This is a genomic window from Coralloluteibacterium stylophorae, assembly GCF_018122625.2.
Lineage (GTDB): Bacteria > Pseudomonadota > Gammaproteobacteria > Xanthomonadales > Xanthomonadaceae > Coralloluteibacterium > Coralloluteibacterium stylophorae.
In genome coordinates, this window is sequence record NZ_JAGQFT020000002.1 from 166936 (window position 1) to 224070 (window position 57135).

The window sequence follows — 57135 nt, forward strand, 5'->3', positions numbered from 1 at the left end:
GGCCGACCGCGACGTGGTGCGCCCGGCGAGCGATCCGTTCGAGCACCACGGCGGTCTGCGCGTGCTGCGCGGCAACCTCGGCCGCAGCCTCGCCAAGATCTCCGCGGTCAAGCCGCAGCACCGCCGCGTGCACGCGCCGGCGGTGGTCATCGACGACCCGCAGCAGCTGCGCGACCTGCACAAGCAGCGCGCGCTGCCGGACGACTTCATAGCCGTGCTGCGCTACCAGGGCCCGACCGCCAACGGCATGCCCGAGCAGCATTCGCTGACGCCGCTGCTGGGCATGCTGCAGAACCAGGGCCGCCACGTCGCCCTGGTCACCGACGGGCGCATGTCGGGCGCCTCCGGCAAGGTACCCTCGGCCATCCACCTGACTCCCGAGGCCGCGTCCGGCGGGCCGATCGGCAGGGTCCGCAGCGGCGACATGATCCTGCTCGACACCGAGGCCGGCGTGCTCGAGGTCGAAGTCGACGCGGCGGAATGGGAGCGCCGCGAGATCGCGCCGGATTCGACGCCCACCGCCCTCGACATCGGCCGCGTGCTGTTCGGCGGCAACCGCCGTCTGGCAGGCTCGGCGGAGGAGGGCGCACTGTCGATCAGCGTCGACGCCGTCGCCCCCGACCATCCTCGCGACGACCGCACGCCGAGCGAGGCCACCTACGACATGGGCCCCGGCAATCCGGCGGCCGCCGATTTCGAGGTCCGCGACCAATGACCGATCTGTCCACCCTTGCCGGCCGCCAGGCCGAGGCCCGGGAACTGATGCGCCGCGCCGGCGTGCTGCCGGTGGTGACGGTGGCGTCCGCCGGGCAGGGCGTCGCCATCGCCCGCGCCCTGGTCGCGGGCGGCCTGCCGGGCGTCGAGGTGACCCTGCGCTCGCCCGCCGCGCTCGACGCCATCGCCGCGATCCGCGAGCAGGTGCCGGATGCGGAGGTGGGCGCCGGCACCGTGCTCGGCGCCGCGCAGCTGCGCCAGGCGCTCGACGCCGGCGCCGGCTTCATCGTCTCGCCGGGCACGCCGGCGGACGTCGCCGAGGCCTTCGCCGAGGCGCCGGTGCCGGTGATCCCGGGTGCCGCCACCCCGACCGAGCTGATCGCGCTGTACAACCGCGGCTTCCGCGTGGCCAAGCTGTTCCCGGCCTCCTCGGTCGGCGGCGTCGGCCTGCTGAAGTCGCTGCAGGGCCCCCTGCCCGGCATCCGCATCTGCCCGACGGGCGGCATCGGCCCGGCCAACGCCGCCGACTACCTGGCACTGTCGAACGTCGGCTGCATCGGCGGCTCGTGGATGCTGAAGCCGGAGTGGCTCGACGCCGGCGACTTCGCCGCCGTCACCGCCGCCGCGCGCGAGGCGCGCGCCATCGTCGACCGCGTCCGCGCAGGCTGACGGCCGTCCCGGTGCCGGCGTGCGCTAGGCGCTCTCGCGGGCCGGCGCCGCCGGATCGAGGGCGACCGCGGCGCGGCGCCGCTGCCGCGTCCGCAGCCAGCGCCGCACCGGGATGTCGTAGACGCGCTCGACGCAGACCGAGGCGGCGAGCAGTACCGCCAGCAGGAGCAGGCCGGACAGCGGCGCCCAGCGCTCGACCATGTCGCCGAGGGCGAAATGCAGGGCCTCGCCCACCGGCTTGTGCAGCACGTAGATCGGGTAGCTCGCCGAGCCGAGCATCAGCATCAGCGGGGCGAGGCGCACGTGCGTCGGACGCGATGCGACGACCACCACCAGCGGGAACAGGAGCCCGACGGCGAGGAGGTCGGCCAGGGGATCCAGCGCGCCGAGGCTCGGCGAGGCCAGGACGAGCACGACCAGCGGGATCGCCGCACTCGGCGGGATCCGCGAGACCCGCGCCTGCAGGGCGTCGTGGTGGCGGAACAGCAGCAGGCCGAGCAGGATGCCGAACACGGCCCGCGCCAGCCCGGTGACGAGCGACACCGCGCTCCACGTCCAGCCCAGGTCCAGGTGCCCGTGCGCCAGCGCGGACCCGGCGGCGACCGCACCCGCGACCGCCACGGCGATGCCCAGTCCGTGCGGCCCGACGAACGGCCGCACCGCGGCATAGGCGAAGTTGACCAGCAGCTCGAAGAACAGCGACCAGTACGGACCGTTGACGGTGAACAGCTCGACGCTGCCCGGCAGCGGCACCGGCAGGAACAGCGCGGCCAGCGCAATGTGCAGCGCGACCGCGGCCAGCACCGTGGGATCGGTGCCGCCGCCCAGCACCGTCTTCGCCACCAGCGCCACGCCCGCCAGCAGCAGCGACAGCGCGAACACCGGGTACAGCCGGATCAGGCGGACGGCGACGAACTCGGCGAAGCCGATGCTGCGGTCGCGCAGGCGTCGATCGTAGGCGTGGCCGATGACGAAGCCGCTGAGCAGGAAGAACAGATCGACGCCGAGGTAGCTGCGGAACAGCGCCAGATCCCACCACGGCAGGGTATGGCGCATGAGGACCGCGATGGCCGCGATCCCGCGGATGCCGTCGAGAAGGACGAAGCGCTCGGTCTGCTGCAAGCCGATTCTCCGGTAGGCGGACGCGCGGTGCCCGTCCACCGGCGGGCGGATGCACATCGGTCAGGTCCAGGACGGACCGGCGGCTCGAAGACGAGCCACCGGTCGTGCGGCGCGGAGCATAACCGGAACTGCGTCACATAAACCCGGGCAAGAAGTGAAGGCCGCGGCGGTCCCGCCGCACGCCCGGTCTCCGCCGCCCCGGCGCCTGTGCCCGCTTCCGGCCGCGACCGCGTCTCAGTCGCCCGCGGTTTCGAGCACGCGCCCGACCAGGTCCTGCACCGGCCCCAGCGGCGCGACGACGACGGCGCGCTCGTCGGCCGCGGGCGGCTCCAGCGTCGCCAGCTGGTCGGCGAGCTGGGAGGGCGGCATGAAGTGGCCGCGGCGCGCGCGCATGCGCTGCATCAGCGTGTCGTGGTCGAGGTCGAGGTGGACGAACAGCACCTCGTCCGGCGCGGTCCGGCGCAGGCGCTCGCGATAGCTGCGCTTCAGCGCCGAGCAGGCCACCACCACCGCGTTGCCGGCCGCGCGCTCGCCCTCGATCCAGGCGGCGACGGCGTCCAGCCACGGCGCCCGGTCGGCGTCGGTCAGCGGCACGCCGGCGGCGAGCCGGGCGCGGTTGGCAGGCGGATGCAGGTCGTCGGCGTCCAGCAGGCGCCGGTCGAGCCGCTGCGCCAGCGCCTCGGCCAGCGTGCTCTTGCCGGAGCCGGACACGCCCATGACGACGAGGACCGGCGCGCCGGGCAGGAGGTCGCGCGAGGCGCTCATCGGCGCGGCGTCCGCGTCTTCCGCGCGCCGCGGCGCTGCTCGTGCGCGCTGCGGTGCGGCGGCGGCCGTCGCCCCGGCGTCAGCGTCCGCCACGCGCGGCCGTCGAGCGCGAGCAGGGCGTCGGCCGCGGTCGGTCCCGCGGTGCCGGCAGCGTAGTTGGGAAAGTCCCCCGGCGGCTGCGCGGCCCAGCTTTCGAGCACCGGCTGCACGATGCGCCAGGCCGCATCGACCATCGCCGCGTCCTGGAACAGCCCGGCCTCGCCGCACATGCAGTCGTGCAGGAGGCGCTCGTAGCCGACGCTGTGCTCGAGCGGGAACCAGTCGCGGTAGCGGAAATCCATCCGCACCGGCGCCAGCGCCACGTTCTCGCCGGGGCGCTTGACGTCGAACTGCAGCGAGATGCCTTCGTCGGGCTGGATGTGCAGCACCAGCCAGTCCGGCCCGTAGCCGCCGACCGCGGTCTGCCGGAACGGCGCCAGCGGCGCCGGCTTGAAGCGGATCGCGATCTCCGTGGTGCGCTCGCGCAGGCGCTTGCCGGTGCGCAGGTAGAAGGGCACGCCGGCCCAGCGCCAGGTGTCGACGGCCAGGCGCATGGCGACGTAGGTCTCGGTGCCCGAGTCCGGCGCCACGCTGTCCTCCTCGCGGTAGCCCGGCACCGCCGCGCGCGCGATGGCGCCGGCCGCGTACTGTCCGCGCACCACCTCGTCGGGCGTCAACGGCCGCACCGCCTCGATCACCTCCGAGCGTCGCCGCGCCATCGCCTCGGAGGTGAAGGCCGCCGGCGGCTCCATGGCGATCATCGCCAGCAGCTGGAACAGGTGGTTGGGCACCATGTCGCGCAGGCAGCCGGTCGGCTCGTAGAAGCGGCCGCGGCCCTCGACGCCGATCGTCTCGGCCGCGGTGATCTGCACGTGGTCGATGCGGTCGCGGTTCCAGACCGGCTCGAACAGGCCGTTGGCGAAGCGGAAGGCGAGGATGTTCTGCACCGTCTCCTTGCCGAGGAAATGGTCGATGCGGAACACCTGCGATTCGTCGAGCTGCGCGGCGACCACGGCGTTGAGGTCGCGCGCGCTCGGCAGGTCGTGGCCGAAGGGCTTCTCCACGATCACCCGTTTCCAGCCGCGTCCCTCGCCCTCGGCCACCAGTCCGGCGTGGCCCAGGGCTTCAGTCGCGGGCGCGAAGAAGCGCGGGGCGCTCGCGAGGTAGTAGAGCGTGTTGCCGCCGGTGCCGTAGCGCGGCGCGAGGTCCTCCAGCAGCGCCGCCAGGGCCCGGTAATCCTCGCGCCGGGTGAAGTCGCCGCGCAGGTAGTGCATGCGTCGGCTCAGCCAGCGCCAGGTGCCGGCGTCGATGCCGTCGGCCTCGAACTCGGTCGCCGGGTCCGCCGCCTGCGCGCGCAGGGCGTCGCCGATGGAGCGCCGCCAGCTGCGTTCGCTGATGTCGCCGTGGTCGAAGCCGACGATGGCGAAGCCGTCGCCCAGCCGCCCGGCGCGGCGCAGGTTGTAGAGCGCCGGCATGACCAGGCGGTGGGCGAGGTCGCCGCGCGCGCCGAACAGCACCAGGACGCAGGGCGGCGCCTGCTCGCAGGGCGGATCGCCGATGGCTGCCTTCATCCGTGCACCTCCTTGCTGCTGGCGCGCTGGGCGCGCGCATGTTCCAGACGGTAGGCGGCATTCACCAGCGCCACGTGGGAGTAGCCCTGCGGGAAGTTGCCGAGCATGCGCCGACCGCGCGGGTCGTATTCCTCGGCGAGCAGGCCGACGTCGTTGCACAGCCCGGCCAGGCGCTCGAACAGCGCCTCGGCGTCCTCGAGCCGGTCCATCATCACCAGGCACTCCACCAGCCAGAAGCTGCAGGCGAGGAAGGTGCCCTCGCCCGGCGGCAGGCCGTCGCGGGCATGGGTGTCCGCGCGGTAGCGCTCGACCATCCCATCGACCGTCAGCCGCTGCTCGATCGCCGCGACGGTGTTCACCACGCGCGGATCGTCCGGCGGCAGGAAGCCGACCAGCGGGATCACCAGCAGGGCCGCGTCGAGCCGGTCGGAGCCGTAGCTCTGCACGAAATGGCCGTCCGCATGCACCGCATTGGCCAGGATGTCCGCATGCACCTCGCGCGCGAGGGTGGCCCAACGGGCGCGCTCGGCGTTGGCGAAGGCCGCGGCCGGATTGCGCGAGGCGCGGTCGAAGGCCAGCCACGACAGTACCTTGGAGTGGGTGAAGTGGCGACGCCCGCCGCGCACCTCCCAGATACCCTCGTCCGGCTCGCGCCAGCGCTTCTCCAGCTCGCGCAGGAAGGCGCGTTCCAGGTCGTAGCCGTGCCGGGCCGGCGCCATGCCCTTGCGCTCGGCGAGTTCGAGGGTCGCGATCAGCTCGCCGTAGACGTCGAGCTGGAACTGTTCCGCGGCGGCGTTGCCGATGTTGACCGGGCGCGAGTTCTCGTAGCCGGGCAGCCAGTGCGCGTCCCACTCCGCGAGGCGGCGCTCGCCGGCGACGCCGTACAGCGCCTGCAACTGGCCCGGCGTGCCGGCGACGGCGCGCTTGAGCCAGTCGCGGAAGGCGATCGCCTCGTCGCGGTAGCCGGCGTTGATCAGCGCGACCAGCACGAAGGTGGAGTCGCGCAGCCAGCAGTAGCGGTAGTCCCAGTTGCGGTTGCCGCCGATTCGTTCGGGCAGCGAGGCCGTGGGCGCGGCGACGATGGCGCCGGTCGGCAGGTAGCTGAGGCCTTTCAGCACCACCAGCGAGCGGCGCACCAGCTCGCTCCAGCGTCCGGCCCGGGTGCAGCGTCCCGACCACTCCATCCAGAAGCGCTCGGTGCGGGCGAACGCGTCCTCGGCATCGATCGCCGGCGGCAGCTCCAGGTGCGAGGCACCGTGGCTGAGCACGAACGAGACCGTCTCGCCCTCGGCGACCTCGAACGCGGCTTCGGTGTTCAGGTCGTGCCCGTGCAGGGCGACCGGCGTGCGCACCACGATCTGGTCGGGCCCGGCCACCGCGCAGATGCCGCCGTCGATGCGGGTGACCCAGGGAACGCGGCGCCCGTAGCCGAAGCGGACCACGAGTTCGCTGCGCATGCGCACGCGGCCACGCAGGCCGCGGACCCGGCGAACGAGGTGGCTGTGGTCGTGGCCGTTGTGGCTGGCGACCATGAAGTCGATCACCTCGACGACGCCGGTATCGGTCTCGTGATGGGTCTCGAGGATCAGGCTGCCGTCGCGGTAGCGGCGCCGGCTGCGCGTGGCTGCCGCGGGGGCGAGCAGCCAGCGCCCGTGGTCGCGGGTGCCGAGCAGGGCGGCGAACAGGGCGTCGGAATCGAAGCGCGGCAGGCACAGCCAGTCGATGGAGCCGTCCCGGGCGACCAGCGCGGCGCTGCGGCAGTCGCCGAGCATGGCGTAGTCCTCGATGCGCGCGGACATGCGCTCTCCCGTTGGCGTGGACGGGCAGTGTCGCCGCGGCGGCGTGAGCGCGGCTTGATCACGCCGCGGACACGCTGCCGCCGCACCGGCCTCACTCGGTGCGGGCGTTCTCGATCACCACCTGCGCCGGAAGCTTGCGGATGCGCAGCTCGTCGCCGTTCCAGCCGGCGGGCTCGCCGTTGATGGTGGTGGCGCCGGGCAGGGTCGCATCCGGCCAGCGCAGCACGATGCCGCCCTCGGGCAGCTCGATCCCGCCCGGGATGTCGAGCAGGGTGCGCCCGTCGGCGCGCCGCAGGGCGTAGCTGAACTCGCCGAATGGCGTGCGCAGGCGGTTGATGGCGATGCCGTCGCCCTCGAGCCAGGCCGCGGGAATGCCGTCGGCCACGACCAGGCTGGCATCCGCGTCACGCTCGTAGGCGAACAGGTCGAGCGCCGACCGGATGTAGTCGGAGGCGACCCAGCCGTGCGGCATGTCGCCGATGAAGCGCGGCTCGCGGTACTCGCGCGAGACCACTTCGGCCCACTGGTTCCAGGCGCCCGGACGGCGATCGGCGAAGAAGTAGTCGAGGAGCTCCTGCGCGCGGTGTCGCCAACCCAGGCGCACGAAGGCGGCGACGTTGCGCAGCTCGTAGGGCGTGTAGGCCTCCCAGTCCTTCTCGCCCTCGCGGCGGGCGACGAACTCGTCCCAGTAGCGCCGGAAGGTGCCCAGCAGCAGTTCACGCGGCAGCGCCGCCGCCTCGCCGCCGGGCGACAGCGCGATCGTGGTCGAGGTGGCGTCGAAGTCGCCGAGGTCGGCGGCACCGGGGATGTAGCCGATGTCGTGCAGCTCGGCGGCGGCGCGGATGGAGTCGTAGAGGTCGGCGCGGAACGCGTCGCGCGACGCCGCCATCCACTGCGCGTCGTCGGTCCCGAGCGTCGCGGCCATGCGCGCGGCGTCCTTGTAGCCCTTGAGCGCCCAGAAGTCGTCCCAGTACGAGTAGGCGGGTTTGGCCGAATAGCCCTCGTGGCTGATCGACGGCGGCATCAGCCCGTACTGCGGGCGACGGCCGGGCTCCAGGTTGGCCTCGGTACGCTCGGAGGCGCGCAGCTGGTCCATGTAGCGGGTGGCGGCCTCGACGTGCGGCCACATGCGCTCGAGCAGGTCGCGGTCGCGGCCGTAGCGCCAGACCTCGGAGATCAGGTGGATCAGCTCGCCCTGGCTGTCGTTCTCGACGACCGGGTCCGAGCCGCGCACGTCGACGCAGCAGGGCACCTTGCCGTTGTCGAACTGGTAGGGCGCGTACCACTCCAGGAACTCGCGCGCGGCATCGACGTGCCCCATCCGCACCAGGCCCTCGGAGGTCATCGCGCCGTCGCGGATCCAGGAGCGCGCGTAGGAGCGCGTGCCGGGCCGGATCATCGGGCCGTCGCGATTGATCAGGATGTGCGCGAGCGCCGTGCGCAGGGTATCGGCGATGCGCTGCTGTTCGCGCGGCAGGTGCACGGCGACGCGGTCGAGCTTCTGCTTCCACTGGTCCTCGACCCGGGCCTGTTCCAGGCCGAGGAAGCCGGCGACGTCGTCGCCGGCGTCCAGCGGCAGGGGCTGCCCGGACAGCGGGATGTCGAGGCCGAATGTGCGCGTCGCGTACGGTTCGAGCCGCACGCGGTAGAACATGACGCCCGAGGCGAGGCCGGTCTCGTCGTTGACCTGCTGCGCGGTCGGGCGCGGGATGTCGGCGAGGTGACCGATCGCCATGCCGGCATCGAACGCGGTGGCGAAGAAGCCGTCCGGCTGCTGCAGCGGCACGATCCGCGGCCGCCCTTCGGCGCGCACCGCGACGCCGTCCCAGGCCAGCGCGGTGAGCGGGCTCGCCCCGCCCGGCGTGGTCAGGAACTGCACCGGGTGGTTGACCTGGAACGGGCGCACCGCGAGCGCCAGGGTCAGGGTCCTGGCCTCGCCGGTGGCGTTCTCCAGGGTGTAGCGCGCGAGCATCCGCGACTCGTCGCGCTCGCCGGTGGCGAAGGCGGTGGTGGTGAGGTTCACCCCGTCGTGGGTCCAGCGCACGCTTGGGATCGGCATGTAGCCGCGCGCCAGCGTCTGCACCGGCTCGACGTCGGCCCAGGTGACCAGCCGGCGCTCGGCGTCGAGCAGGAACGGCTCGACGGTGATACCGCCGCGCTCGATCTCCAGCGCGCCGTCCTCCGACATCAGGCCCTGCTGCGGGCCGCCGTCGATGCCGACCAGGGTCCAGTAGCTCTGCTCGTCGTAGAAGCCGCGCGGGAACAGGCCGCGCGGCATCGATTTGGCCATGTCGGCGATCATCGCGTTGCGGCTGGCGCCGAAGGCGATGTCGCGCACGGCGACGTCCTCGAGCGCGTAGGCCGCGCCCGGTCCGGCATGCATCGCCAGCCGCACGTAGCGCGCCTCGGCCTCGGGCAGCTGCAGCCAGTCGCTGCCGCCGTCGCCGGTCCGTACCCGGCGCGCCTCGCGCCACTGGCTGCCGTCGTCGGAGAGCTCGACGTCGTAGTCGCCGGCGTGCAGGCCTTCGCGCCAGCGCAGGGTCAGGCCGCCGAGTTCGCGCAGGTAGCCCAGGTCGAGCGTCAGCGTCTGCTCGCCGCCCGCGGCGCTGGTCCAGGCGGTCGCGGTGTCGTGGTCGCCGGCGTCGGCGGCGGCGCTGCCTTCGGCGCTCGAGCTCGCCTCGAACACCGGTGCCGGCGGCACCTCGGGCGGCACGGGCAGGGTCTGCAGCGCGAGCTGGTCGAAGCAGACCTCGCCGCGCCCGCCCTGGCTGGCGTACACGGTGAACTCCACCTGCGCGCTCTCGCGCAGGCTGCGGTCCTCGCGGGGACCCCAGGCGAAGTCGATGTGGCGCTTCTTGTAGCGCACGTCGGTCCACTCGGTCGGGACCTGGGTCTCGGGTCGGTTGACCCACCACACGTTGTCGCCGCTGTCGTCGATCAGCTTGAACTGCAGGTCGTTGACCGGCGCCTGCCCGCGCATGCGGAAGGAGAAGGCGTAGTTGTCCGGGTAGTCGAGCGGCAGCCGGCGGCGGATCGCGGCATGGCCGGAGACGCCGTTGAAGTCGTAGTCCAGGCACAGCGCGCGGCCATCGGGCGTGTCGACCTGCCGCAGCGCGGCGTCGACCTGGTCGGACGCGGTCGCCTCCCAGGCGCCGACGTCCTCGAAGTCGTCGATCACCCGGACCGGGCCGGGCTCGCCGACCTGCGCCGCGGCAGCCGCGCTGCCGGTGGCCAGCAGCGCGGCGATCGCCAGGCGCGACAGGCGCAGCGGGACGGGACGGAATCGTGGGTTCGGGGGCAGGAACACGCGGATCTCCTGGTCGCGAGGGGGCGGGCGCGGCGGACGCGATGCTCCGTCCGGTCCCGCCCGCCCGGAGTGAACGGCGGGTGGTCAGCCCTTGACGCTGCCCAGCAGCAGGCCTTCGATGTAGTGCCGCTGCAGCAGCAGGAACAGCGCCAGCACCGGCAGTACCGTGACCACCGCGCCGGCCATCATCATCTCGCTGTCCTGCACGTGCTCGCGCGAGAGCGCGGCCAGCGCCACCGGCAGCGTGTAGTTCTCCTGGTCGGTCAGCACGATCAGCGGCCACATGAAGTCGTTCCACGCGGCCATGAAGGTGAAGATCGCCAGCGTCACCAGGATCGGCTTGAGCACCGGCAGCACGATCTGGCCGAAGATGCGGAACTCGCCGGCGCCGTCGATGCGCGCGGCCTCGAGCAGCTCGTCGGGGATCGAGCGCGCGTACTGGCGCACCAGGAAGATGCCGAACACCGTGGCCAGCATCGGCACGATCACGCCACCGTAGGTGTTGACCAGCCCCAGGCCCTTCATCATCAGGAACAGCGGCAGCATGGTCACCTGCGCCGGGATCACCAGCGCGCCGAGCATGGTCTTGAACAGGCCCTCGCGGCCGGCGAAGCGCAGCTTGGCGAAGGCGTATCCGGCCATCAGGTTGAAAGCCAGCGAGATCAGGGTGATCGCGCCCGACACCAGCAGGCTGTTGAACAGGTAGCGGCCCATGCCGGCGCGGGCGAACAGCTCGGTGTAGTTGTCGAGCGTCGGCGCCTGCGGCAGCAGCGGCGGCGGGAACTGGCTGGCCTCGCCCTGCGCCATGAACGACACCGACACCATCCACAGCAGCGGCGCCAGCGCGATCGCGGCGAGACCCGCCAGCAGGCCGTTGATCAGCGCGCCGGTGAGGCGCGAGGCGCCGACCTGCCGGCTCATGCGTAGCCCCGCTTGCGCGCGATGCGCATCAGCACGGTGGTCACGGTCAGGATGATCGCGAACAGCAGGAAGGCCACCGCCGAGGCACGGCCCAGGTTCCACCACTTGAAGCCTTCCTCGTACATGAAGTACAGCACGCTTACCGTGCTCTGCAGCGGGTCGCCCTGGGTGATCACGTAGGGCTCGGCGAAGAGCTGGAAGTAGCCCGACAGGGTGATGATGCTCACCACCAGCAGCACCGGCGCCAGCATCGGCAGGGTGATGTGGCGGAACTGCTTCCAGGCGCCGGCGCCGTCGATGCGCGCGGCCTCGTAGAGATCGCCGGGGATGGCCTGCAGGCCGGCGAGGAAGATCACCATGTTGTAGCCGAAGTTCTTCCACACCGCGAACAGGATGATGGTCGGCATCGCCCAGCGCGGGTCGCCGAGCCAGTCGACCGGATCGATGCCGACCAGGCCCAGGCCGTAGTTCACCAGGCCGTAGCGGGTGTGGAACAGGTAGCGCCAGATCACCGCCACGGCGACGAGCGTGGTCACCACCGGCGCGAACAGCGCGGTGCGGAAGAAGCCCTTGAAGCGCGCCACCTGCGAGTTCAGCAGCATCGCCGAACCCAGCGACAGCGCGATCGACAGCGGCACGCCGACCACGACGAAGTAGAAGGTGTTGCCGAGGGCCTTCCAGAACAGCGGCGTGCGCAGCAGTTCCAGGTAGTTGTCGATGGCGACGAAGCGCAGGTTGCGCAGGTCGGCCAGCGCATAGAGGTCGAAGTCGGTCGCGCTCAGCACCACGGCGGCGGCGACCGGCACGGCGAAGAACACGCCAAGCACGATCATCGCCGGCGCGACGAACATCCAGCCGGCCAGGTTGTCGCGCCTCATGCGGCGTCTCCTTCCTGCGCACGCTGCGCTTCCTGGTCGAGCACCCAGCGGCGCTTGGCGAGGATGCCGTCGACGCGGCGGTCGATCTCGGCCGCGCCTTCCTCGACCGTGTACTGGCCCGCGACCACGCGCTCGGCGATGCGCTGCATCTCGGTGACGATGCGCTCCCACTCGGCGACCTTGGGCGTGGATTCGACCCGCTCGAGCTGCTCGCGGAACGCCGCGGCATGGGGGTCGTCGGCCAGCGAGGGGAACTCCCAGGTCGAGCGGCGCGGCGGCAGGTCGCCGGTGAGCGCGTGGAAGCGCTGCTGCACCGCGGGCTCCGAGAGGTATTCGATCAGCGCCCAGGCCGCGTCCTTGTGCTCGGAGGAGCGGAAGATCACCAGGCTGCTGCCGCCGGCGCTCGACAGGCCGGGGCCGTCCTTGCCGGGCAGGGGCGCGGTGGCCCAGTCGTCCTGCTGCGAATCCGGCAGGCGTTGCTGGAACTCGGCGATGTTCCAGGGCCCGGAGACGTAGAAGCTGTAGTAGCCGTTGCCGAACTCGTTCCAGACGTTGGAGATCTGGGTGTTGGCGGCGACCGGGGCGAGCCGTTCCTCGAAGATCGAGGCGTAGAGCGCGAGCGCGTCGCGGAAGCCCTGCGAGCTGAAGTTGCCGTAGCGGCCGTCGTCGCGCAGCAGCGGTTCGTCGGCCTGCAGGCCGAAGGCGAGCAGCTGTTCGAACTCGTTGAGCGGCAGCAGCGCGGCGAAGCGGTCGGGGCCGACCTGGGCCTTGATCGCGCGCATCTGCGTCATCCACTCGTCCCAGGTGGTCGGAGGATGGTCGAAGCCGGCCTCGGTAAGCAGGTCGCGGCGATAGAAGAACAGGCGCGTGTCGACATACCAGGGCACGCCCAGGGTGCGACCGTGGATGACGTTGGTGTCCCAGATCGCCGGGAAGTAGTCGCCGGCATCGACGGTGGCCGACGCGGCCACGCGGGCATCCAGCGGCTCGAGCGCGCCCAGCGCGTCGAACTCCGGCACCCAGGTGTTGCCCAGCGGCACGATGTCGGGCAGGGCGTCCGCGGCGAAGGAGGTCATGAGCTTCTCGTGCGCCGACTTCACCGGAAGCTGCTGCAGCTCGACCCGGATCCCGGGATGGCGCGCCTCGAAGTCCGGGATCAGCTGGGCGACGACCTCGCCCTCGCGGCCCATGACCCAGAAGTCGAGGGTGACGACGTCGGCGTCGCCGCGGCCGCAGCCTGCCAGGGTCGCGCACGCGAGCGCGAGCGACAGTCCGGCGCGCGCGCGGTTCGTGAGCGCCGGGCGTCGCGGCGTGATCGTCCTCGCGGCCATCCGGGTCAGTCGTTCCGCGGCGCGGGAACGTGCGGATCCGGCGCGGTGTCCGGGGCCTGCGGCGCGTTCACCGGCTCCAGCCAGCCGCCGCGGAAGCCGGCCCGGACCAGGCCGGTGCGGATGTGCGGGTTGTTCCGCATCACCTCCCACACGAAGTCGTCGCGGTAGTTCTCGATCATCGCCAGGATCGGGCCCTGGTCGATGCCGATGTACTGGCTGGCCACCCAGCCGAAGCCGGGGATGATCTGCCCGGTCTTCAGCTCGACGTTGTCGTAGCGGAAGCTGCGGTTGAACGAATCGAGGAAGCCGTAGTCGGCGTAGATCTGGTCGCCGTAGAGGTCATGCATCTCCTGCACCGCCGGGATCACGATCTCCGGCGCGAACGGCAGGGATGCCGCCGCCGCGGTCGGCGCGATGGTGCCGTCGTCGAACTCGTCGGGGAAGCCGATGCCGCCGCGCGCGGAGTAGTGGCGGAACTCGCGGGTCTCGCCCTGGTAGGTCTCGGTGGCGACCTGCGGCCCGTCGCTCGCGGTCAGGCCCCAGATGTTCTCGCCGTAGCCCTGCCAGCGCATCGGGTTGTCGATCGCGTAGGCGCGCTGCGCGTAGGTCGCGCGGCGGCTGTTCTCGAAGTAGTCGAAGCCGCGCTCGCGCATGTAGCGGTCGCGGATGCCGCGGAAGTCGACCCAGACGTGGCTGTACTGGTGGCCGAAGTGCGGGCCGAAGCCCAGGTGCTGCTGGTCCTCGTACAGGCCCCAGGACCGCTCGTAGGTCCTGGTCCAGGCCTGCCAGGCCTCCGGGGCGATCGGGTGGGTCGGCGAGGCGAGCGCGAGCAGGTAGACCAGCATCGCCTCGTTGTAGCCCTGCCAATCGTTGGCGATGGTGCCGCTCTCGGGGAACCAGCCCATCGAGATCAGCGGCGGGCGCTCCTGCAGGAAGCTCCAGTCCACGCGCCGGTAGATCGCCTCGGCGAGCTCGCGGATCTCCGCTTCGTCGGCGCCGTCGCCGCCGTAGTAGGACTGCGCGAAGAGCACGCCGCCCAGCAGCAGCGCGGTGTCGACCGAGGAGAGCTCGACCCAGCTGTCGTAGCGCGTGCCGCTGTCGAGGTGCAGGAAGTGGTAGTAGAAGCCCTTGTGCCCGGCGGTGCCGGATTCCTCCGGGCCCATCGGCGCATCGTGCAGGAAGCGCAGCGTGGTCAGCGTGCGCTCGCGCGCCTGTTCGCGGGAGACCCAGCCGTGCTCGGCGCCGATCGCGTAGGCGGTCAGCGCGAAGCCGACGGCGGCCACGCTGGAGAAGGGCTCGTCGTAGGGATAGCGGTCAGGAACCAGCCCGTTGTCGGGGTTGGCGGTATCCCAGAAGTATCGGAACGTCCTTTCCTGCAGATCCTCGAAGAGGGGCGGCAGGGGAGGGCGCTCGGTATCGGCGACCTCGTCCTGCCGCGGTTCCAGCGCGGGCGTGGCGCAGCCTGCGGCGAGCACGGCGAGGGCGGAGGCGAGGACGGTGGCGGCGAGTCGGTGCATGGCGGTCACAGGGCTCTGTAATCGTTTACATCGGCGAATTGTCGATCCTTGTACGACAGGCGTTCCGTCGAAAGGTTTACATCGCGATGTTCAGGAGCGTGAGAAACCGGCCGCCGCGCCGGGCGGCGGCCGGTGCAGCGCTTACCAGCTCATGCCGAAGGTGAGCTTGAAGGTGCGGGTGGGCAGCAGGATCGCGTCGCCGTTCCGCGTCAGGTAGTCCTCGTTGTACACGCCCGGATCGCCCTTCCACGTCTCGTAGCTCGTGTAGTTCCGCGCGTTGGTGACATTGAACACGTCGCCGCGGATGCGGAAGCTGAAGTCGGTGCCGGTGTAGAACACCTTCTCCAGCGCGAGGTCGAGCTGCTTCTGCCCGAAGGTGGTGTCGGGCTTGACCGACTCGAAGAAGCAGTTGGCGTTGTCCGGAGCGTCGTAGCAGTTGGTCGCGGTCAGGTAGTTCGGCGTCGCCAGCACGAGCTTGGCCGAGCCGGTGATGCCCCAGGGCAGGTCGTAGATGCCGGTGGCGACCAGGCGGTGCTTCGGGATGCCGATCGAAGGGTAGAACGGCTGCCCTTCGAGCGTCGGGTAGTCGAAGAAGTAGTGCTCGTCGGTCGCGGCGGCGTTCTGCCGGTTCTCGGACGAGTCGCTGTAGGTGTAGGCGAAGGTGACACCCCAGCCCGACGCCTCGGTGTAGGGCTTCTCCGCCGACAGCAGGACCGAGTTCAGTCGCGTCTCGACGCCGTTGTCCAGCAGGATCAGGCTGCCGTAGCCCGGGATCGGCTGACCCCATGGCTGGCCGCCGTAGGTGCCGCCGTTGTCGCGGAACTCGCCGTCGGCGAAGCGGTTGCCGAGCCGGTAGTAGACGCCGTCCTTGCTCTCGACGTGCGAGATCGTGCCCGACACGTTCCAGTCGCCCCAGGTGTCGCGGATGCCGAGGCTGAACTGGTCGGAGTAGGGCACCTTCAGGTCGTTGTTCAGCAGGTCGATCTCGCCGCCGACGTTCGGATTGGCGGCCGCCAGCTCGGCCAGTGCCGCGGGATCGTAGAAGGACTCGTCCCAGTTGACGCAGGTCGTCTGCGTGGCGGGATCGCAGGGCCGGATCGGCGAGTTGAAGTCGTAGGCGTAGCGGACGAAGCCGAAGCGAGCCTGCTCGAGCTGCAGGTAGTCGAACAGGTTGCGGTCGTAGGAGCGGCCGGCGCCGCCGAAGATCACCCGCGACTCGTCGGCGTCCTCGCTGATGTCGTAGGAGAAGCCGAAGCGGGGCGCGAACGCACCGTCGAAGTTGTCGCGGTTGCTGCCGGTGCTGATGTAGTCCTCGATGTCGTAGTCGGTGTCCTGGATGTTGGCCCAGTTGCGCAGGGCCTCGACCAGATCCGGCGGCGTCTCGAAGTCGGTGTAGGCGGGCGTCTCCTCGTAGTCGTAGCGCACGCCGAGGTTCAGGGTCAGGCGGTCGGTGACGTCCCAGTCGTCCTGGAAGTAGATGCCGTACTGCTTGTTGTCGGACTCGATGGCCGGGTTGCCGCCGGGCAGCGTGGCGCCGAACTCCACCCGCGTCGGGATCGTCAGGCTCTCCTCGAGGCTGTAGTAGTACTGCGGGTTGTAGTTGATCTGCTCGAGCGCGCGGACCTTGACCTGCTTGTACTTGATGCCGGTCTTGAAGGTATGCCCTTCGAGGCCGAAGTAGCTCAGGTCGTTCTGGAAGGAGTAGCCCTCCTGGCCCTTGTCCTGGTAGTCGGCGCTGCCACCGGTGCGCAGCACGACCAGCCGCTCGCGCTCGCCGCGGTCGATGGTGTACTGGCGGCCGAACTCGTTGACCGCGGGCAGGCCGATGCGGGTCGCGTCCTCGTAGGTGAGGTGCGCGTCGTTCAGCCAGTTCAGGCCGCTGAACTGGTAGCGCAGGTCGACGCGGGTCTCGGTGTTGTCGGTGTTGCTGGCGAAGCTCGACACGTTCGGGCCGTTGCCGGCGCCCTGGCTGTCGGTCTCCAGGCGCTTGCGGAAGGTCAGCTCGACCAGATGCTCGTCGCCGGGGATGAGGCTGAGCTTGCCGAAGTAGAGGTCGGAGTCGAACGGCGCGTTGAAGACCCCGGTCTGCTCGCGGAGTTCGGGCGGCAGGTCCTCGATGGCGTAGCTCTCGCCGGGGATCACGTCGCGCGGCGAGACGATGCTCTTGTTCTCGTAGGCGACGAAGAAGTGCAGGAGGTCCTTGACGATCGGGCCGCCGAAGGTGACGCCGTACTGCTCATCGACCGACTCCACCTTCTCGCCGTTCGCGAGCTCGGTCGGCGTGGAGGCGCGCCAGCCGTCGGCGGTGCGGTCCCAGAAGAAGTCGCCGTGGAATTCGTTGGTGCCGGACTTGGTCACCGCGGTGACCGCGGCGCCGCTGATCTGGTCGTACTCGGCCTTGTAGTTCGAGGTGATGACCTTGTACTCGCCGATCGCCGACTGCGGGAACGGGTTGCCGCGGCTCTGGTCCTGACCGGAGACGCCGCCCTTGAGCACGTAGTTCTTCTGGCCGACACCGTCGATGAAGACGTTGATCGCATTGGACGATTGCGCGCCGCTGCGCAGCTGGCTGGTGCCGTTGGCCGAGGTGATGAACTGCACGCCCGGAACGGTGTCGGCGAAGGCCAGGAAGTTGCGCGAGGCCTGCGGAAGCGCGTCGATCTGCTTCTGCGAGACGTAGTTCGCGACCTCCGAGGTCTTGGTTTCCTCGATGCGGGTGCCGGTGACGGTGATCGACTCGAGCGTGGTCGCGTCGGAGCTGGCCTGCGCCTGCTCGCCCGCCACGGGGACGTCGAGGGTCGCGGTCTGGCCGATGCGCAGCTGCACCGTGCGCGAGCCGGCCTGCCCGCCGGCGAGCACCGTGACCTCGTAGGTGCCCGGCGGCAGGCCTGGAATGAAATAGCTGCCGCCGGCGTCGGCGGTGACGCTGCGCGACAGGCCGGTGGCGGTGTTGCGGACCTGGACCTGCGCGTTGGCGGCGGCAGTGCCGCCGGCGGTGACCTGGCCGCGCAGTGTGGCCGAGGTGCTCTGCGCGTAGCTGTCGGTGGGGAAATACATGGCCGGCGCGAGCGCGCCGATCATCGCGGCGAGCGCGCACTTCCTGATGTTGGGGTACTTCATGACTGGAACCCTCCCAAGGGGGAAACAAAGGTGGCTTACATCGGGGGACGTTGTTGTTGTTCGTCTTCGATCAGCGGGTGGATGCGGAGCCGGCGCCACAGCTGGCGCGCACGACCAGTTCCGGCGAGACCGTGTGGGTCTCGACCTCTGCAACGGTGGACTCGGTGACGACGGCGATGAGCCGGTCCATGGCGTGCCGGCCGAGGTCGGCGATTCGTACCCGGCACGTGGTGAGCGGCGGGTTGACGAAGCGCGAGATCGGGATGTCGTCGAAGCCGGCCAGCGCGATGTCGACGGGCACGCGCAGCCCGGCAGCGGCGAGCGCGAACAGGCAGCCGATCGCCATGCTGTCGTTGCCGGCGAAAACCGCGTCGGGACGTCGCGCCATCGCCGCGATCGCCTGTCCGGCGCGGTGTCCGGATTCCTCGGTGAACCCGCCCGGGAGAACCTCGGGCTCCTGATCGGGCGCCAGTTCGGCGAGGGCGTCGCGGTAGCCGCGCAGGCGCTCGGCGGCCTCGAAGTTGTCCTGCGGGCCCGCGATGTGGGCGATGCGCCGGTGGCCGAGCCCGATCAGGTGGCGCACCACGGCCTGGGCGCCGCCGTAGTTGTCGACGCTGAAGCTCGGCACGCGCTCGTCCGCGCACTGCGTGTTCATGACCACGGTCGGCAGGCCGGCACGCAGATGCGTGCCGAGGAATGCGGCGTCGGCGTAGGGCGACATCAGCAGCAGCCCGTCCACGCGACCGTGCAGGGCGCGGATCGCGGCCGCGGCCTCGGCGGCATTGCCGTGCGAGCTCGACACCATGAGGTGCAGGCCGTGCGCGCGCGCGGCGAGATCCAGGCCGCGGATCAACTCGGAGAAGAACTCGCCGTAGAGCTCGGGCAGCAGCGCGCCGACGGTGTGGGTGCGGCGGGTGATCAGGCTGCGCGCCATGCCGTTCGGCGCATAGTCGAGGCGCTGCGCCGCCTTGAGCACGCGCGCGCGGGTCGCGTCCGACATGTTGCCGCGGCCGTTCAGTGCCCGGGACACGCTGGCGACCGAAACATTCGCCTCCCGCGCGACGTCCTTGATCGTCGCGGTCATGGCGCGCAGCTGGAATCGTGGGAGCGCATGCGGCGCGGACTGTAAACGTTTTCATCGGCAAGTAAAGAAAACGTTGGAGCCGTGATTGTTGCGTTGCAAAAGAAATTGGTGCAGCGTCACCGAAACCGCTGATCCGGATCAGGAAGTTCTCTGCTGCGTCGTAGCAATCCCTTCACGCGATCCATGGCGGAATGCTGCGGAGCGGCACGCGAAGAGCGCGGTCTCGACGGGTGTCACACCACCGACCTGCAATCAACTCAAGCCCTTCACGGCGTTTGTTACAGCCTCCTTCCAGGTCCCGCATCCGGGACAACCGAACAGGATCGAACTGATGGACACCAAAGCTTGGAGTGTTGTGCTGGGCCCGGCCGGCACCTGGGGTGTCAAGGACGGGAGCGGCAGCTTCGTTCCCTGCGGAACCCGCAGCAGGGCGCTGCGCACGGCGGTCAACAACGCCCGCAACCATCACGACGTGCCCGAATGTCGGGTGGTGATCCGGATCCAGCGTCCCGATGGCACCTGGGAGCGCGAGCGGCTTCCGTCGGAGTTCGCTGGCGAGACTCCCACTCCCATCAATCCCACGCTCGCGGCCGCCGGCTGAGGTCGTCGCCTGGCTTCCGCGGGGGCGCACGGCGTCCTCGCGGCCGACGGCGGTGCGCCGCTCGCTTACACTGGCCGGCATGAGCCGCACCGTCTTCTGTACCAAGTCGCAGACCGAGGCCGAAGGTCTGGACTTCATCCCCTGGCCCGGCCCGATCGGCCGGCGCATCTACGACGAGATCGGCAAGGCGGCGTGGGCGGATTGGCTCGCGCACCAGACGATGCTGATCAACGAGAACCGGCTTTCGCCGCTCGACCCGAAGCACCGTGCCTTCCTCCAGGCGGAGATGGAGAAGTTCCTGTTCGGGGGCGGTGCGGATAAGCCTGCGGGCTACGTCCCGGTCGAACCGGCCTGAGCCGGCTCGTGCCTGCCCGCGGGCAACGCTAGCCTTCGGCGTCCTGTCCCAGCGTCGCCGGGCGCTCGCGCGCCTCGACCGTGCGCTGCATGTCGTCGCTGCGCCGCGCGATCTCGCGCAGCTGCGCCACGTCGACCGGGCGGATCCGCTCGATCCTGCAGGGGATCTCGCGGCGGCCGGTGAGCACGCTGTCGAAGCGGGCCGATACGGTGTTGACGCTCGAGGTCAGCCCGATCGCAGGGGTGTACGGAAGCTCGTTGCACGGCCCGCTGACCTCCAGCAGCCAGGCCTGGCGCGGACTGGTGTGCACCGCCAGCGCCCGGTCGCCGAGCGGCTCCCAGGAGGAGAGCGAGAAGTAGCGGAAGGAATCCACCGGCGCGCCCGCGGCCGCCTCGTACTCGGCCAGGCGCGCGGCGTCGCGGTCCCGCGGGGAGATGCTCGAGCAGCCGGCCGCGACGGCGATGGTGGCGGACAGGACCAGTGGGAGCGCGCGCGCGGCGCGGGTCGAGGCACGCAGGGGCATCGGTGGATCTCCGGTGGCGTTGATCTGCATACGAGCCTGCGCGCCAGCGCGTCGCGGATGCGTCTGCGGCCGCCGGCGACTTCGCGCCATGTGCTTGCCGCCGGCGCGGGCGCTCGCTAAGATGCGCGGCTCGCACGGGCGATGACCGTGCGGATGGCCGGGTAGCTCAGTTGGTAGAGCAGGGGATTGAAAATCCCCGTGTCGGGGGTTCGATTCCCTCCCCGGCCACCATCGTTTCAAGGGTCTGCGAGCGATCGCAGGCCCTTTTTTCTTGGTCGGCTTCATCCCTCGCCTGGGGGCCCAGGCCGGCGCCAGAAGCGGTAGATGGCGGCACCGACCAGGAGGGCGAGGCCGACGGCGAGCAGGTTGGCGAGGCTCGCGCTCGCGAAGAGCACGGCCGTCAGCAGCAGGGCGGACACCGGGATGAGCGGGCCGCCGGGCAGGCGCAGCACGCCCGGCCGGTCCGGATGCCGTCGACGCAGCACCAGCACCGCGGCGGCGGTGGCCATGTAGGCGCACAGGCGGGTCAGCGTCGACAGCAGGGCGAGGCCCACGAACGATCCGGTCAGCGCCAGCACCAGCGCCAGCCCGCCCTGCACGACGATCGCCAGCGCCGGCGTCCGATAGCGCGGCGAGATGCGCGAGAAGGCGCGCGGCCCGTAGCCGTCGACCGACAGCGCGTAGAGGAAGCGCGGCCCCAGCAGCATGGTGTTGCTGTTGGTGCCGAGGATGGAGACCGCGGCACCGACGGTGATCAGCAGGGCGAAGCCCTCGCCGGCCAGCCGCGCGCCGGCATCGGCGACCGGGGCGGACGACTGCGCCAGGCCCGGCAGCGTGCCCTGCGCGACCAGCTGCACCGCGGCGTAGACCAGGGTCACCACGGTGATCATGGTGAGCAGGGCGAAAGGCACGTCGCGGCGCGGGTTGCGGTATTCGCCGGCCGCGGCGGGCAGGTTCTCGAAGCCGGCGTAGGCGAACAGGAGCAGCAGCGCCGCCTCGCTCATCGTGCGCAGGTCGCCGGCATCGGGTGCCTTGCCGGCGCCGGCCAGCCCCCAGTCGATGTGGAAGGCGCCGATCGCCACGAACAGCAGCAGCGGGATCAGCTTGCCCAGCGTCATCGCGACCCCGGCGCGTGCCGCCCAGCGCACGCCCACCACGTTGAGCGCGGTGAGGAGGGCAAGCGAGCCGGCGACCACCGCCATCCGGCCGGCGCCGTCGGCGGCAGCGGGCCAGAACCGCTGCACCGCGTCGGCGAGCCCGTTGCTCAGGGACGCGGCGACGGCCACGCGGGTCAGCCATACCGTCCAGCCGACCTGGAACCCCACGAACGGGCCGAACGCCTCGCGCGCGTACAGATAGCTCGCGCCCGGCGCGTCGAAGTAGCTCGCCGCCTGCGCGTAGCACAGCACCAGCAGGCCGACCGCGCAGCCTGCGAGCAGGACCGCCCAGACGCTCAGCGGGCCCAGCAGCAGGAATACCGTCGCCGGCAGCAGGTAGATGCCGCTGCCGACGACATCGTTGATCGACAGGCCCAGCACCTGCCAGCGCCCGACGTCGCGCGCGAGGCCGCCCAGCGCCGGGTCCACCGGCAGTGCGCTGTCGCCGGCCTCCGGGCCGGCGCTCACGGTGCCGCGCCCGCGGGCAGGCGCCAGGCTTCGCGCAGGCGCCGGTACTCGGACTCCGGAAGCAGCACGAACACCGGCGCCGCCTCGCGCTCGAGCCAGCCCAGCAGCGTCTGCATCCGCGGCGCGGCCATGGCCGTGCAGCCCGCGGTCGGCGTGTCGGGCGAGTCCCAGAGGTGGGCGAAGATGCAGCTCCCGGCCCCGGCGCTGGCGTCGGGGTTGTGGTCGATGACGAAGCCCGCGCGATAGCGCTGGTCGCCGTCGGCGTGGATGTCGCGGCGCATCGGCTCGGTGGCGCCGGCGACGGCGGCCTCGCCGACCGCGGCGCTGTCCACGATGCGGTTGTAGAGCGGCGAGCCCGGCACGTCGACGCACCAGTCGGTGGCGGTCATCGCGCGGTAGCCGAGGCCGCTGGCGACCGCGTCCGCGTCCGCGTAGCCGAAGGCTGCGCCGATCGCGAAGGCGCCGGCGGGGCTGCGGCCGTCGCCTTCCCGCTTGTGCGGACCGCCGGACTGCCGTGGATGCAGGCCGATGCCCCAGGCCGAGCCGGCACGGCCGAGCACCACCTCGGCGCCGCCTCCCACCGCCTGCCAGGCCGCGTCCGGCGCGTGGCGCTGGTAGGCGTGCAGGCGGCCGCGCGGAGCGTCCCAGTCGGCGCTCACCACCAGGACCAGCTGGCGCGCGTCCGGCCACGGCCCGCCCTGCGCGGCCACGGTTCCGCCGAGCATGGCGGACAGCAGCACTGCCGCGACGCGCCGCCAGCGCGTGCGCGGGGAGCGGGAAAGGGGCTTGGTTCGGATGTCCATCGGGCGAGCCTACGCGCAAAGCGGCCGGTGGCGGCGTGCCTCAGTCCGGCAGCGGCGCCAGTCCGTGCACCGCGCGGATGCCCAGGCCCGGCGCGTCGGCGAGGCGGATGTCGGGGCCGTCGAAGATCGCGCCGCCGTCGAGCGGGTCGCGGGCGCACAGCGAGGGGCCGTCGAGGTCGACGCGGCCGATGACGGAGGCGCGCGCCGCGGCCACGTGCGCCGCCGCGGTCACCCCGATGCCCGACTCGAGCATGCAGCCGATCATGCAGCCGACGCCGTGCATCGCGGCGATGTCGGCCACGCGCAGCGCATCGCCGATGCCGCCGGTCTTCATCAGCTTGATGTTGATGAGGTCGGCGGCGCCGCGTCGGATCACCTCCAGCGCCTCGCGCGGGCCGAACACGCTCTCGTCCGCCAGCACCGGCGTGGCGATGCGGCGGGTGACGTGCTCGAGCGAATCCAGGTCGTCGGCCGGCACCGGCTGTTCGAGCAGGTCGAAGGCGAGGCCTTCGTCCTCCAGCTCGCGCAGGGTCCGCACCGCCTGCGCCGCGCTCCAGCCCTGGTTCGCGTCCAGCCGCAGGCGCGCGCGCCCGCCCACGGCCGCATGCACGGCGCGGATGCGCGCGAGGTCGGCCGCGGGCTCGCGCCCGAGCTTGACCTTCAGCACCTCGAAGCCGCGGTCCAGGGCCGCCAGCGCATCGGCGACCATCGCCCCGGTGTCGCCCGCGCTGATGGTGATGTCGGTGGAGAACAGCGCCGGGCCGCCGCCGAGCAGCCGATACAGCGGCGCGCCGTGGAGCTGGCCGAACAGGTCGTGCAGGGCGATGTCGACCGCGGCCTTGGCGCTGCTGTTGCCGTCGAGCGCGGCGGCGACCAGGCGCGCGTTGCGGTCGAGATCGGCCACCGCCGCGCCCAGCAGGCGCGGCCGGATCGCGTGGCGGATCGCGCCGACGATCGACTCCACCGTCTCGCCGGTGATCGGCGGCGTCGGCGGCGCGGCGCCGCGACCCACGTGGCCGCTGTCGGTGTGCAGCTCGACCACCACTTCGACGACCTCGTCGACGCAGCGCAGCGCGGTGCGGAACGGCACGCGCAGCGGGACCCGCAGCAGGCCCAGGCGGAGGTCGACGATCCTCACCGGGTCGCCGGGGCGTCGGGCCGCGGGCGCACGATGGCGTGGATGCGCTCGAGCAGCGGTGTGCCTGCGTCGGCGCGCAGCGGCTCCAGCGCGGTCACCGCGACCTGGTTGAGCGGGATGCGCAGCAGTTCGCCGTCGGTCCCGCTCACGCCGACGCCAGCGACGTCGTGGATCACCCAGGTCATGCCGTCCTCGTGGCCGATCACCATCATCACGTGGCCGGGGATGTAGAGCAGGTCGCCGACCCGCGCCTGCGCCAGCGCCGCACGGAGGGCGGCGCGGTCGCCGTCGGCATCGAATCCGGTGCGCGCGAACGCCGGACTCGTCGCCTGGTCGCCGGTATTGCGCGGCAGCACCACGCCCATGCTGCGGTAGACCTCGGAGACGAAGCCGCTGCAGTCGCGAGCCTCGAAGGCATGGCCCCAGCCGTAGCGCTCGCCGAGGAACTTGAAGGCCTGGCGGAGCAGGTTGGCCGGATCGAGCGGCAGGGGTGCGTCGGCGACATCGGCGGTCGGCGGCAGCAGCGCCGGCGCGAACGCGAGGCCGCCGTCCGCATCGCGTACCGGCAGCTCGATGACATGCCCGCGCCAGGCGCTCTGGCCGTCGACCGCGCGCTGCGCCGGCCAGTCGGCAAGGCGCGGGACGCGCACCCCCATGTCGAGCTGCAGCGCGGACAGGGCCGGCCGCTGCGGGTTGAACACGGTGCGTGCGGTGGCGCCGGTCACCACCAGCGCGGGCTCGCGGCGGCCGTAGCCGAACACCGCCTCGCGCGTGCCCAGCGCGATGTCCGCCGCGCGCGCCCAGGCGCTGTAGCGATCGCTGGCGACGAACAGCCACTCGCCGTCGGCGCTGGCGTGCAGCGCCGCGACCGCGTCGCCGGGGAACAGTGCCGACTCCTGGAAACGGTCGATGTCGGTATCGCCCGGAGTCGAGAACGCCCGCAGCGCGCCCGGGAAGGTGCGCAGCGCGGTGCGCCGCACGGCGAGGCCGAAGCGCGGCGCGACCGTCGCGGGCACGCGCTGCAGCGCGGTCGCCGCGAGCAGGGCGTCGAGGTCGGCACTCGGGATGATCTCGCCGCGCTCGTCGTAGAGCGTGCGCGTCGGGCGCGTCGACAGCGCACGGATCCGGGCCGCGACCGCGGCGCCGTTAAGCTCGACCGGAAGTGCGGCGATGTCCTCCACCGAATCGTCCAGCGCCACCAGGCGCGCGTTCTGCGCGGCGATGGCGTCCGGCGGCGCCGCAGCTTCGGCGTCGGCGGCGCGCGCGATCCAGTGGGCGGGGTCGAGCTGCTCGCGCGACGGCAGGATGCGGTCGACGGCGTCGTCCGCGCGCACCTGCCCGGCGACGAGCGTGGCAACGGCGAGCAGCAGGCCGGTGGCCATGCGGCGCAGGTGCGAGGTGGCGTGGGGAGCGGAGCCTGCTTCGATCATGCGGGAAGCATAGGGACGACCCCGGCGCGCCGCGAGCCGCGCGGAGCGGACAAGCCCCGAAGGAGCGGCTTCAGCCGCGACCGGTGCGGCGCGACCTCATCCGTCGGGACCGGAGCCCCTCCCGCAGGGCGAGGCGCGATCCGGCGACGTGGTGCCGCGGTCGACGGCAGCCGGCGGTCGCGGCCGAAGCCGCTCCTCCGGAAGGCGGCGGGGCCGTCACGACACCGCGATGCCGCCCAGCAGGCGGCGCACGGGCGCGGGGAGGCCGACCTGGTCCAGCGCGGCCAGCGGCTGCCAGCGCACGCCGTCCTCGGCCACGCGGTCGATCGGGCCCGCGCCGCGCCACAGCACCGGCTGGATGCGCAGGCGGTAATGGCTGAAGCCGTGCTCGATCGCCGGCAGCGGCTCGCCGGCGTCGAACTCGACGCGGGCATGGCGCGCCAGGGCGCGATGGGCGGCATCCGCATCCGCCGCCTCCGGCAGCGACCACAGGCCCGACCAGATGCCCGCTGGCGGGCGTCGTTCCAGCAGCAGGCGCCCGTCCGTATCGATCACCACCAGCATGGTGGTCTCGCGTTGCGGCAGCGTCCTGGCCGGCTTCGGCGCCGGGATTTCCGCGGTCGCGCCTTCGCGGCGGGCGACGCAGGCGTCCTGCAGCGGGCACAGCACGCAGGCCGGGTTCTGGCGGGTGCACAGGGTGGCGCCGAAATCCATCACCGCCTGGGTGTAGTCGGCCAGGCGCGTCTGCGGGAGATGGGCCTCGGCCAGCGCCCACAGTTCGAGCTCGACCGCGCGCGTGCCCGGCCAGCCGCGGATGCCGTGGTAGCGGGCCAGGCTGCGCTTGACGTTGCCGTCGAGGATCGGGAAGCGCAGGCCGTGCGCCTGGGCGAGGATCGCGCCGGCCGTGCTGCGGCCGATGCCGGGCAGGGCCAGCAGCGCTTCGATGTCGCGCGGCAGCGCGCCCTCGTGCAGCGCGACGCAGCGCCTCGCCGCGGCATGCAGGTTGCGGGCGCGGGCGTAGTAGCCGAGGCCGGCCCACAGCGCGTGCACGGTGTCGGCGTCGGCGGCGGCCAGATCCGCCAGGTTCGGCAGCGCCTGCATCCAGCGCTCGAAGTAGGGCACGACCACGCGCACCTGGGTCTGCTGCAGCATGATCTCGCTGACCCACACCCGGTAGGCGCTGCGCGGGTGCTGCCAGGGCAGGTCGTGGCGGCCGTTGACGTCGAACCAGCGCAGCAGGCGCGTGGCGAAGTCGTCCGCGGCGACGGGCAGGGCGGCGGCGTCAGTCGCCATCGGCGTCCGCCGGCGTGGCGTCCTGCAGTTCGACGACCACGCCGCTCGCGCGCACGCCGGCGGTCTCCAGCACCGGGATCTCGACGCGGCCGCGCAGCGGCGGCAGCGGCGAGGCCGTAGGCGCGTCCAGCCACTCCAGCACCGCGGCGGGCGCGGCTTCGATCCGCGCCTGCGCGTCGTGCCGGGCGAGCTCGATCCGCAGCGCCCCGGCCAGGTCGGGCCCGCCGTCGTAGCGCAGCGCGAACGCGAGCGGCGTCGCATCGGGAGACGAGGGCGCGGCGTCGTCTGGAAGTGGAAGGACGGGCCACTCCCGTGGCCAGTCCTCAAGCCGGCCCTGCAGCGCGAGCCGGATCGTCGCGCCCCAGCGCAGCATCCCCTCCGTCTCGAGCGCGGGCAGGGGCGAGGGCGCGTCGAGGTCGAGGCGCAGGGCGTCGAGCAGCAGGTCGCCCGCGGGCGTGGACGGCGTCGCCGCGAGCACGACCTGGATCGGGTAGAGGCGGTCGCCGCCGACATCCACCACCGCCGCGGCCTCGACCCGCGCGGGCGCGCCCGGGACCAGTTCCGGCAGTTCCAGCCGCAGCGCCTCCAACGCCCATCCGGCGCCGCGCACGCGGCCGTTCTCGATCTCGAGGCCGTCGGTCAGCACCGGCAGGTCCAGGCCGGTATCCGGCCCGGCGGGCCGGGCGTCCAGCCAGCGCCGCAGCGCATCCACGTCGAGTTCCGGCGCGACCAGGCGGATCCGGGTGACGGTGACCGGGCCGTCGCCGCCGCGCAGGGTCGACCACGGCAGCGCCAGCTCGATCCGACGCGCACGCAGCAGCGGCGTCGCCTCGCCGGGGACGGTCGCGGTGAAGCCGGGCAGCACCAGGCGCGGTTCCGGGCGCAGCGCGTAGTCGACGGGAGCATCGGTGGCGAGCTCCAGGCCCAGCGCCTCGCCGGCGCGGCCCAGGATCAACGGCGTGAGCCGTTCCGGCTGCAGCAGGCGGCCGAGGAGGCCGACGGCGACGAGGCCCAGCGCGGCGAGGATCGCCAGCGCGATCAGCCAGCGGCGGGCGCGGCGGCTCGTGGGCACGGCGTGCGCGTCAGGACGCCAGGGTCTCGGGCAGGAGCACGTCGACGAAGGCCTCCGGATCGAACTCGCGCAGGTCCTCCAGCCGTTCGCCCAGGCCGACGAAGCGGATCGGGATCGCGAACTCGCGCGCCAGCGCGAACAGCACGCCGCCCTTGGCGGTGCCGTCGAGCTTGGTCACCACCAGGCCGGTGACCTTCGCCGCCTGGTTGAACTGGCGCAGCTGGTTGAGCGCGTTCTGGCCGGTGGTGCCGTCGATGACCATCAGCGTCTCGTGCGGCGCGCGCGGGTCGATCTTGCCGAGCACGCGCTTGATCTTGCCCAGCTCCGACATCAGCCCGGCCTGGGTGTGCAGGCGGCCGGCGGTGTCGCAGATCAGGATCTCGGTGCCGCGCGACTTCGCCGACTGCAGCGCGTCGTAGGCGACCGAGGCCGGGTCGGCGTTCTGGCCCTGGGCCACGACCGGCACGCCGTTGCGCTCGCCCCAGACCTTGAGCTGCTCGACCGCGGCGGCGCGGAAGGTGTCGCCGGCGGCGAGCATCAGGCCGCGGCCCTCGTTCTGGAAGCGGTGCGCGAGCTTGCCGATGGTGGTGGTCTTGCCGACGCCGTTGACGCCGACGGTGAGCAGCACGAAGGGCTTCGCCTCGGGGTCGATCCGCAGCGGCTTGGCCACCGGTGCGAGCAGGGCCATCAGCTCGCCGCGCAGCGCACGCACCAGCGCGGGCACGTCGGGGAATTCGCGCGCGTTCATCCGCTCGCGCAGGTCGTCGACGATGCGCGTGGTCGCGGCGACGCCGACGTCGGCGGTGATCAGCGCGGTCTCGATCTCGTCGAGCAGGTTCTCGTCGAGCTTCGCGTTGCGCGTGAACAGGTTGGCGAAGCCGCGCGCCAGCGCGCTCTTGGCGACCGGCTGCGCGTAGGCGGCGCGGGCCTCGGCACGCGCGGCCTCGCGCGCGGCCTTCTCCTCCTGGTGGGCGTCGAAGGCGCGGGCGAGATCCTCGGGGCTGAAGCCCTGCGGGCCGGCGGCGGCCTCCTTCTTCGCCGGTGCCGGCGGTGGAGCGGGCTTCTTCTTGCCGAAGTTGAACATGCGAAAGACCGGGGGCAGGGGCGCGATGGCGGCGTCGCCGGCCGTTCCGGGGGCCGCACGCCGAAGGGCGCTTCCGCGGCTCCCGCACACGGCTCCGGCACGCGCCGTGCGGATGGCGGACAATGGCGCGATGGTAGCACCCGCCCTCCGCAGTCCCCGATGAACGCGCGCGCCCGCCAGGCCGGCCGCGCGCGCCCAGGTGCAGGTCCGGGAAGCGTGCGCATCGTCGGCGGACGCTGGCGCGGCACGCGTCTGGCCGTCGGCGATGCGCCCGGCCTGCGCCCCAGCTCCGACCGCGTGCGCGAGACGCTGTTCAACTGGCTGCAGGGCCGGCTGGCGGGCGCGCGGGTGGTCGATGCCTTCGCCGGCAGCGGCGCGTTGGGGCTGGAGGCCGCGTCGCGCGGCGCGGCGCGGGTGACCCTGGTCGAGCGCGATCCGGCGCTGGTCGCAAGCCTGCGGGCGACCGTGGCGCGCCTGGAGGGTGCCGGCGCGCGGGTCGAGGTGGTCGGCGGCGATGCGCTGGCCTGGCTCGAGGCGCAGCCGCCGGCCTCGATCGACCTCGCGCTGCTGGACCCGCCGTTCGCCGCCGACCTGCTGCCGCGCACGATCGCACTGCTGCGCCCGCGGCTCGCCGACGACGCCCTGGTCTACGTCGAGTGCGGTCGCGAGCAGGACTGGCCGGTGCCGGCGGAGTGGCGCCTGCATCGCGAGGGAAGCACCCGCGACGTACGTTTCGCCCTGCTCCGGGCCGGCCCGGCAGGCGCTGCTAGAATCGACGGACCACTCGAATCCCCTGGACCGGGGCCCCAGGAGCCGACCCGAGCATGAGCGCGGAACGCAACCGCACCGCCGTCTATCCCGGCACCTTCGATCCCATCACCAACGGCCACATCGACCTGGTGAGCCGCGCCGCGCCGCTGTTCGACCGCATCGTGGTGGGCGTCGCGGAATCGCCGAACAAGGGCCCGGCCTTCAGCGTCGACGAGCGCGTCGAGCTGGCCCGCCAGGCGCTGTCGGAGTTCGACAACGTCGAGGTGATCGGTTTCGCCTCGCTGCTGGCGCACTTCGTCACCGACGTCGGCGGCGGCGTGCTGCTGCGCGGCCTGCGCGCGGTGTCGGACTTCGAGTACGAGTTCCAGCTGGCGAGCATGAACCGCCACCTGATCCCGGAGGTCGAGACGCTGTTCCTGACCCCGGCCGAGCAGTACAGCTTCGTGTCCTCCTCCCTCGTGCGCGAGGTCGCGAGGCTGGGGGGCGACGTGTCCGGATTCGTGCATCCGGTGGTCGCCGCGGCTCTGGGCCACAAATGGTCGCGTTCGCCGCGCTAGCCGCGGACAATCCACCCACCGGGCGCGGTGTGCCCGATCAACGACAGGCAGGTTCCAACCCATGAAGAAGCTTCCGCTGTTCCTCGCGTCGTCCCTCGCCGTGCTGGCGCTGTCGGCGTGCAACCAGGACGAAGGCCAGGCGGCCTCCGAGGCCGCCGCGCCGGCGACCCTCACCGCGCCGACCAGCACCGACGACGCGGCGTGGCGCGACTACCTGCGCCAGATCGTGATCCAGAACATGAGCGGCATCAGCGGCTCGCCCTACATGTACTACCTGCCGGCCGCGCCGGCCGGGCACGAGTCGGCCGACGCCGCCGCCGGCATCGGCGAGGACGCCACCGCGGCTGCCGACGAGGCCCCCGCCGACGAGGCCGCCCCGGCGCAGACGCTGGATTCCGGCCCGAGCGTGGCCGCGACCAATGCCGGCGCCGGCGGCGACGACTACGAGTCGACCTACATCCGCCAGCTCGACCAGGTCTCCAGCGTGATCCGCCGCACCGTGCCGGCCGGCAACATGCTGGCCTTCGGTTCGCCGAGCTCGGGCCGCATGGGCGACCTGGTGGTCGCCGCCTTCGGCGAGGCCGCGGAAGGCTCGCTCAAGGGCGTGCGCGTGCTGTTCGTCGGCGCGTCCGACGACCGCGCCCGCGTCGAGGAGGCGGTCGCGCCGTCCGGCGCGGAGTTCGTCTTCGTCGAGGCCAAGTGACGCGGTCGCCGACCCGTCATCGCTGCATCCGACGGCCCGCCGCGCGCGGGCCGTCGCGTCCTGACGCGCGTGCGCCGGAGTCGCCATGGCGCTGCTGATCAACGACCTCTGCATCAACTGCGACGTCTGCGCTCCCGCCTGTCCGAACGAGGCGATCCGCATGGGCGAGACGATCTACGAGATCCTCGCCTCGCGCTGCACCGAGTGCGTCGGACACTTCGACGATCCGCAGTGCGTGGAGGTGTGCCCGGTCGAGTGCATCGATCCGGATCCCGCGCATCCCGAATCCCGCGACGAGCTGCTGGTGAAGTACCGGCTGCTCACCACCGGAGACGCCGCTTGAAGCCCGTGCTCGCCCGCCTGCTGCTGGTCATCGCCTCCGTCGCCGCATCGCCGGCGTCCGCCGTCGAACTCGCGCAGGCCACGCGCCCGCGCGAGGCCGGCATCGCCAGTGCCAACCACCAGGCCTCGGCCGCGGGGCGGGAGATCCTTGCCGCCGGCGGCAACGCCTTCGACGCCGCCGTGGCGGTGAGCGCCACGCTCGGCCTGGTCGAGCCGGAGAGTTCCGGCCTCGGCGGCGGCGGCTTCTTCCTGCTGCACGTCGCCGCCGGCGACGGCCAGCCGGCGCGGGATGTCTTCGTCGACGCCCGCGAGCGCGCGCCGGCGGCCGCCACCCGCGACATGTACCTCGACGCGAACGGCAATCCGGTGCCGGAGCGTTCCACCGACGGCGCGCTGGCCGCGGCGATCCCCGGCCTGCCGGCGGCCCTGGTGCACCTGGCCGAGCACTACGGCAGGCTGCCGCTGGCGCGTTCGCTGGCGCCCGCGATCCGGCTGGCGCGGGAGGGCTGGGAGTTCGGCCCCAAGAACGCGGCCATGCTCGGCACCCGTCGCGCGGTGCTCGAACGCAGCCCGGCGGCGAAGGCGCTGTTCCTGCCGGAGGGCAGGGTGCCCGCGGTCGGCACCCGCATCCGCAACCCCGACTATGCGCGCACGCTCGAGCTGCTGGCCGCGCAGGGCGCCGACGGCTTCTACCGCGGCGACTATGCGCGGCGTCTGGCCGACGGCGTGCGCGCCGCCGGTGGCATCTGGACGGCGCAGGACCTGGCCGACTACCGCGTGGTCGAGCGCGATCCGCTGCGCCTGCGCCATCGCGGCTACGAGCTGGTGACCGCGCCGCCGCCGTCCTCCGGCGGCATCGCGCTGGCCGAGATCCTCAACGTCCTGGCCGGCTATGCGCTGGAGGACATGGACCAGACCCAGCGCGTGCACCTCAACGTCGAGGCGATGCGCCGTGCCTACCGCGACCGCGCGATCTATCTCGGCGACCCCGACCACGTCGAGGTGCCGACGGCGCTGCTGATGGACCCGGCCTATGCCGCCGGGCTGCGCGCCGGCATCCGCCCCGACCGCGCCACGCCGAGCGCGATGCTGCCGGGGATCGGTGCGCCGTCGGAGCGGCCGGAGACGACCCACTATTCGATCGTCGACGCCGACGGGAACATGGCCGCGGTGACGCAGACGGTGAACCTGATCTTCGGCAGCGCGCTGGCGATCGAGGGCACCGGCTTCATGCTCAACAACGAGATGGACGATTTCTCGGCCAAGCCGGGCGTGCCCAACGCCTTCGGCCTGGTCGGTGCGGAGGCGAACGCCGTGGGGCCGGGCAAGCGCCCGCTGTCGTCGATGACCCCGACCTTCCTGATCGGGCCCGACCGCGCGGCCGCGATCGGCACGCCGGGCGGCAGCCGCATCATCACCATGGTGCTGCTCGGCCTGCAGACGCTGATGGACGGCGGCGACGCCCAGGCCGCGGCCGCGCGGCCGCGCTACCACCACCAGTACCTGCCGGACGCGATTTCCGCCGAGCCCGATGCCTTCGACGCGAGGCAGGTCGAGGCGCTGGAGGCAATGGGCCACACCGTCTCCGCCGGCGAGCGCACCTGGGGCAACATGCAGGTGGTGACCTGGGACCTCGACAGCGGCGAGGTCGAGGTCGGCAACGATCCGCGCTGGGAGAGCGCCAGCCGTGGCAACGAGGAAGCGGACCGGCCGGAGCAGAAGGGCAGCATCTACCGCTGAGCGCCGGCTGTCGTAGCGGCGGCGTTCACGGCAGGCGCGCATGATGGGCTGCCGGCAGCGGCCGGTGTGGCGATCCGCGAGACCCGTGAGCACATCCTTTTCGATTCCCGGCGGCGCACGCAGCCTGCGTCGCCGCATCCCCCTGCTTCTTGCAGGCCTGTTCGCGGTCGCGACGGCGACCTCCGCCGCTGCGCAGGCGGATCGGGATGCGACCCTGCCTGTGCCGCAGGGCCCGCCGCAGGCGGTCGGCGAGCTGCGCGATCCCGACTTCGGCGTGCGCAGCAGCGGTCTCGCCCTCGAGCGCCAGGTCGAGATGTACCAGTGGCACCAGGACGACGGGCGCTACGTCGGCACCTGGAGCGGCGAGGCGATCGACAGCAGCGGCTTCGACGCGGCGCACCGCAATCCGGAGATGCCGGTGCCGCCCGCGCGCTGGGCGGCGGGCGCGATGACCCTCGACGGCCATCCGATCGATCCGGCGCTGCTGGACAGCGAATGGCGGCCGCTGCTGCCCGACCTCGACGCCCTGCATCCGAACATGGCCGCCACCTTCCAGCCCGACGCCTCGGGCCTGACCACGGCCGCCGACCCGGCGCAGCCGGAGGTCGGCGACCTGCGCCTGCGCTGGCGCGAGCGCGTGCCGGCGACGCCGGCCGGCATCGTCCTGGTCGACGGGCGCTGGCAGCGCGTGGCCGCGGCGGACGATGGCCGGGCCGCGGCGGATCCGGCCGCGACCGATGCGGCCGCGGTGCAGGAGGCGAACGCGCCGAGCCGGCTCGGCTACTGGATCATCGCCGCGATCCTCGGCGTGGCGCTGGTGGTGGTGGTGTCGGTCGCACGCCGGCGCCGGTAGGCGTCGATCGCACGCGATGCTCACGATGCGGCTGGCAGGTTCATCGGTCCGCGTTCCACGGAGTCCTGTGATGCTGCGCCGCCTGCTCGTCCTCGCCGCCCTCGCGGCGACGCCCGCGCTCGCCAACGACACCCTCCTGGTCGGCAACAAGTCCGGCGACACGGTCTGGGCCCTGAGCACCACCACCGGGCTGCGCCTGGCCGAGTTCGACAGCGGCGATGCGCCGCACGAAGTGGTGGTCTCGCCGGACCGCTCGCTGGCGGTGGTCGGCAACTACGGCAGCGACGAGCCCGGCAACACCCTGACCGTCATCAACTGGACCCTGCGCGACATCTCGCGCACCGTCCAGCTCGGCGCGAACACGCGTCCGCACGGCCTGCGCTTCCTCCCCGGCAGCCATCGCGTGGCCGCCACCACCGAGGGCAGCGACCGCGTGCTGGTGGTGGACCTCGGCACCGGCCGCATCGAGCAGGAGATCGATGTCGGCGCGGGCAAGCCGCACATGCTGGCCTTGTCCCCCGCGGGCGAGACCGCCTGGGTGACCAAGGTCGAGGCGGGCACGGTCGCGGTGGTCGACCTGGCGCAGGGTCGCAAGGTCGCCGAGGTCGCCACCGGCGCCGGCGCCGAGGGCATCGCGGTCACGCCCGACGGCCGCGAGGTGTGGGTGAGCAATCGCGCGGACGACAGCATCAGCGTGATCGACGCGGCGCGGCGCGAGGTGGTGGCGACGCTGCCGTCGCCGGGCTTCCCGATCCGCGTGGCGATGATGCCCGACGGCAGCCACGCGCTGGTGACCAATGCACGTTCGGCGGAGCTGGCGGTGTTCGACGTGGCGGCGCGGCGCGAGGTCGCGCGCATCGCCCTGGCCGAGGCCGGCCGCGAGTACCGCGAGACCATGCTCGGCCGCGCCGCGCTGCCGATCGGCGCCCTGGTCGACCCCGACGGCCGCCGCGCCTACGTCGCCGTCAGCGGCGCCGACGAGATCGCCGTGATCGACACCGCCGACTGGCGGGTGGTCGAGCGCTGGAAGACCGGGGCCGAGCCGGATGCGCTGGCCTTCATCCCGGCGCAGGGCGTGCCGGACGACCTGCCCGAGGTCGACTGAAGCCGTTCCGCCGGTGGCCGGAAAGGAGAACGGGGCGCAGTGCGCCCCGTTCCTCTTCGCGATCTGCCGGTGCCGTCGCGGTCAGGCCGCCTCCGCCTCGCGCTTGCGCGGGCCGTTGCGAAGGGCGTCGCGTAGGCGGTCGACGACCAGGTCCACCTCGGCCGAAGTCACCCGGAAATGCGGGGTGAAGCGCAGCGAGTTGGCGCCGCCGTGGATCACGCCGATGCCGTGCTCGCGCAGGTACTCCTCGGTGGAGCCGGCGCCGTAGCACTTGAAGGCGTCCGACAGTTCGCAGGAGAACAGCAGGCCGGTGCCCTGGACCTTGGTGATGTCGCCGCCGAGCTCGGCCTTGAGCCCCTCGAGCTTCTCCACGAACTCGCGCCCGCGCGCGCGGATGTTGGCGCGGGTCGCGTCGTCGAGCTCCCCCAGGGTGGCCGCGGCCACGTCCATGGCGCGCGGGTTGCTGGTCATGGTGTTGCCGTAGATGCCCTTGCGGTACAACCCGGCGGTCGGCTCGGTCACCGCCAGCACGCTCAAGGGGTACTGGCCGGCGTTGAGCGCCTTGGAGTAGGTCTCCATGTCCGGCGCCTCCAGCCCCTCGAAGCCGGGGTAGTCGACGATCGACAGCACGCCGTGCGCGCGCAGGCCGGCCTGGATCGAGTCGACCAGCAGCAGGGCGCCGTGCGCGCGGGTGAGTTCGCGCGCGGCGGCATAGAACTCCGGCGTCAGCGAACGGCCGGGATCGCCCTCTCCCATCACCGGCTCGAGGAACACCGCCTCGATGAACTCGCCCGCGGCCTCGGCGTCGGCGAAGGCCTGGCGCAGTTGCTCGACCGAATAGGGCTCGACCGTGATCAGGCTGGTCTCGTCGCGGAAGCTGGCCAGGTGCTGCCGGTAGGCCTTGGCGGTGGAGTCGGAGTACAGCGCCGGGCGCTCGGTGCGGCCGTGGAAGGCGCCGCGGACCGCCAGGCGGCGGATGCGGCGGCCGGCGTGACGGGCGCCCGGCTCGGTCTGCTCGCGCGCGTTGACGTCGGCGATGCGGCCGGCGAGCGTCACCGCCTCGGAGCCGGAGTTGAGGCACATGAAGCGCGCATACGGACAGCCGCCGCGGGTATGGCCGATCTCCTGCTGCAGCGCGCGGGTCAGGCGCAGCTGCGGCAGGCTCGGGGTCATGACGTTGGCCATGGCCTGCGGGCGCGCCATCGCCTCGATGATCGCGGCGGGCGCATGCCCGAAGCCGAGCATCCCGTAGCCGCCGGAGTCGTGCAGCACCGCGCCCTTGAGCGTCACGATCCACGGCCCGCGCGCGGCCAGGGCCACGTAGGGATTCACCGCATCCTCGGCGTAGAAGTTGACGAAGCCGGCCTGCACGGCGGCGATCTGCGCGTCCTCGTCCAGGTCCATGAGCTCGCCGAACTCCGCGGCCAGGTGGGCCTTGCATTCGACGGCGGCGTCGATGGCCTTGCCGAGCTCCGGGAACTGCGCCGCGAGGCGCTCCACCACCGCATCGTCCAGGCCCCGCGTGCGCACCGCGCCGCCGTGGGACCGCAGGGAAGACAGCTTCTGGATCGCGCTCATCGTGACCTCCTTCTGGCGTGGCGCGGGTGGTCGACGACCTCCGCTATTGCCCGCTTTTTGTTGGAAAATTAACGACTTGCCGCGCGTGCGGCGAATCCGGCACTGTAGCATGCGTGCCCTGGCGCGGTAACCCCGGGTGACGGCTGTCATCCGCCGCCGCTGACGGCGACCACTGCCGGCCGCGCCACCCGCCGTCGAGACTGCCCCGCAGTCGCCGCCGAGCATGCCCATGAACGCCTCCCGCCCGCTCGCCCGCATGGGCGAGGCGCACCCACGCTACCGCGACGCCCCGACGCCGGCTGGCGTCAGCCTCGCGGCCGGGGCCGGCGAGATGCTGGCGCTCGCCGATCCGAACGGGGCCGGCAGGACGAGCCCGCTGGCCCTGCCGACCGGCCTCCGGATGCCGCAGGGCGTGTTCCCGCGGTGGCCGCAGGACCTGGCGCCGGCACGGCCGGCCCGGTACCTCGCGGAGCGGGTGCTGGCCGCGACCGGGATGCGGCCGCTGGCCGGCATGGCGGTGCACCTCGCGGCGCCGAGCGGTTTCGCCGCGGGTCTGGGTCGCAAGTGCGGGCTTGCCCTTCGCGCGGCGCGTGCGGCGATGGGCGCGCGGACGGAGAACAGGGTGCGTACCGGCCTGGCGCTGTGCGCGGCGCTGTGGCTGGCCGCCGGCTGTGCCGGTCCCGGCGCGGACGGCGTCGCGGTCGGGCGGACGCGGCTGGCGCTCGAGGATCCGCAGCGGCCGCGCTGGGACGGCCCCGGTCCGCGTCCGGTCGTCGCCACCCTGTGGTACCGCGCGGAGGACGGCGTGCAGGGGCAGCCCTGGGCGGCCGGGCCGTTCCTGTTCGGACGCGCGGTGGCCGGCGCCGCGCCGGCCCGGCATCCCGGCGCGCGGCCACTGATCGTGATGTCGCACGGGACCGGCGGCAGCGCCGCGCAGCTGTCTTGGCTGGCCGAGGCTTTGGTTGCGCGCGGCTACCCTGGTGGCGGCCGTGGATCACCACGGCAACACCGCGGCGGAGCCGCGCTACCTTCCCGAGGGCTTCGTGCTCTGGTGGGAGCGCGCCGATGACCTGTCGGTGCTGCTCGACGCGCTGCTGGCCGACCCGGTGTGGTCGGCGCGGATCGATCGCCGGCGCATCGGCGCCGCCGGCTTCTCGCTCGGCGGCCATACGGTCATGAGCCTGGCCGGCGCGCGCACCGACCTGGCCCGGCACGCGGCCTACTGCCGGCCACGCGCGGAGGTTGCCGGCTGCCGGCCGCCGCCGGAGGCCGCGACGCTGGGCGAGGACCTGCACGAGCGCCTGCGCCCGGGCGCAGGCGCGGAGGCCGCGACGGTGCGCGGCTCGCGGATACGCGCCGGCGCCGACCGCCGCGACCGCCGCATCCGCGCGGTCTATGCCATGGCCCCGGCGCTGACGCCGGCCTTCGCTCCGGCGAGCCTGCGCGGCATCGACCTGCCGCTGCGTGCGGTGGTCGGCACCGACGACGACCAGGCGCCCGTGCATGCGCAGGTCGCGCCGGCGATCATGGCCATCCCCGAAGCGGAGCTCGAGATCGTGGAAGACGTCGGCCATTACGCGTTCCTGGCGCGGTGCACGTGGCGGGGCCGGCTGATGGCGTCGCCGCTGTGCCGCGACGGCGGCCGCGGCCGCGAGGCGCTGCACCGGATGGTGGCGGACGATGCGGCGGCGTTCTTCGACCGTGCGCTGTCTTCCGCGGGCGCCGGCGCGGCACAGCCGTGAGCGCGGAGGACGCCGCCCTGTCCCTGCCGCGCCCGGGGCCGCGCGATCCCGCCCGGCGGCAGGAGCGTGCCTTCCGCTTCTGGCGCTGGATGAGCCTGTGCTACCTGTTCTTCGTGGCGCTGCCGATGTTCTTCTGGCGCGAGGTGCCCGCCAGCGCGGTGCTGGCCTCGCTGGCCGCGACCGTGCTCTACCTGCCGCTGCACTTTGCCGCCTTCGCACGCTTCCGGGTCGAAGCCGACGCCCGCCCGATCGTGGCGATCGCGCTCGGCGCCGCGGCGATCGGCATGGCCCTGACGCCGGTCAATCCCGGCGGCAGCACGTTCGTGATCTACGCGATGCTGTTCTGCGGCTATCGCATGCGCCCGCGGACGGCGGCGGCGCTGTGCCTGCCGCTGCTGGCCGCCTACGGGCTGCAGGTGCTGCTCATCGGAGGCCAGTGGGCGAACTTCCTGGTGACCGCGGTGGTGGGCGGCGCGGTGGCGGCCAGCGGGCTGTGGACGCAGGCGCAGCTGCGCCACGACGCCGAGCTCCGGCTGAGCCACGACGAGGTCAGGCGCCTGGCGCGGATGGCGGAGCGCGAGCGCATCGGCCGCGACCTGCACGACCTGCTCGGGCACACGCTGAGCGTGATCGCGCTGAAGAGCGAGCTGGCCGGCAAGCTGGTCGAGCGCGCCGGCGGCGAGGCGCGGGCGCTCGCGGTGGCGCGGCAGGAGATCGCCGAGGTCGAGCGCGTCGCCCGCGAATCCCTGGGCCAGGTGCGGCGGGCGGTGACCGGCATCCGCGCGGCCGGCCTCGACGCCGAGATCGCCGGCGCGCGGCTGGCGCTGCTGGGCGCCGACATCGAGCTGGTGGTCGAACTCGCGCCGCTGGTGCTGGAGCCGGCGGCGGAGACGGCGCTGGCCCTGGGACTGCGCGAGGCGACCACCAACGTGCTGCGCCACGCCGGTGCCGGGCGCATGCGCGTGGCGCTGCGTCGCGACGGCCGCGACGCGCTGCTGGAGATCGACGACGACGGCCGCGGCGGCGTGCGCGCCGCCGGCAACGGGCTGACCGGCATGCGCGAACGCATGGAGGCGGTGGGTGGCCATCTCGCGGTCGAGTCCGACGCCGGCGGTACCCGCCTGCGCCTGCGCGTGCCGCTGGACGAGATGCGCCTGCTGCGCGAAACCTGCTGAGCGCGGCTAGCATGCGCGGCATGGCCATTCCCCCTCTTCGCGCGTGATCCGCGTCCTCATCGCCGAGGACCAGGCGCTGGTCGGCGGCGCGCTCGCCGCACTGCTCGGGCTGGAGCCGGACATCGAGGTCGTGGCCGTCGCGCGCGACGGCGCCATCGCCTGGGAGCGCCTGGGGCAGGGCGGCATCGACGTGCTGGTGACCGACATCGAGATGCCGGGCATGACCGGGCTGGAACTCGCCCAGCGGGTACGCGATGCGGCGCTGGACGTGCGCGTGGTGGTGGTGACCACCTTCGCCCGCGGCGGTTACCTGCGCCGCGCGCTCGATGCGGGCGCGCGCGGCTATCTGCTCAAGGATTCACCCGCGGACAAGCTGGCCGAGGCGCTGCGCAGCGTGCATCGCGGCGGCCGTGCCATCGATCCGGAGCTGGCGGTGGAGGCCTGGGGCGAGGCCGATCCGCTCACCGAGCGCGAACGCCAGGTCCTGCGCCTGGCCGGCGAGGGCCGCAGCGCACCGGAGATCGCCGCGCACCTGAACCTGTCGCAGGGCACGGTGCGCAACTATCTGTCGGAGGCGATCGGCAAGCTCGGCGTCGGCAACCGCATCGAGGCGCACCGGCTGGCGCGGCAGAAGGGCTGGCTGTAGCCGAGCCGCGTCGGCGCCGGTCGCGGCTGGAGCCGCTCCTACAGGAGCGAACGCCTACAATCGCCGCTTCCCGCTTCCCGCTTCCCGCTTCCCGCTTCCCGTTCCCCGTTCCCCGTTCCCCGTTCCCGCTCCATCACACCTTGAAGAAATCCGACTTCCACTTCGAGCTCCCCGTCGAGCTCATCGCCCAGGCGCCGCTGGCGGAGCGTTCGGCGAGCCGCCTGCTGGTGCTGCCGCCGGCGCCGGCGCCGCTGGCCGATCGCGGCATCCGCGACCTGCCGGACCTGCTGCAGCCCGGCGACCTGCTGGTGTTCAACGACACCCGCGTGCTGCCGGCGCGGCTCTACGGCCGCAAGACCAGCGGCGGGCGCGTCGAGATCCTGGTCGAGCGCGTGCTCGGCGCGAACGAGGCGCGGGTGCAGCTCGGGGCGAGCAAGCCCTCGCGCCCCGGCACGGCGATCCAGCTGGATGCCGGCGGCGAGGCGGAGGTGCTGGGGCGCGAGGGCGAGTTCTACCGCCTGCGTTTCACGCCGCCGCCGGAGCATGCCGACGAGTCGCTGGAGAAACTCCTGCTGCGCGCCGGCAGGCTGCCGCTGCCGCCCTACATCACCCGCGAGGCCGAGGCCGCCGACGCCGAGCGCTACCAGACCGTATTCGCCCGCGAGGTCGGCGCGGTGGCCGCGCCCACCGCCGGCCTGCACTTCGATCCGCCGCTGCTCGACGCGCTGCGCGCGCGCGGGGTCGAGTTCGGGCACGTGACCCTGCACGTCGGCGCCGGCACCTTCCAGCCGATGCGGGTGGACTCGGTGCACGAGCACCGCATGCACAGCGAATGGCTCAACGTCGGTGCCGAGCTGGTCGAGCAGGTGCGGCGCGCGCGGGCGCGCGGCGGGCGGGTGATCGCGGTCGGCACCACCGTGGTGCGGGCGCTGGAGAGCGCGATGCGCGACGGCGAGCTGCTGCCCTACGCCGGCGAGACCACGATCTTCATCTTTCCCGGCTACCGCCTGCGTTCGATCGACGCGCTGCTGACCAACTTCCACCTGCCCGAATCGACCCTGCTGATGCTGGTGTCGGCCTTCGCCGGGCGCGAGCGCGTGCTCGAGGCCTACCGCCACGCCGTCGCCCAGAAGTACCGCTTCTTCTCCTACGGCGACGCCATGCTCCTGTTCCCGCCGGCCTGAACCGGCGCGCGTCCTTCGGGACAGTGCGTCGCGGCGTTCGCGATCAAGGGCGTGCCGGACCGGGCCGATAACCCCGCGCAGATTCGTCGCGGCGAACGTCCGGATGGCCCGGGCTGCCGGCGGGTCGGGAGGAGCCGGCAATGAGCAGGGACATCGGTGACGGCATGCCGTCGCGTCCGTGGTGGCAGCGCGCGTTCGACAGCGACCTGCGTTCGCAGCTGGACGCGGTGAACCGGGTGATGGCGGTGATCGAGTTCGGCCTCGACGGCCGGATCCTGCACGCCAACGGCAACTTCCTCGACCTCATGGGCTACCGCCTGAACGAGATCCAGGGCCGACACCACGCGATCTTCGTCGACGACGCCACCCGCACCGGCGACGAGTACCGCCTGTTCTGGGAGCGGCTGGGGCGCGGCGAACCGGATGCCGGCCGCTACCGCCGCTTCGGCAAGGACGGCCGCGAGGTGTGGATCAACGCCTCCTACAACCCGATCCTCGACCGCGCCGGGCGTCCGTACAAGGTGGTCAAGTACGCCACCGACGTCACCGCGCAGATGGTGCAGGCGGTGGACTTCGCCGGGCGCGTGGATGCCATCGGCAAGGTGATGGCGGTGATCGAGTTCGCGCTCGACGGCACCATCCTCGACGCCAACGAGAACTTCCTGCGCGCGGTGGGTTACCGCCTCGACGAGATCCGCGGCCGCCACCACCGCATGTTCGTCGACCCGGGGCAGGCCGGCAGCCGCGAGTACGCGCGCTTCTGGGAGAAGCTCGGGCGCGGCGAGTTCGACGCCGGCCGCTACCGCCGCGTCGGCAAGGACGGCCGCGAGATCTGGATCCAGGCTTCCTACAATCCGATCCTCGACGGCGGCGGGCGCCCGACCAAGGTGGTGAAGTACGCCACCGACGTCACCGTGCAGACCCGGCAGGCAGCCGACTTCGAGGGCCGCATCGACGCCATCGACAAGACCATGGCGGTGATCGAGTTCGCGCTCGACGGCACCGTGCTCGACGCCAACCGCAACTTCCTCGACGTCATGGGCTATTCGGTCGAGGACATCCGCGGCCGGCACCATCGGCTGTTCGTCGACGCGGCCACCGCCGGCTCCGATGCCTACCGCCGCTTCTGGGAGAAGCTCGCCCGCGGCGAGTTCGACGCCGGGCGCTACCGGCGCATCGGCAGCAACGGGCGCGAGATCTGGATCCAGGCCTCCTACAACCCGATCCTCGACGCATCGGCGCGACCCTACAAGGTGGTGAAGTACGCCACCGACGTGACCGAGCAGGTGCGCTCGGCGGAGGAGATGCGCAAGCTGGTCAGCGAGGCCACGTCCATCGCCCAGCAGGTCGAGACGGCCGCGCGCGACATCGCCGGCAGCAACCGCGACATGTCGCACCGCGCCGCGGAGCAGGCCGAGGTGGTGGAGCGGACCTCGGGTGCGCTGGAAGAGCTGGCCGGGACCGTCCGCGACAACGCCGCGCGCGCCGACGCGGCGCGATGCAAGGCCGGCGACTCGGCCGAAGTCGCCCGCCGCGGCGCCGAGGTCATCGAGAGCGTGGTCGCCACCACCGCCGGCATCCGCAGCGCCAACGAGCGCATCGGCCAGATCATTCGGGTGATCGACGCGATCGCCTTCCAGACCAACATCCTGGCGCTCAACGCCGCGGTCGAGGCGGCGCGCGCGGGCGAGCAGGGGCGGGGCTTCGCCGTCGTCGCCGGCGAGGTCCGCAGCCTTGCCGAGCGCTGCGGCGTGTCGGCGCGCGAGATCCGCGGCCTGATCGACGACGCCGCGCGCCAGGTCCAGGACGGCAGCGCGCTCGCCGGGCAGGCGGGCCAGGTGATGCGCGAGGTGGTCGAGGCGGTGCTGGACGTCGCCGGGACCGTCGAGCAGATCGCCAGCGCCAGCCGGAGCCAGCGCGAGGGCGTGGACGCCGCCAGCGCCGCGCTGCAGGAGATCGACGGCCGCGCCCGCCAGGACGCGCGCCTGGTCGGCCAGATCGCGGCCTCGGCGCGTTCGCTCGAGGAGCAGGCCGGCCTGCTGTTCCGCCTGGTGGCCGGCGACCAGGAGGCCCGGCTGGCGGCATGAGCCGGCGGCGACGCCGTATGCGCTCAGTCCTTCTTCAGCGCCATGCCGATCGAGGCCGGCGCGGTCGGGGCGAAGCCGAACCGGGCGTAGAGCGCCTGCGCCCCGCCGTCGGCGAGCAGGCTGACGTAGCCGCCCGGCGGCACGTGCGCGTCGATCCAGGCGCGGATCTCGCCCATGATCCGCGTGCCCAGGCCCCGACCCTGGTGTGCGGGGAGGACGGCGATGTCGACGACCTGGAAGAAGCAGCCGCCGTCGCCGATGACGCGTCCCATGCCCACTGTCTCGTCCCCGTGCAGCACCTCCACCGCGAACAGCGTCCCGGCCAGGCCACGGCGCGCCGCCGCCTCGGATTTCGCGCTCAGGCCGCAGGCCGTGCGCAGTTCGCGGTAGGTCGTGCTGGAGGGTGTCCGGTGGCGGATGGCGTAGGTGTCGGCCATGGCGGATGCGCGGCGGAAAGGCCGCGAGCATAGACCGGGCGGACGCGTCGGCGCGCGGCGCCTCCGACCTGCGACAATGGCCGGCTTCCTGCCGCGCGCCCGACGCCATGTCCCGACTCACCTTCACCCTCGACCGCACCGACGGCGCCGCGCGCCGCGGGCGGATGACCTTCCCGCGCGGGACGGTCCAGACGCCGGCGTTCATGCCGGTCGGCACCTACGGAACGGTCAAGGGCATGTTCCCGCGCGACCTGCGCGAGATCGGCGCGGAGATGATCCTCGGCAATACCTTCCACCTGTTCCTGCGTCCGGGACTGGAGGTGATCGAGGCCCATGGCGGGCTGCACGGCTTCAACCGCTGGGACGGGCCGATCCTGACCGACTCCGGCGGCTTCCAGGTCTTCTCGCTGGCGCACAAGCGCAAGATCACCGAGGAGGGCGTCCGCTTCGCCTCGCCGGTGGACGGCGCGAAGGTCTTCCTCGGTCCGGAGGAGAGCATGCGCATCCAGAAGGTGCTCGACTCCGACGTGGTGATGATCTTCGACGAATGCACCCCGTACCCGGCCACCGAGGACGTGGCGCGGCGCTCGATGGAGCTCTCGCTGCGCTGGGCGGAGCGGTCGAAGCGCGCGCACGAGGGCAACGATGCGGCGCTGTTCGGCATCGTGCAGGGCGGGGTGCACCCGGCCCTGCGCACGCGCTCGGTGCGCGGGCTGATGGAGCTGGACTTCGACGGCTACGCCGTGGGCGGCCTGGCCGTGGGCGAGCCCGAGAGCGAGCGCAACGCGACGCTCGAGCACACCTGCCCGCAGCTGCCGGCCGACCGCCCGCGCTACCTGATGGGAGTCGGGCGGCCGGAGGACATCGTCGAGGCGGTGGCGCGCGGGATCGACATGTTCGACTGCGTGATGCCGACCCGCAACGCGCGCAACGGGCACTACTTCACCCGCTTCGGCACGGTGCGCATCCGCAACCAGCGCTACGAGCACGACACCCGTCCCATCGACCCGGAATGCACCTGCCACGCCTGCGCCTCGGGCTTCAGCCGCAGCTACCTGCGCCATCTCGACCGCTGCGGCGAGATGCTCGGTCCGATGCTGGCGACCGTGCACAACCTGCACTACTACCAGGAGCTGATGCAGGGCATCCGGGCGGCGATCGAGGCGGGCGAGTTCGAGGCCTTCCGCGCCCGCTTCCACGCCCAGCGCGCCCAGCCGCACGCCTGAGCCGCCCGCTGTGGGAGCGGCTTCAGCCGCGACGGGCCGGGTGAGGGGCGGGGAACGGGGCACGGGGCACGGGGCACGGGGCAGGCGCCGGGCCCTGAGTCCACTGCCCACGCTCGATCCCCGACTCCCGACCCCTCCAGCCCCAAGGCCCAGGGCCCGTCCCATCGGGCACCACACCGGCTTCCTGCGACGCCCCGGGGCCTCTGGCATAATCCCGCTTCTTTGACCCGATCTCGACGGTACCCGTGATGAGCCTGCTCGATTTCCTGATCTCCCCGGCCGCCGCCCAGGCCGCGCCCGCCGCCGGCCAGCAGCCGAGCATGATTCCGACCTTCGTGATGCTCGGCCTGTTCTTCGTGCTGATGTACTTCATGATGATCCGCCCGCAGATGAAGCGGCAGAAGGAGCATCGCGCCATGCTCGACAAGCTGCAGAAGGGCGACGAGGTGGTCACCACCGGCGGCATCGCCGGCCGCGTCGAGAACATCGGCGACAACTTCATCAGCGTGGAGATCGCCGAAGGCGTGCGCATCAAGATCCAGCGCGGCGCGATCTCCACCGTGCTGCCGAAGGGCACGCTCAAGGCGGCCTGACGCACCCGATCCGACGGCGGCCGCGAGGCCGCCGTCCTCGTTCGACGACCACCGCACCTTGACCCGGGCCTGATCGGCCCCAATCAGCGCCCCGCCGGCCCGCGTTCCGGACCGCCGGGGATGGAACGCACATGCTCGAGTTTGCCCGCTGGCGCTATGCGCTGGTCGCGATCGTGATCGCGCTCAGCGTCTTCTACGCGATCCCGAACCTGTTCCCGCAGGATCCCGCCGTCCAGATCACCGCCGCACGCGGCGCGCCGGTGAGCGAGGCCATGGTGCCGCGCGTGCGCGGCGCGCTCGAGGAGGCCGGCATCGGCTTCGAGTCCGTGGCGATGGAGGAGGGCGCGCTGCTGGTGCGCGTCGGCGACCTCGACGGCCAGGCGCGCGCCGCGGAACTGCTGCGCAGCGAGCTCGGCTCCGACTACAGCGTCGCCCTCAACCTCGCCAACACGGTGCCCGACTGGCTCGACGCGATCGGCGCCGGGCCGATGCCGCTGGGCCTGGACCTGCAGGGCGGCGTGCACTTCCTGATGGAGGTCGACGTCGACGCCGGTCGCGAACGCCAGCTCGAGGCCTTCGCCGGCAACGTGCGCAACGCGCTGCGCGACGCCGGCGTCGAGGGCGCCGCGGTCAGCCACAGCGGCGACACGATCGCCGTGCGCCTGCAGTCCGAGGACGCGCGCGACGCGGCGCGCAGCGCGATCCAGTCGGGTCTGCAGCAGCTCCAGGTCACCAATGCCGGCGATAGCGCGCTCGAGGTGACGATCCGCCCGGACGAACTGCAGCAGATCCTCGACGGCGCGATCCAGCAGAACATCGCCACCCTCGGCAACCGCATCAACGAGCTCGGCGTGGCCGAGCCGCTGATCCAGCGCCAGGGCGCCAACCGCATCGTGGTGCAGCTGCCCGGCGTGCAGGACACCGCCGCGGCCAAGCGCATCCTCGGCGCCACCGCGACCCTGGAGTACCGCGCGGTCGCCGGCAGCGACGCCGACGCCCAGGCCGCGGCCGCGGGCGGGCGCGTGCCGCCGGGCGCGGAACTGTTCTACCGCCGCGGCCTCGAGCCCGGCCAGCGCGGTGCGCCGGTGCTGCTGTCGCGCCGCGTGATCGCCAGCGGCGACCAGCTGGTCAGCGCGACCTCGATCACCGATCCGCAGTCCGGCACTCCGGCGGTGTCGGTGCGGCTGGACAGCGTCGGCGGCGACGCCATGCAGGCCTTCACCCGCGAGAACGTCGGCAACGGCATGGGCGTGGTGCTGACCGAGCGCATCCCCGAGGTGCGCATGGTCGACGGCGAGGAGGTGCGCAGCACCCGCGTCAACGAGGAGGTGATCAGCGTCGCCACCATCCAGGGCGTGTTCGGCAGCCAGTTCCAGACCACCGGCCTCGACAGCCCGGACGAGGCCGCCAACCTCGCCCTGCTGCTGCGCGCCGGTTCGCTGGCGGCGCCGGTGGACATCGTCGAGGAGCGCGTGATCGGCCCGTCGCTCGGCCAGGAGAACATCGAGGCCGGCGCGCGCGCGCTGCTGATCGGCTTCGTCGCGCTGTGCGTGCTGATGGTCGTCTACTACCGGCTGTTCGGCCTGATCTCGGTCACTGCGCTGCTGGTCAACCTGTTGCTGCTGACCGCGGTGCTGAGCCTGATGGGCGCCACGCTGACCATGCCCGGCATCGCCGGCATCGTGCTCACCCTGGGCATGGCGATCGACGGCAACGTGCTGATCCTCGAGCGCATCCGCGACGAGCTGCGGGTCGGCAACACGCCCGCCAACAGCATCCGCGCGGGCTACGAGCGCGCCTGGACGGTCATCTTCGATTCGAACGTGACCAAGCTGATCTCCGCGATCGCCCTGATCGCGATGGCGGTCGGCGCGGTGCGCGGCTTCGCCGTGGTGCTGCTGGTCGGCACCCTGACCTCGGTGTTCACCTCGGTCACGGTCAGCCGCGCCATCGCCACCCTCGTGTACGGACATGGGCGCAAGCTCAAGTCGGTTTCCGTCTGACGCGGTTTCGGAGACGCAAGCGCAATGGAATTCTTCAATCCGAACAGCAACGTCGACTTCATGCGGATCCGCAGGGTGTCGATGATCGTCGCCCTGTTCCTGGTGATCGGTTCGATCACGACGCTGGCCACCCGCGGCCTGAACTTCGCCCTGGACTTCACCGGCGGCACCCTGGTCGAGGTCCAGTTCGACCGCGAGATGGAGCAGCCGCAGGTGCTCGAGGCACTGGATGCGGCCGGTTTCGAGGGTGCGGTGGTGCAGCGCTTCGGCACCGACAGCTTCGCGATCCGGCTGCCGCCCGATGCGGGCGGCGGCGCGCCGGAGGAGGCCGCGGCCGGTCCCGCTTCGGGCGACGAGGCCGAGTCCAGCCTGGACGCGCGCAACGCGGCGCTGGCCGCGCGCGTGGTCGAGGCGCTGGACGCCACCGGTGCCGAGTCCACGGTCACCCGCAGCGAGTTCGTCGGCCCGCAGGTCGGCGAGGAGCTGGCGCAGGACGGCCTGCTCGCCGTGCTGGTGGTGATCACCGGCATCGTGATCTACATCGCGATGCGCTTCGAGTGGAAGTTCGGCGTCGCCACCGTCGTCGGCGAGCTGCACGACGTGCTGGTGACGCTCGGCATCTTCGCGCTCACCGGCCGCGATTTCGACCTGGTGGTGCTGGCCGCGGTGCTCGCGGTCGACGGCTACTCGGTCAACGACAAGATCGTGGTGTTCGACCGCGTGCGCGAGCTGTTCCGCAACACCACCAACCTGGATCCGGTGCAGGTGGTGAACCGCGCGGTCAACAGCACGCTCTCGCGCACGATCATGACCAGCCTGACCACGCTGCTCACGGTGGTGGCCCTGTTCCTGTTCGGCGGCCCGACGCTGGAGAACTTCGCGCTGGTGATCATCATCGGCATCGTGATCGGCACGCTGTCGACGATCTTCCTGTCGGCGCCGCTGCTGCTGCGCCTGGGCGTCGACAAGCAGGACCTGATGCCGAAGGCCCGCGACGAGGCGGAGCTCGCGCGCCGGCCGTAGCCGTCCGCGCCTGCATCGCGTCCCGCGAAGGCCGCCGGCATCCCCGGCGGCCTTCGTCGTTGGGGGAGCGGAAATAGTGTTACGGGAGCTGGGCCCGTTACCCTTCCGCTTCGCTTTGAGCGTGCACACGCGACCGACCTTCGCCAGTCGCCGCCGTTCCGGTCCACGGTGCTGCGCCGTCGGGTCGGCCCTGCGCGGATGCCTGTCGGTGGCGACGCCGGGGCCCCTCCCGGCAAGGCGGAGGCGCCCGACCGCAGGAGGATCCGATGGGCCACGACCACGATCACGGATTGGGCGACATCCGCCACGAGCGGCCGCTGTGGTGGGCGTTCGGGCTGACCGTGGGCTTCCTGGCCGCGGAGGTGGTCGGCGGCCTGGTCACCGGCAGCCTCGCGCTGCTGTCGGACGCCGCGCACATGGGCACCGACGCCTTCGCGCTCCTGATCGCGCTGACCGCGGTGCGGATGACGCGGCGGCCGGCGGACGCCAGGCGCACCTACGGCTACGTGCGCATGGAGGCGCTGGGCGCGCTGGCCAACGGGGTGCTGCTGTTCGCCGCCTCGCTGTGGATCCTGTACGAGGCGTGGCGGCGCTTCCTCGATCCGGGCGAGATCGGATCGGTCGGCATGATGGTGGTGGCCGGGCTCGGCCTGGTGGTGAACCTGATCGGCATGCGCCTGCTCAAGGCCGGCAGCGGCGAGAACCTCAACATGCGCGGCGCCTACCTCGAGGTGTGGGCGGACGCGCTGGGGTCGGTCGGCGTGCTGGTCGCGGCCGCGGTCATCATGGCCACCGGCTGGGTGGTCCTCGACCCCATCGTCGCCGCCGCCATCGGCCTGTGGGTGCTGCCGCGGACCTGGGTGCTGGTGCGCGACGCGGTGCACGTGCTGCTGGAGGGCATCCCCAAGGGGCTCGACCTCGACGCCGTGCGCCGGACGCTGCGCGAGACACCGGGCGTGGCCGGCGTACACGACCTGCACGTGTGGTCGCTGGGCAGCCGCACGCCGGCGCTCACCGCGCACGTGGTGATGGCCGAGGGCGTCGACGACCACGACGCCCTGCGCGCCGAGCTCGCGCACCGGCTCGTGCACGCCTTCGACATCCACCACGCCACGCTGCAGATGGAAAGCGCCCACTGCGCCCCGCCGCCCGGCCACGAGCACGCGCACGAGCCGGGGCATGGACATCCGCCGGTGGTGCATGAGTAGGCGGGTGAAGCGGGAATCGGGAATCGGAAATCGGGAATGGAAGGGGCGCAGCGGTTCGGCGCGCGCCGCTTGAACCGGCACGCCCCGGTGCGGGGGCGTCAGTCGCCGTGCGGGTCTGCGGGGCGGGCGAACCCGCGTGCGAGCCGCCTCGCGACGGGAGGCAGGGCGTCAGTCCTAACGACCTCACCATTCCCGAGTGCCGGGTCCCGATTCCCGCTCCCCCCAATCAGAACGCCGCCGCATACCCCGTCGCCACGATCCGCTGCTGCAGGTCGTCGACCACCTTGAGGTTGCCGGCGACGATCTGGCCGGGGCGACCGCTCATGTCGATCAGCTTGGAGGTGCCGCCGCGGAAGTCGCAGACCTTGCCGCCGGCCTCGCGCACCAGGAGCAGGCCCGCGGCCACGTCCCAGGCCTTGATGCCGGCCTCGAAGTAGGCGTCGGCGCGGCCGCAGGCGACATAGGCGAGGTCGAGCGCGGCCGAGCCGCTGCGGCGCACGTCCTCGGCGACGGTGAGCACGTTGGCGACGGTGGCCAGCTGCGGGGCGAGGCGCTCGCGCTCGCGCGGCGAGTAGCCGGTCAGCAGCATCGCGCCCTCGAGGTCCTTGCGCTCGGCGACGCGGATCTTCTTGTCGTTGAGCTGGGCGCCGGAGCCGCGGCTGGCGGTGAAGATGTCGTTGCGGATCGGGTCGTAGACCACGCCGTGCTGCGGCTCGCCGTTCTCGACCAGGGCGATCGACACGCAGAAGTGCGGGAAGCCGCGCAGGTAGTTGCTGGTGCCGTCGAGCGGGTCGATCACGAACACGCCGCCGCGGCCCTTGCCGATGGCGCCGCCTTCCTCGCCGAGGAAGCCGGCGTCCGGGTAGGCGCGGCGCAGCTCGCGGATGATCTCGGCCTCGGCCATCGAGTCGACTTCGCTGGCATAGTCCTGGCGCGCCTTCTCGACCACCTTGAGGCTGTCGAGCCGGGCCATGTTGCGGAGGATCACGTTGCCGGCCTGGCGGGCGGCCTTGACCATGACGTTGACGGCAGGCTTGAGCATGCGGGGGACCACCGGGAGCTGGTAAGGAGCGAGGCGTGCGCCGGGGGCGCCGCGAACGCGCCAGTCTACCAGACCCGGCGGTGGGGCCCGCGGCTTCCGTACACTGTCGCGTCCCGCCGTCCGCCTGTCCCGTCCCATGTCCCACGACATCCGTTTCGTCCTCGTCGGCACCCAGCACCCCGGCAACATCGGCGCCGCCGCGCGGGCGATGAAGACCATGGCGCTTGCGCGCATGAGCCTGGTCGAGCCGCCGGCCCTGCCGGACCGCGACGCCGACGCCATGGCCGCCGGCGCCACCGACCTGATCGACGCCGCGCCGCGCTTCGACGACCTGCCCGCGGCGCTCGCCGACTGCGTCACCGTGTTCGGCTGCACCGCGCGCAGCCGCCGCGTGCAGCTGCCCGAGCTGACCCCGCGCGAGGCGGTCCCGCGGATCCTGGAGGCGGCGCGGCGCGGGCCGGTGGCGCTGGTGTTCGGGCGCGAGCGCACCGGCCTCACCAACGACGAGCTGATGCGCTGCGACGTCGCCATCCACATTCCCTCGAATCCCGAGTTCAGCTCGCTCAACCTCGCCGCCTCGGTGCAGGTGCTGGCCTACGAGCTGCGCCTCGGGCTCCTCGCCGAGGGCGCGGCTCCGGTCACCGAGGTCGCCGGCGAGGAGGGCGAGGGGCCGGCTCCCCAGGCGGAGCTGGAGAACTTCTTCGTCCACCTCGACCAGGCCCTGCACGACATCGACTTCCACAAGAAGCGGGCGCCGGACACGGTGATGCGCCGCCTGCGCCGGCTGTTCGCGCGGGCCAAGCCGGAGTCGCGCGAGCTGCGCATCCTGCGCGGCATCCTCGCCGACGCCCAGCGCATGGCGCGCCTGGCCGGCGAGGATGCGAGGAGCCGATGACGCCCCCCGTGCGGATGGGCTAGGCTCGGGGATCAGGCACCGGACCGGCGGCCTGCGACGGCATCGCCGCCGGGCGGAGGCCCGCTGCGCGGCAGCCAGCGCAGGCGCGACACGGTCACGGGACGGGGGGCGTGGCAGCACATGAGGCGGTATCCGGGATGAGCGTGGACCCAGCGCGGGAGACACCCGTGGCCGCTGCGCAGGCGCGTCCCGCGCTCGGGCTGTCGACGCGCTTCGCCCTGCTGCTCGCGGCGATCTCGCTGGCGCTGGTGGCGACGGTCTGCCTGCTCTGGTACCAGCAGGGGCGCGGCGCCGACGCCGTGATCCGGCACGGATCCGAATCGCTGCACCAGCTCGCCTTCAGCAGCCTGCAGCGGCGCGGCCAGGACCAGGTCGCGCAGAGCGCGGCGGCGCTTGCCGCTCCGCTCGCCGCAGGCGACCGCGCCGCCATCGGCCGGATCCTGGGCTCGGTCCGCAGGCAGACCGACGTCGTCTACGTCTACGTCTTCGATGCCGAGGGCCGCATCGTGCACGACGGTGCCGGCGATGCCAGCGTCGGCGCGCCCATGGACGATCCCTTCGCGTTCCAGGCGATCGCCTCGCCCGAGCCGGTGGTGCAGTGGTCGGACGAGGTCATGGACGTCGCCGGCCCGATCCGCGGCGACGGCGGGCGCCTGGGCGGATTGCGCGTCGGCTACGGCCTGGAGCGCATCGCCGCGCAGCAGGCCGAGGCGCAGGCGGCGCTGGGCGAGCGCCTGCAGGACCTTTCCCGCCGGCAGATGCACTGGCAGGTGGTGTTCGTGCTCGGCGCGGTGGCGGCCACGCTGCTGCTGTCGTTCCTGCTCGAGCGCTGGTTCGTGCGCCCGATCCGGCGCCTGGCCGATGCGGCGCGCGAGATCGAGGCCGGGCGCTTCGACGTGCCGGGCCTGCTGGACGGCCGCGACAGCCGCCGGCGCGACGAGATCGGCGACCTGACCCGCGCGTTCGGGCGCATGAGCGAGAGCGTCGCCCGCCACGACCGCGACATCCGCAGCATGGCCTACAGCGACGCGCTCACCGGCCTGCCCAACCGCCTCGCCCTGCGCGAGCTGCTGGATGCGCGCCTGCGCGAGCAGCTCGACGACGGCGGGCAGCTGGCCCTGCTGTTCGTCGACCTCGACGACTTCAAGCGCATCAACGACACCCTCGGCCACGATGCCGGCGACGAGGTGCTGGGCGAGCTGGCCGAGCGGCTCTACGTCTGCGTCGCCGAGGTCGGCGGCGAGTCGGCCGCACTGGCGCGCTTCGGCGGCGACGAGTTCATCGCGCTGGTCTCGGGGGCCGACATGCGCCAGCGCGCCGCGCTGCTGGCGGAGTCGGTGATCGCGGCCCTGCAGCAGCCGTTCCAGGTGCTGGGACAGCAGGTGGTGCTCGGCGCGTCGGTGGGCATCACCCTGGCGCCGCAGGACGCCACCGGCGCCGGCGTGCTGCTGAAGAACGGCGACGTCGCGATGTACCAGGCCAAGCTCGCCGGCAAGCACTGCTACCGCTTCTACAGCCGCGCCATGGACCAGGCCGTCGGCCGCCGCATGCAGATGGAGAGCGACCTGCGCGGGGCCTGGGAGCGTGGCGAGCTCAGCCTCGACTACCAGCCGATCTACCAGCTCGCCGACGGACACATCGTCGGTGCCGAGGCGCTGCTGCGCTGGAAGCATCCCGAGCACGGGATGATCCCGCCGTCGGTGTTCATCGACGTGGCCGAACAGAGCGGACTGATCGACCTGCTCGGTCGCGCGGTCATCGCCCGCGCCTGCGAGGACGCCGCGCGCTGGGTCGGCGCCGACGACGACGAGGAGGCGCCCTTCATCGCGGTCAACGTGTCGGCCCGGCAGCTGCGCAGCGGCGACCTGCCCGAGGTGGTGGCCGCGGCGCTGGCCGACAGCGGCCTGCCGCCGGGACGGCTGCACGTGGAGCTGACCGAGACCACCATCCTCGGCGACGAGATCCAGGCCGGCGCGCTGCTCGCGCGCCTGCGCGGCACCGGCGTGCGGGTCTGGCTCGACGACTTCGGCACCGGCTTCTCCGGCCTGAGCCATCTGCGGCGGGTGCCGGTGGACGGGGTCAAGATCGACCGCAGCTTCGTGACCGACGTGCTGCGCGATCCCGACGACCTCGCCCTGACCTCGGCCATCATCGCGATGGCGCACTCGCTGGGAATCACCGTGGTGGCCGAGGGCGTGGAGAGCGAGGGCCAGCACGACATCCTGCGCGAGCGCGGCTGCGACCTGGCGCAGGGCTTCTGGCTGGCGCGGCCGATGAGCGCGGAGGCCATGCGCCAGCTGTGCCGCGCGGGACTGCGCGGCTACGATGCCGAGCCGCGCCTGGACACGGGCAGCTACTGAGCGGCGATGACGGTGGGCGGATCTGCGGACACGCACGGCAGGCGGAGCTGGTGGGAACGGTGGTGGCCGCGCCGGCCGGCGGACGATGCGCAGCCCGGGCCCGGGCACGAGGCGCTGGATGCCGCGGACGGCGTGGGCGACGCCGATCTGCTGGCCGCGGAGGCGCTCGAGATCCGCTTCCTCTGCCACGTGCTGGGGATCGCCGAGCCGGCGCCGCAGGACGCACCCGTCTCGCCGCGCCGGCCACGGGACCGCGAGCGTGAGGAGCCGGTGGACGCCGATGCGCTGCCGCGCCTGCCGACCGTCATCCCGCAGCTCCTGCAGGCGATGCGCAGCAGCAAGGCCAGCGGCGAGGGCCTTGCCAGGCTGCTGGCGCGCGACCCGGCGCTGGTGGTGGAGGTGCTGCGCGCCGCCAACAGCGCGCACTACGGGGCCGCGCGCGCGATCACCAGCGTGCGCGGCGCGGTGGTCATGCTGGGCGAGGAGGGGCTGCGCCGGGTGATCGCGCGGGTGATGACCCGCCCCATCCACACCGCCGGCAGCGGCCCGTCGGCCGTCGCCGGCGCCCGCCTGTGGACCCATGCCGAGCGCTGCGCCGAGGCCTGCGCGGCGCTCGCGCCTGCGGGAGGCGCGGCGTTCGAAGCCTTCCTCGCCGGCATCGTCTGCAACATCGGCGCGATGACGCTGATGCGCGGCGACGCCGGCCTGCCCGCGCAGCCCGATGCCCAGGACCTGGAGGATTTCGGCCTGCGCTGCCGCCGCGCGGCGCACCAGGTCGCGCGGCAGTGGGGCCTGCCGCCGGGCGTGGTCGAGGCGCTCGCGGTGCGCGCCGGGCTGTCGCGGGTGCGCACGCCGCTGGCGCCGGCGCTGGTCGCGGCGGATCGCCTGGCGATGGCGGCGGTGCTGGCAGAGGCGGGCCGGCTCGAGACGACCTCGACGCCGCCGGTGGCGCTGCCGCAAGGCTTCGCACCGGCCGCGCTCGCCCGGGCCTGGCAACTGGCGCGACGGCCGCAGGGCGACGCCGAGCTCTGATCCGGCCTCAGTACGCTGCGTTGTGGACGGCCGCGACCGCGCGTCCCGACGGGTCGAGGTGCGTCTTCAGCGACGGATCCCACTCCAGCGCCGCCGCGGTCGAGCAAGCCACCGAGGGGCCGCCCGGGACCAGCTTCGCCGCCCAGTCCTGCGGATAGTGGCGGTGGAACAGGTCGCGGTAGAGGTAGGCCTCCCTGGTCTGCGGCGTGTTGTGCGGGAATCGCTCCGCCGCGGCAGCGAGGTCGGCGTCGCCGACCGCGGCCTCGGCATGCGCCCTGAGCGAGTCGATCCAGGAATAGCCCACGCCGTCGGAGAACTGCTCCTTCTGCCGCCACAGGATCGGGTCCGGCAGATAGCCGGCGAAGGCCTCGCGCAGGAACTGCTTCTCGATGCGTCCGCGCGCCCGGCCCGAGAGCTTGACCTCCGGGTCCAGCGACATCGCCGCGTCGACGAAGCCGCGGTCGAGGAAGGGCACCCGCGCCTCGACGCCCCAGGCGGCCATCGACTTGTTCGCCCGCAGGCAGTCGAACAGGTGCAGGGCGTCGAGCTTGCGCACCGTCTCCTCGTGCAGGGCCCTCGCATCGGGCGCCTTGTGGAAGTAGAGGTAGCCGCCGAACAGCTCGTCGGAGCCTTCCCCCGACAGCACCATCTTGATGCCCATCGCGCGGATCCGCCGCGCCATCAGGTACATCGGGGTGGAGGCGCGCACGGTGGTGACGTCGTAGGTCTCGAGGTGGCGGATCACCTCGGGCAGGGCGTCCAGTCCTTCCTGCACCGAGAACTCGATGCCGTGGTGGACGGTGCCGATATGCGCGGCGACCTGCGCGGCGGCGGCCAGATCGGGCGAACCCGGAAGGCCGATGGCGAAGCTGTGCAGCTGCGGCCACCAGGCCTCGCTGCGGCTGTCGTCCTCGATCCGGCGCGCGGCGTACTTCTTGGCGATCGCCGCGACCAGCGACGAGTCCAGTCCGCCGGACAGCAGCACCCCGTAGGGCACGTCGCACATCAGGTGGCTCCTCACCGCCTCCTCGAGCGCATGCCGGATCGCGTCGCGTCCGGCGCCTGCGCCGGCGACCGTGGCGTAGTCGCGCCAGCGCGGCGTCCAGTACCGGCGCGGCGCCGGATCGGCATCGGTCCAGAAGTGCCCCGGCGGGAACTCCTCCACGTGTTCGCAGCGTTCCGCCAGGCCCTTCATCTCGGAGGCGACGTGCAGGCAACCGTCGGCGTCGCGGCCCCAGTACAGCGGCACGATGCCGACCGGGTCGCGCGCGATCAGCCAGCGCCGTTCCATGCTGTCCCACAGCACGAAGGCGAACATGCCCTCCAGCCGGTTCAGCCAGGCGGCGATCGCCTCCGGGTCCGGTCCGTCCCGATACAGCGGCAGCACCACCTCGCAGTCGGAGTGGGTGGCGAAGTCGTAGGCGTGCTCCAGGCTCGCGCGCAGCGCGCGGTGGTTGTAGATCTCGCCGTTGACCGCGAGGACGTGGCGGCGGTCGGGGCTGTAGAGCGGCTGCGCACCGGAGTCGAGACCGACGATCGCCAGGCGCTCGTGCACCAGGACCGCACCGTCGTCGACGTGCACGCCCGACCAGTCGGGTCCGCGGTGGCGCATGCAGCGCGAGGCCTCCAGCGCGAGCGGACGCAGGGCCGCGGCGTCGTCGCCGCGGATGTCGAGGATGGCGAAGATCGAGCACATGCGTCGACAGTACGGCATGTGCTGCGGTGCGCAACAGAGGGCCTCAGAACAACCCGCGCATCCAGTCGATGGTGTGCTCGATCGCGCGGATCACCTGGTTCGACAGCACGATGCAGGCGGCGATCTCGATCAGCCCCAGGCACCACGCCACCGCGAGGACGACGCCGTCGCGTTCGATCAGGGCCACGCAGAAGGCGAGCAGGACCAGGCCGAAGGGATAGTTGGTCAGCGGGATCGGCAGCGCCAGCAGGATCCCCAGCACCAGCAGGAGCAGGCCGGTGAAGAACTTCGCGCTGGGGGTGAACATGACTTCGGCGCGGGGCCGGCTCACCCGCTCGAGGCGCGCCAGCCAGGG

General features: G+C 72.5%; 47 protein-coding genes, 1 tRNA gene and 2 pseudogenes (2 of these 50 cut by a window edge). 26 read left to right on the forward strand and 24 right to left on the reverse strand.

Features of this window, described 5'->3' with window-relative positions:
• Both edd and eda read left to right on the forward strand, forming a co-directional pair.
• On the forward strand, positions 1–715 hold the end of the coding sequence (gene edd / locus KB893_RS03240) for a phosphogluconate dehydratase (protein ID WP_211927109.1). Its footprint begins 1205 nt before the window's first position; only the last 715 of its 1920 coding nucleotides appear in the window; the start codon falls outside the window, past its left edge; the stop codon is at positions 713–715.
• Positions 712–1383, forward strand: a complete 672-nt coding sequence (gene eda / locus KB893_RS03245; RefSeq protein ID WP_211927110.1) for a bifunctional 4-hydroxy-2-oxoglutarate aldolase/2-dehydro-3-deoxy-phosphogluconate aldolase — start codon at positions 712–714, stop codon at positions 1381–1383. Before edd ends, eda begins: the two co-directional genes overlap by 4 nt.
• A 24-nt stretch (positions 1384–1407) precedes the next feature.
• On the opposite strand, the gene KB893_RS03250 is transcribed toward eda, so the two are convergent.
• The 11 genes and pseudogenes from KB893_RS03250 to KB893_RS03300 form a co-directional block, all read right to left on the reverse strand.
• On the reverse strand, positions 1408–2505 hold the full coding sequence (locus KB893_RS03250) for an acyltransferase family protein (protein ID WP_211927111.1): 1098 nt from the start codon (positions 2503–2505) through the stop codon (positions 1408–1410).
• A 234-nt stretch (positions 2506–2739) separates the two neighbouring features.
• Entirely contained in the window at positions 2740–3270 is a 531-nt protein-coding gene (locus tag KB893_RS03255) for a gluconokinase (protein ID WP_246505270.1), read from the reverse strand.
• Entirely contained in the window at positions 3267–4880 is a 1614-nt protein-coding gene (gene zwf / locus KB893_RS03260; protein ID WP_213173432.1) for a glucose-6-phosphate dehydrogenase, read from the reverse strand. Before zwf ends, KB893_RS03255 begins: the two co-directional genes overlap by 4 nt.
• Positions 4877–6679: a glycoside hydrolase family 15 protein gene (locus KB893_RS03265; RefSeq protein ID WP_211927849.1), complete on the reverse strand. Its 1803-nt coding sequence runs from the start codon at positions 6677–6679 to the stop codon at positions 4877–4879. Before KB893_RS03265 ends, zwf begins: the two co-directional genes overlap by 4 nt.
• A 91-nt stretch (positions 6680–6770) precedes the next feature.
• The gene (locus tag KB893_RS03270; protein ID WP_213173481.1) at positions 6771–9914 is read right to left on the reverse strand and encodes a discoidin domain-containing protein; all 3144 of its coding nucleotides are present in this window, start codon (positions 9912–9914) and stop codon (positions 6771–6773) included.
• Positions 9915–10070: 156 nt separating this feature from the next.
• Positions 10071–10907, reverse strand: a complete 837-nt coding sequence (locus tag KB893_RS03275; protein ID WP_213173433.1) for a carbohydrate ABC transporter permease — start codon at positions 10905–10907, stop codon at positions 10071–10073.
• Complete coding sequence (locus KB893_RS03280) at positions 10904–11785, reverse strand: carbohydrate ABC transporter permease (protein WP_211926616.1); 882 nt, start codon at positions 11783–11785, stop codon at positions 10904–10906. The genes KB893_RS03275 and KB893_RS03280 overlap by 4 nt, the downstream gene beginning before the upstream one ends.
• On the reverse strand, positions 11782–13116 hold the full coding sequence (locus KB893_RS03285) for a sugar ABC transporter substrate-binding protein (RefSeq protein ID WP_211926615.1): 1335 nt from the start codon (positions 13114–13116) through the stop codon (positions 11782–11784). The genes KB893_RS03280 and KB893_RS03285 overlap by 4 nt, the downstream gene beginning before the upstream one ends.
• Before the next feature lie 8 nt (positions 13117–13124).
• Positions 13125–14642: pseudogene (locus KB893_RS03290) on the reverse strand (glucoamylase family protein); the annotation flags it as partial.
• Between the two features lie 132 nt (positions 14643–14774).
• Positions 14775–17753 carry a TonB-dependent receptor gene (locus KB893_RS03295; RefSeq protein WP_211926613.1) on the reverse strand — a complete coding sequence of 993 codons (2979 nt, stop codon included), beginning with the start codon at positions 17751–17753 and terminating at the stop codon, positions 14775–14777.
• A 70-nt stretch (positions 17754–17823) separates the two neighbouring features.
• Positions 17824–18837: a LacI family DNA-binding transcriptional regulator gene (locus KB893_RS03300; RefSeq protein ID WP_213173434.1), complete on the reverse strand. Its 1014-nt coding sequence runs from the start codon at positions 18835–18837 to the stop codon at positions 17824–17826.
• Between the two features lie 331 nt (positions 18838–19168).
• On the opposite strand from KB893_RS03300, the gene KB893_RS03305 reads away from it, so the two are divergent.
• Together KB893_RS03305 and KB893_RS03310 are read left to right on the forward strand one after the other, a co-directional pair.
• On the forward strand, positions 19169–19438 hold the full coding sequence (locus KB893_RS03305) for a hypothetical protein (RefSeq protein WP_211926611.1): 270 nt from the start codon (positions 19169–19171) through the stop codon (positions 19436–19438).
• Between the two features lie 79 nt (positions 19439–19517).
• Complete coding sequence (locus KB893_RS03310; protein WP_211926610.1) at positions 19518–19793, forward strand: oxidative damage protection protein; 276 nt, start codon at positions 19518–19520, stop codon at positions 19791–19793.
• A gap of 28 nt (positions 19794–19821) precedes the next feature.
• Here the strand turns inward: KB893_RS03310 and KB893_RS03315 are convergent, their stop codons facing one another.
• Positions 19822–20316 (reverse strand): DUF6491 family protein, encoded by a 495-nt coding sequence (locus KB893_RS03315; protein ID WP_211926609.1) that lies wholly within the window; start codon positions 20314–20316, stop codon positions 19822–19824.
• Positions 20317–20471: 155 nt separating this feature from the next.
• Between KB893_RS03315 and KB893_RS03320 the strand changes: the two genes are divergently transcribed.
• Positions 20472–20547 (forward strand) — tRNA-Phe (locus KB893_RS03320).
• A gap of 50 nt (positions 20548–20597) precedes the next feature.
• Here the strand turns inward: KB893_RS03320 and KB893_RS03325 are convergent.
• The 7 genes and pseudogenes from KB893_RS03325 to ftsY all read right to left on the reverse strand — a co-directional run.
• Positions 20598–21941 carry an APC family permease gene (locus tag KB893_RS03325; protein ID WP_377730850.1) on the reverse strand — a complete coding sequence of 448 codons (1344 nt, stop codon included), beginning with the start codon at positions 21939–21941 and terminating at the stop codon, positions 20598–20600.
• Positions 21938–22666 carry a L,D-transpeptidase family protein gene (locus KB893_RS03330; protein WP_246505354.1) on the reverse strand — a complete coding sequence of 243 codons (729 nt, stop codon included), beginning with the start codon at positions 22664–22666 and terminating at the stop codon, positions 21938–21940. The genes KB893_RS03325 and KB893_RS03330 overlap by 4 nt, the downstream gene beginning before the upstream one ends.
• Before the next feature lie 118 nt (positions 22667–22784).
• Entirely contained in the window at positions 22785–23882 is a 1098-nt protein-coding gene (locus KB893_RS03335; RefSeq protein WP_211926607.1) for a dipeptide epimerase, read from the reverse strand.
• A complete protein-coding gene (locus tag KB893_RS03340) occupies positions 23879–25312 on the reverse strand; it encodes an SH3 domain-containing protein (protein ID WP_213173435.1) in 1434 nt (477 codons plus the stop codon). Before KB893_RS03340 ends, KB893_RS03335 begins: the two co-directional genes overlap by 4 nt.
• Before the next feature lie 216 nt (positions 25313–25528).
• Complete coding sequence (gene mutY / locus KB893_RS03345; protein ID WP_211925599.1) at positions 25529–26605, reverse strand: A/G-specific adenine glycosylase; 1077 nt, start codon at positions 26603–26605, stop codon at positions 25529–25531.
• A complete protein-coding gene (locus KB893_RS03350) occupies positions 26595–27677 on the reverse strand; it encodes an AsmA family protein (protein ID WP_213173436.1) in 1083 nt (360 codons plus the stop codon). Before KB893_RS03350 ends, mutY begins: the two co-directional genes overlap by 11 nt.
• A 10-nt stretch (positions 27678–27687) precedes the next feature.
• Positions 27688–28572: pseudogene (gene ftsY, locus KB893_RS03355) on the reverse strand (signal recognition particle-docking protein FtsY); the annotation flags it as partial.
• A gap of 348 nt (positions 28573–28920) precedes the next feature.
• On the opposite strand from ftsY, the gene rsmD reads away from it, so the two are divergent.
• From rsmD to KB893_RS03390, 7 genes are all read left to right on the forward strand, one after another.
• Positions 28921–29589, forward strand: coding sequence for a 16S rRNA (guanine(966)-N(2))-methyltransferase RsmD (gene rsmD / locus KB893_RS03360; protein WP_211925596.1), 669 nt, complete (start codon positions 28921–28923; stop codon positions 29587–29589).
• A complete protein-coding gene (gene coaD / locus KB893_RS03365) occupies positions 29586–30089 on the forward strand; it encodes a pantetheine-phosphate adenylyltransferase (protein ID WP_211925595.1) in 504 nt (167 codons plus the stop codon). The genes rsmD and coaD overlap by 4 nt, the downstream gene beginning before the upstream one ends.
• A gap of 61 nt (positions 30090–30150) precedes the next feature.
• The gene (locus tag KB893_RS03370) at positions 30151–30792 is read left to right on the forward strand and encodes a hypothetical protein (protein ID WP_211925594.1); all 642 of its coding nucleotides are present in this window, start codon (positions 30151–30153) and stop codon (positions 30790–30792) included.
• Positions 30793–30877: 85 nt separating this feature from the next.
• Positions 30878–31135: a YfhL family 4Fe-4S dicluster ferredoxin gene (locus KB893_RS03375; protein ID WP_211925593.1), complete on the forward strand. Its 258-nt coding sequence runs from the start codon at positions 30878–30880 to the stop codon at positions 31133–31135.
• On the forward strand, positions 31132–32874 hold the full coding sequence (gene ggt, locus KB893_RS03380; protein WP_211925592.1) for a gamma-glutamyltransferase: 1743 nt from the start codon (positions 31132–31134) through the stop codon (positions 32872–32874). Before KB893_RS03375 ends, ggt begins: the two co-directional genes overlap by 4 nt.
• A gap of 85 nt (positions 32875–32959) precedes the next feature.
• A complete protein-coding gene (locus KB893_RS03385) occupies positions 32960–33727 on the forward strand; it encodes a TMEM43 family protein (protein ID WP_211925591.1) in 768 nt (255 codons plus the stop codon).
• A 70-nt stretch (positions 33728–33797) separates the two neighbouring features.
• Complete coding sequence (locus tag KB893_RS03390) at positions 33798–34832, forward strand: YncE family protein (RefSeq protein ID WP_246505272.1); 1035 nt, start codon at positions 33798–33800, stop codon at positions 34830–34832.
• Positions 34833–34913: 81 nt separating this feature from the next.
• On the opposite strand, the gene KB893_RS03395 is transcribed toward KB893_RS03390, so the two are convergent.
• Entirely contained in the window at positions 34914–36410 is a 1497-nt protein-coding gene (locus KB893_RS03395) for an aminotransferase class III-fold pyridoxal phosphate-dependent enzyme (protein ID WP_211925589.1), read from the reverse strand.
• Between the two features lie 331 nt (positions 36411–36741).
• Between KB893_RS03395 and KB893_RS03400 the strand changes: the two genes are divergently transcribed.
• From KB893_RS03400 to KB893_RS03425, 6 genes are all read left to right on the forward strand, one after another.
• Entirely contained in the window at positions 36742–37479 is a 738-nt protein-coding gene (locus tag KB893_RS03400) for an alpha/beta hydrolase (RefSeq protein ID WP_213173437.1), read from the forward strand.
• Complete coding sequence (locus tag KB893_RS03405; protein ID WP_213173438.1) at positions 37391–38152, forward strand: alpha/beta hydrolase family protein; 762 nt, start codon at positions 37391–37393, stop codon at positions 38150–38152. The genes KB893_RS03400 and KB893_RS03405 overlap by 89 nt, the downstream gene beginning before the upstream one ends.
• Positions 38149–39327: a sensor histidine kinase gene (locus tag KB893_RS03410; protein WP_338026840.1), complete on the forward strand. Its 1179-nt coding sequence runs from the start codon at positions 38149–38151 to the stop codon at positions 39325–39327. The genes KB893_RS03405 and KB893_RS03410 overlap by 4 nt, the downstream gene beginning before the upstream one ends.
• A 43-nt stretch (positions 39328–39370) precedes the next feature.
• Positions 39371–39973: a response regulator transcription factor gene (locus tag KB893_RS03415; protein WP_211925586.1), complete on the forward strand. Its 603-nt coding sequence runs from the start codon at positions 39371–39373 to the stop codon at positions 39971–39973.
• Positions 39974–40113: 140 nt separating this feature from the next.
• A complete protein-coding gene (gene queA / locus KB893_RS03420) occupies positions 40114–41157 on the forward strand; it encodes a tRNA preQ1(34) S-adenosylmethionine ribosyltransferase-isomerase QueA (RefSeq protein ID WP_211925585.1) in 1044 nt (347 codons plus the stop codon).
• A 164-nt stretch (positions 41158–41321) separates the two neighbouring features.
• Positions 41322–43244 carry a methyl-accepting chemotaxis protein gene (locus KB893_RS03425; RefSeq protein ID WP_213173483.1) on the forward strand — a complete coding sequence of 641 codons (1923 nt, stop codon included), beginning with the start codon at positions 41322–41324 and terminating at the stop codon, positions 43242–43244.
• Positions 43245–43267: 23 nt separating this feature from the next.
• Here the strand turns inward: KB893_RS03425 and KB893_RS03430 are convergent, their stop codons facing one another.
• Positions 43268–43681, reverse strand: a complete 414-nt coding sequence (locus KB893_RS03430; RefSeq protein WP_211925584.1) for a GNAT family N-acetyltransferase — start codon at positions 43679–43681, stop codon at positions 43268–43270.
• A gap of 107 nt (positions 43682–43788) precedes the next feature.
• On the opposite strand from KB893_RS03430, the gene tgt reads away from it, so the two are divergent.
• The 5 genes from tgt to KB893_RS03455 all read left to right on the forward strand — a co-directional run bounded on the left by tgt (position 43789) and on the right by KB893_RS03455 (position 49734).
• Complete coding sequence (gene tgt / locus KB893_RS03435; protein WP_211925583.1) at positions 43789–44907, forward strand: tRNA guanosine(34) transglycosylase Tgt; 1119 nt, start codon at positions 43789–43791, stop codon at positions 44905–44907.
• A 248-nt stretch (positions 44908–45155) separates the two neighbouring features.
• Complete coding sequence (yajC, locus tag KB893_RS03440) at positions 45156–45500, forward strand: preprotein translocase subunit YajC (RefSeq protein ID WP_211925582.1); 345 nt, start codon at positions 45156–45158, stop codon at positions 45498–45500.
• 131 nt (positions 45501–45631) lie between these two features.
• On the forward strand, positions 45632–47503 hold the full coding sequence (gene secD / locus KB893_RS03445; protein ID WP_213173439.1) for a protein translocase subunit SecD: 1872 nt from the start codon (positions 45632–45634) through the stop codon (positions 47501–47503).
• 24 nt (positions 47504–47527) lie between these two features.
• Positions 47528–48526 (forward strand): protein translocase subunit SecF, encoded by a 999-nt coding sequence (secF, locus tag KB893_RS03450; RefSeq protein WP_211925580.1) that lies wholly within the window; start codon positions 47528–47530, stop codon positions 48524–48526.
• A 266-nt stretch (positions 48527–48792) separates the two neighbouring features.
• Positions 48793–49734: a cation diffusion facilitator family transporter gene (locus KB893_RS03455; protein ID WP_211925579.1), complete on the forward strand. Its 942-nt coding sequence runs from the start codon at positions 48793–48795 to the stop codon at positions 49732–49734.
• A 226-nt stretch (positions 49735–49960) separates the two neighbouring features.
• Here KB893_RS03455 and KB893_RS03460 read toward each other — a convergent pair whose 3' ends face one another.
• A complete protein-coding gene (locus KB893_RS03460; RefSeq protein ID WP_211925578.1) occupies positions 49961–50776 on the reverse strand; it encodes an inositol monophosphatase family protein in 816 nt (271 codons plus the stop codon).
• 136 nt (positions 50777–50912) lie between these two features.
• Between KB893_RS03460 and KB893_RS03465 the strand changes: the two genes are divergently transcribed.
• The 3 genes from KB893_RS03465 (at position 50913) to KB893_RS03475 (ending at position 55084) form a co-directional block, all read left to right on the forward strand.
• Complete coding sequence (locus tag KB893_RS03465) at positions 50913–51671, forward strand: RNA methyltransferase (protein WP_211925577.1); 759 nt, start codon at positions 50913–50915, stop codon at positions 51669–51671.
• 188 nt (positions 51672–51859) lie between these two features.
• Positions 51860–54052 (forward strand): putative bifunctional diguanylate cyclase/phosphodiesterase, encoded by a 2193-nt coding sequence (locus KB893_RS03470; protein ID WP_338026841.1) that lies wholly within the window; start codon positions 51860–51862, stop codon positions 54050–54052.
• A gap of 12 nt (positions 54053–54064) precedes the next feature.
• A complete protein-coding gene (locus KB893_RS03475) occupies positions 54065–55084 on the forward strand; it encodes an HDOD domain-containing protein (protein WP_211925575.1) in 1020 nt (339 codons plus the stop codon).
• A 7-nt stretch (positions 55085–55091) separates the two neighbouring features.
• On the opposite strand, the gene asnB is transcribed toward KB893_RS03475, so the two are convergent.
• A complete protein-coding gene (asnB, locus tag KB893_RS03480; RefSeq protein WP_211925601.1) occupies positions 55092–56780 on the reverse strand; it encodes an asparagine synthase B in 1689 nt (562 codons plus the stop codon).
• 43 nt (positions 56781–56823) lie between these two features.
• A protein-coding gene (locus KB893_RS03485; protein WP_211925574.1) for an exopolysaccharide biosynthesis protein crosses the window boundary here: on the reverse strand, positions 56824–57135 show its 3' portion. The gene runs 306 nt beyond the window's last position; the window shows 312 of its 618 coding nt (coding positions 307–618); the start codon falls outside the window, past its right edge — the gene reads right to left on this strand; the stop codon is at positions 56824–56826.

Excerpts from the sequence above, each read along its gene's own strand:
- eda (WP_211927110.1), top strand. The coding sequence starts at position 712 with ATGACCGATCTGTCCACCCTTGCCGGCCGCCAGGCCGAGGCCCGGGAA.
- KB893_RS03255 (WP_246505270.1), bottom strand. The coding sequence starts at position 3,270 with ATGAGCGCCTCGCGCGACCTCCTGCCCGGCGCGCCGGTCCTCGTCGTC.
- zwf (WP_213173432.1), bottom strand. The coding sequence starts at position 4,880 with ATGAAGGCAGCCATCGGCGATCCGCCCTGCGAGCAGGCGCCGCCCTGC.
- KB893_RS03265 (WP_211927849.1), bottom strand. The coding sequence starts at position 6,679 with ATGTCCGCGCGCATCGAGGACTACGCCATGCTCGGCGACTGCCGCAGC.
- KB893_RS03275 (WP_213173433.1), bottom strand. The coding sequence starts at position 10,907 with ATGAGCCGGCAGGTCGGCGCCTCGCGCCTCACCGGCGCGCTGATCAAC.
- KB893_RS03280 (WP_211926616.1), bottom strand. The coding sequence starts at position 11,785 with ATGAGGCGCGACAACCTGGCCGGCTGGATGTTCGTCGCGCCGGCGATG.
- KB893_RS03285 (WP_211926615.1), bottom strand. The coding sequence starts at position 13,116 with ATGGCCGCGAGGACGATCACGCCGCGACGCCCGGCGCTCACGAACCGC.
- KB893_RS03295 (WP_211926613.1), bottom strand. The coding sequence starts at position 17,753 with ATGAAGTACCCCAACATCAGGAAGTGCGCGCTCGCCGCGATGATCGGC.
- KB893_RS03300 (WP_213173434.1), bottom strand. The coding sequence starts at position 18,837 with ATGACCGCGACGATCAAGGACGTCGCGCGGGAGGCGAATGTTTCGGTC.
- KB893_RS03305 (WP_211926611.1), top strand. The coding sequence starts at position 19,169 with ATGGACACCAAAGCTTGGAGTGTTGTGCTGGGCCCGGCCGGCACCTGG.
- KB893_RS03310 (WP_211926610.1), top strand. The coding sequence starts at position 19,518 with ATGAGCCGCACCGTCTTCTGTACCAAGTCGCAGACCGAGGCCGAAGGT.
- KB893_RS03315 (WP_211926609.1), bottom strand. The coding sequence starts at position 20,316 with ATGCCCCTGCGTGCCTCGACCCGCGCCGCGCGCGCGCTCCCACTGGTC.
- KB893_RS03330 (WP_246505354.1), bottom strand. The coding sequence starts at position 22,666 with ATGCTCGGCGGAACCGTGGCCGCGCAGGGCGGGCCGTGGCCGGACGCG.
- KB893_RS03340 (WP_213173435.1), bottom strand. The coding sequence starts at position 25,312 with ATGATCGAAGCAGGCTCCGCTCCCCACGCCACCTCGCACCTGCGCCGC.
- mutY (WP_211925599.1), bottom strand. The coding sequence starts at position 26,605 with ATGGCGACTGACGCCGCCGCCCTGCCCGTCGCCGCGGACGACTTCGCC.
- rsmD (WP_211925596.1), top strand. The coding sequence starts at position 28,921 with ATGAACGCGCGCGCCCGCCAGGCCGGCCGCGCGCGCCCAGGTGCAGGT.
- coaD (WP_211925595.1), top strand. The coding sequence starts at position 29,586 with ATGAGCGCGGAACGCAACCGCACCGCCGTCTATCCCGGCACCTTCGAT.
- KB893_RS03370 (WP_211925594.1), top strand. The coding sequence starts at position 30,151 with ATGAAGAAGCTTCCGCTGTTCCTCGCGTCGTCCCTCGCCGTGCTGGCG.
- KB893_RS03375 (WP_211925593.1), top strand. The coding sequence starts at position 30,878 with ATGGCGCTGCTGATCAACGACCTCTGCATCAACTGCGACGTCTGCGCT.
- KB893_RS03390 (WP_246505272.1), top strand. The coding sequence starts at position 33,798 with ATGCTGCGCCGCCTGCTCGTCCTCGCCGCCCTCGCGGCGACGCCCGCG.
- KB893_RS03395 (WP_211925589.1), bottom strand. The coding sequence starts at position 36,410 with ATGAGCGCGATCCAGAAGCTGTCTTCCCTGCGGTCCCACGGCGGCGCG.
- KB893_RS03400 (WP_213173437.1), top strand. The coding sequence starts at position 36,742 with ATGCTGGCGCTCGCCGATCCGAACGGGGCCGGCAGGACGAGCCCGCTG.
- KB893_RS03425 (WP_213173483.1), top strand. The coding sequence starts at position 41,322 with ATGCCGTCGCGTCCGTGGTGGCAGCGCGCGTTCGACAGCGACCTGCGT.
- KB893_RS03430 (WP_211925584.1), bottom strand. The coding sequence starts at position 43,681 with ATGGCCGACACCTACGCCATCCGCCACCGGACACCCTCCAGCACGACC.
- tgt (WP_211925583.1), top strand. The coding sequence starts at position 43,789 with ATGTCCCGACTCACCTTCACCCTCGACCGCACCGACGGCGCCGCGCGC.
- yajC (WP_211925582.1), top strand. The coding sequence starts at position 45,156 with ATGAGCCTGCTCGATTTCCTGATCTCCCCGGCCGCCGCCCAGGCCGCG.
- secD (WP_213173439.1), top strand. The coding sequence starts at position 45,632 with ATGCTCGAGTTTGCCCGCTGGCGCTATGCGCTGGTCGCGATCGTGATC.
- secF (WP_211925580.1), top strand. The coding sequence starts at position 47,528 with ATGGAATTCTTCAATCCGAACAGCAACGTCGACTTCATGCGGATCCGC.
- KB893_RS03455 (WP_211925579.1), top strand. The coding sequence starts at position 48,793 with ATGGGCCACGACCACGATCACGGATTGGGCGACATCCGCCACGAGCGG.
- KB893_RS03460 (WP_211925578.1), bottom strand. The coding sequence starts at position 50,776 with ATGCTCAAGCCTGCCGTCAACGTCATGGTCAAGGCCGCCCGCCAGGCC.
- KB893_RS03465 (WP_211925577.1), top strand. The coding sequence starts at position 50,913 with ATGTCCCACGACATCCGTTTCGTCCTCGTCGGCACCCAGCACCCCGGC.
- asnB (WP_211925601.1), bottom strand. The coding sequence starts at position 56,780 with ATGTGCTCGATCTTCGCCATCCTCGACATCCGCGGCGACGACGCCGCG.